Origin of the sequence: Marinomonas algae (genome assembly GCF_047525555.1) — a bacterium.
Taxonomy (GTDB): domain Bacteria; phylum Pseudomonadota; class Gammaproteobacteria; order Pseudomonadales; family Marinomonadaceae; genus Marinomonas.
In genome coordinates, this window is record NZ_JBLIXK010000012.1 from 57,672 (window position 1) to 110,470 (window position 52,799).

Genomic DNA, 52,799 nt, shown 5'->3' on the forward strand with positions numbered 1-52,799 from the left:
CACGCTTTCGAATAAAAAAGCCTCCTACAGAGGCTTTTTTATTCTCTATAGACAGTAGTGGGCAGTAAAAAAATTATGACGGGCAAGGTCTATTTGATTGGTGCGGGTCCTGGTGATCCAGAGTTGTTAACGTTAAAAGCACATCGCTTATTAAAAGCAGCGGATGTGGTTCTATATGATCGTTTGGTTGGTAAAGAAATTATTGAGCTGATTCCTGAAACTGCTGAGAAAATGTATGTTGGCAAGGAAAAATCACTTCATAGCTTACCTCAGGAAGACATAAATACCCTTCTAACGAAGAAAGCGAAAGAAGGTAATATGGTGGTTCGTCTGAAAGGCGGTGATCCATTTATTTTCGGTCGTGGTGGAGAAGAACTAGAAGAACTTATTCAAGAAGCAGTACCTTTTGAGGTTGTGCCAGGAGTTACCGCTGCAGCAGGTTGTGCGGCTTATGCAGGCATTCCTTTGACCCATCGAGACTATGCTCAGTCGGTTCGTTTTCTAACAGGTCATTTAAAAGACGGCACAACAGATTTGCCTTGGGAAGAGTTGATTCATCCGGCGCAAACCTTAGTGATTTATATGGGGTTGACGGCCCTAAAAGACATTAGTGCGTCTTTGATTAAATTTGGTATGAAGCCTTCGATGCCAGTAGCGGTTGTTGAAAAAGGCACGACTAAAGAACAACGGGTTTTTACTTCAACCATTGATCAAGTTTATGATGTTGCGACGAAAAATGAAGCCAAATCACCTGCTTTGCTGATTATTGGCGAAGTGGTGGCTTTGCAAGAAAAACTGGAATGGTACGGAAAGTACTAGATCACTTTAGACTTTTAGAGCATTCATAAAAACGGAGCTTATTGATGTTGTCAGTAAGCTCCGTTTTTTTATAAGCAGTTAGCAGGCTTTGGTAAACCGGCAATTTTTGCGGCTAATTTGGGTGGGCTGCCTGGAAACAGAGTCATTAAATAAATGCTTTTGCCTTTTTCTGCTCCGAGCTTTTTGGTCACGGCTTTTACCAGTGGGCGCATGGCGGGAGACACTTCAAAGTCTTGATAGAAATCCCTTAGTAAATAAATGATTTCCCAATGGGCTTCTGTTAATTCTAACTCAAGTTCTTGCGCCAAATGATTCGCCAGTTCTGGCGTCCAGTCTTCTAGGTTGAGTAAATAACCTTCTTCGTCTAAAGGCGGTGTGTTTGTTTCCATTGTGATTGCCATTACCAAGTTATGTTTGATGTTGCAGAGAATGTCAGGTCGATCCATTCTTCGTCAGATAGTGCTTTGCCTATTTTGGGAGATAAACCATAGGCTGTTGCATCGCTTTGTAAATAGAACACCTCAACTTGCTTTGCTTGGGACAGCTGCTGTAATGCTTCTAACGTTTGAGTTGTCCGTAAGATACCTTCTTCAATCAAGAGAACTTGGTCGCCTTCCTTGAGGCTGTTTTGCCAAGTCATTTCCAGATCTGCTGAATAGGATAATTGGTTTATCTGATGAAGCTGCATAATGAAAACCGAAAGTTAAAATCGAAAGACTTGTTGATAGTTTGAAAACAATGAATGCCAATCCTGACTTTCAAGGGCTTGAATGCCTTGCCAAATATCTGAACCAGCTATTTGATCGCTCTTTTCTACGAAAATATTTTCAATGTCGTAAAATTCCAGACCTTCTAGTAGTTTATGAAGGTTCTTGCCCTGTTCTGCACTAGGGTTTTGGTTCGTTGCCAGAATGGCTAAGGCGCCGCCAGAGATGCAAAGATCGACAGGTTGTTCGAACGTTGCTAATACGAGAGCCAGATCTAGCCCTTCTTTACAGGAAAGGTTGGAATATGGACTGCTGTTTAGGTGAATTAAAGTGTGTTTCATATGGCTACCTAAACTGAATGATTTTGTCTGTGGTGTTCATGAGATCAACTAAGGTTCCCAATCCTTCTAATTGGAAATGTTCCGCCAAAGAGTGTTGTGTTAACTCATAGCGCTGACTTTCACTCTCATTAATAATTCCACGTCTTACCGCTGCGGCAATGCATAAATACAAAGGGACATCATGTTGTGTCGCTATGTCTTGCCAAGCTTTTAGAAGGCTTATTTCATCTCTTGGTGGCTGGCTAAGTTGATTGCCAAGCAAGACGGCATCCTCATAAAAAAACACACCTTTAATGCAATTAGGGTATTTGGCCAAAGCGGCTTTTATAAAGCGCAGTGCGGTATGGCATGCTTTGGTTTGATAAGGAGAACCTGTGATAAGCAGGGCGTATTGCATTAGAAAAACCTGACTAAGAATAGAGAAACGATTCGCTAAAGTTTACACATAAAAAAGGCCGCGGTCAGCGGCCTTTCACGATGGCTGGGAAACTTAATCGTCGTTTGCCATACCAAGTAGAGACAATATGCTTAGGAACATGTTGTAAATAGATACATACAAGGTCACAGCCGCTACGATGTAGTTTGTTTCACCGCCACGAACGATTTGGCTTGTTTGAAGCAAGATAACAGCACCAGAGAACAAGGCAAAACCCGCAGAGATGAAGATTTGCAAGGCTGGCATTTGTACGAAGAATCCTGCAATAACCGCAAACAATAAGACAAAGAAACCTACTGTAAGGAAGCCGTTAAGGAAACTGAAATCTTTCTTAGAGACCAAGGCGTAAGCCGAAAGGCCTAGGAAAGATAGTCCAGTCATACCCAATGCGCTCATGATCATGCTCGCACCATTGGCCATATTTAAGTAGGTGCTCAATATAGGACCTAGTGTTAAGCCCATAAAACCAGTCAAAGCAAAAACACATAAAATGCCTGCTGAGCTGTTTTTAAATTTGTGAGTTAGAAACAACAAACCGTAAAATCCCACTAGGGTGATGATCAGCCCTGGATGAGGTAGGTTCATAGTCATGCTCAAGCCTGCAGTGAAGGCGCTGAACAATAGGGTTAGCGACAACAGTCCGTAGGTATTACGAAGCGTTTTGTTTGCCGCTTGTGACGTATGTGTCGAAAGGGCTTCTGTGTAACGCATGAGTATTACTCCTTTAGGTTTATAACAATATCTATGACGTAATATGAGGCTGAAAGTTCCAAAGTTCAAGCTTGTTTCTTCATCAAGAGAAAGAAAAGCGCTGATCTAGTGAAGAAATGCCAAAAAATAGCCTTGAAAGTACGTCATTATGCCACCTTGTTGTGTTTTTATTGTTACTTTTTATAAAGAGAAGATGTGAAGGTTGTCGTGCTTCTGGGAATGGCTTTTGATAGACTGTGACGCTCAGTATGCGAAGCGAGATTTATGTTGGATAACGACTATTCATTACCAATATCATTTTCAATGGCGGCTCAAATTGGGCTAGAAGAAACGGTATTATTAACATTTCTGAAGCAGCAGGTTTACTTAAGCGGCTCTCAGGTTTTGCGTGTCGAAATGGGGCGATTAAGCGCTCAGTTACCATTTTGGACAGTGCCAATGTTGATGCGATTATTAGCCAATTTGCAACTTAGTCAGCTATTGAACTTTCAACGAAAAGACGAACTATTGGAAATTCAATTAGGTGCAACAAGTGCAGCGCCTACAGTAAATTCTTCACATATACCTGTAGGTGATCCTGCTGATTCTTTGATGAGTAAAATGGATCGTTTGCATAAAGCTTCAAGAGAAAAGCCGGAAAATACAGGCTCTCAGTTTAAGAGTACGGTTCCGACAAGAAGCGCGCCTCAGCCAAAATCGTACCCTGCAGCACAAGCAAATAGACAGTATGATGCTCCTTCCTCTCCGCCTGTAGTGAATGATCGCCGAGGCGTGACAGATTTTGATTTGTATTTGGAGCAAAAAGAGCGTGCTCGTCAGCCAGATCAATGGCAACCTGAAGAAGCAACTTTTGAGCAAATTACCCAAGCAGGCATCACACGAGAATTTGCTTCGTCATTACAAACAGAATTTTTGCTAAGAATTAAAGAACAGCGTAAAAACGTTAGAACTTGGAACAGCGAATTTTTTAAATACGTAAAACGTCAGTGGCAATACAAACAATCGGATCGGTCTTCATATGAAGGAACCTCAGGCAATTCAACATTTACTAAAACCTCTCGAGAACAAGTTAGCGACGCCCTCACAAACATACACGACACAGACTGGTGAGCCAGACGCGGGCCATAGCCGTGACTCGGGACCAAGTGAGGCGGAGCAGCAAACACGTGTTCTAGTGAATATGCTGTTCGCTCGATTTAAAGCAATTTATACTCATAAATTTGCCTCAGCTTACAGTAACCCTGATGAAGTGAAATTGGCTAAGCGCGAATGGGCCATTGCTCTAAAAGGTTTTCAGGAACCACTATTGGCTTATGCGGTGGAGCGCACCAAAGAAGTGTATGCGTGGCCGCCGACGATTTCAGAGTTTTTAAAACTGATCAGCACGGCTTATAAAGCCTATGGATTGTCTGACCCTCGTTCCGCTTACCTTGAAGCCTGTGCCTGTCGAGTTGATCCATTGACTTATAAGTGGAGTCATCCAGCGGTGTTTTTTGCAGGTTCTGAAGCCGGTTGGTACAAGCTAAAATCAGAAGAAGAACGCGTTTCTTGGCCTCTGTTTGAGCAAAGTTATTTAAAAATTGTAGATAAAGTCATTGCTGGCGAGCGTTTGGTGATTCCAAAAGTTGTCATGATCGAAGACAAACACACATTGAGCGTGAAGGATTTAATTACCAAAATTGCTCAAGATTTGTCTGTTGAAGAAGATGAAATCGCTCCTTTGCTTTATTACACGCAAAAAACCTTTGGTTCTGGTGTGCGATTACGTTATCGCGAAGTGAGCCAGAAAAAGCTATTGGAAATGGGCTATAAAGGCGAACTTCCCGCATAAGGCATTAATACATTGGTGAGGTGGTTATGTTAAAAGTGTTGATAGTAGATGACCATGACATGGTCAGCCATGGTATTAGTCGAGTATTGCAAGATGTGAATAGCGTTGAGGTTGTTGGTGTTGCACTCAGCGGCGAGGAAGCGATTGCTCAATCAAGGGAGTTAAAACCAGACATCGTATTGATGGATGTTCATATGCCGGGTATTGGTGGTTTGGGAGCGACAAAAGAAATAAAGCGCCTTTTACCTAAGACCAAAATCATTGCTTTATCTGCATTAGACGACAATATTTATCCAGTAAAACTATTGGAAGCGGGCGCATCGGGTTATTTGACAAAAGGTACCAACACGCTTGAATTGCTAGAAGCCATTGATGTTGTTGCGAAAGGTGAACACTACATTTCCAAAAGCATTGCTCAGAAAATGGCCTTGTCTAAGTTTTCTATTGATGGGCAAGGGTCGCCATTAGGGCAGTTATCAGACCGTGAGCTGCAAGTCGCTCAGATGATCGTTGATTGCAAAAAGTCGAATGAAATTGCTGACCATTTAAATGTCAGCCCAAAAACAGTGAGCACTTATCGCACGCGAATTTTTACTAAATTGAACATAGAGAGCGACGTTGAATTGATCCGTTTGGCGGTTCGTTACAATGTGCTTGGTATGGGCTAGGCGAAAAACGAGGTTTGTTTGAGCCATTCAGAATTTGATCCAAAACACTTTGTTAGCAACTTAACGACTCGTCCAGGCGTTTACCGCATGTATGATAGTAAAGGCGCTTTGTTGTATGTTGGTAAAGCCAAAAACTTAAAAAATCGTGTGGCGAGCTATTTTCGAGTGACAGGTTTAACGACCAAAACCATGGCTTTAGTTAGCCGCATTCACACCATTGAAATTGCTGTTACTAAAAGCGAAACCGAAGCTTTATTGCTTGAGCAAACACTGATAAAACAGCACCGTCCGCCATACAATATTTTGTTGCGGGACGACAAATCCTATCCTTATATTCTCTTATCGAATCACCAACATCCGGCATTATTGTTTCGTCGTGGCGACAAAACAGGTCAAGGGACTTTATTCGGTCCGTTTCCCAGTGGTAGCGCGGTAAAAGAAAGTTTGAATACCATGCAAAAGGTATTCAAAGTTCGCCAATGTGAAGATTCGACCTACGCAAACCGCTCACGACCTTGTTTGCAGTACCAGATTAAACGCTGTTCTGGGCCGTGTGTTGGACTTATTTCCGACGAAGAGTACGAATCAGACGTGCGCCATGCTCGAATGTTTTTACAGGGCAAAGACCAAGAGCTGACGTCAGAGCTGACAACGCAAATGAGTTCGGCCGCGGAAGACATGGAATTTGAACGAGCGGCAGAATTGCGCGATCAGATTATTCAATTGAAGCACATTCAAGAGCAGCAGCACGTTTATGGGCAAACAGGTGATGCAGATGTCATTGCGTCCATTATTCAACCTGGCGGTTTATGCGTTCATGTGATGATGGTGCGAAACGGTAAAGTAGTTGGCAGCAAAAGCCATTACCCCAAAATGCCCATCGAAATATCAGAAGGCGAATTGCTGTCTTCCTTTATTGCGCAGTTCTATCTTGGTGGTATTCAAGAGCTTCCTAAGACATTAATTGTCAGCCATGAGTTAGATGATGGTGAAGCCTTGGTGGATGGCATCTTTGAGACGACACAAAAGAAAATTGAAGTGCTTAGTAATGTAAGAGGTCAGCGAGCTCGTTGGTTGGATCTTGCAAAACTCAATGCCGAGCAAGGTTTGCAGGCGCGTTTGTCTGATAAACGCAATCACTTCAGTCGAGTCACGGCCTTGCAGAAATTGTTAGGTTTTGCTGAGCCGCCGAGTCACATGGAATGTTTTGATATTAGTCATTCAAGCGGGGAAGCTACGGTGGCTTCTTGTGTTGTCTTTGGCCCCGATGGCCCAGATAAAAAGCGTTACCGCTCTTTTAATATTGAAGGTGTCGAAGGTGGTGATGATTACGGCGCCATGAAACAAGCTTTGACTAGACGCTACAAGCGTGTCAAAAGTGGCGAGCTTGATCCGCCAGACGTTTTATTAATAGACGGTGGCAAGGGGCAGCTCACTCAAGCGGAAGAAGTATTAAAAGAATTGGGTTTGGTGGATATCTTCTTATTGGGCGTCGCAAAAGGTGATACGCGTAAACCCGGTTTAGAAACCTTGTATATTGGCTCTAAAGAAGATGAGGTTGTCTTGCCTCCAGATTCAGCTGCATTGCATTTGATTCAGCACATTCGTGACGAAGCTCACCGATTTGCTATCAAAACTCACCGACGTAGACGAGATAAGAAACGCCGCCATTCTGTCTTAGAAGAAATACCGGGAATTGGTCCTAGTCGTCGTAAAGAGTTACTTACCGCCTTTGGTGGCTATCAAGAGCTGCTGTCGGCAAGCCAAGAAGACATTTCTAAAGTAAAAGGAATTGGCGTGAAAAAGGCAGAAGAAATTTATCTTTACCTTCATAAAAGTTAAGCTTGTCGAAAGATAGAAAATTTCGCCTAAGAATTAGGAATAAAATGAACATACCGAATATATTAACCTCTGTACGTATTTTTATGATCCCCGTTTTGGTGGTGATTTATTACCTGCCTTGGGAAGGTCGCTATCATGCTTGCGCTATTATTTTTGCTCTTGCCGCTGTAACGGATTGGTTAGATGGTTATTTAGCGCGGAAGCTTAATCAAACAACGCCTTTTGGTGCTTTCTTCGATCCCGTGGCCGACAAAATTATGGTGGCCATTGCCCTTGTCTTATTAGTCGCAAGTTATGCTAATCCATTATTAACGCTCGCCAGCGCTGTGATTATCGGTCGAGAAATTGTCATTTCAGCATTACGGGAATGGATGGCGGAAATGGGTAAGCGCGCCAGCGTGGCAGTGTCTTACATAGGCAAGCTTAAAACCGCCATGCAAATGTTGGCTATATTCATCTTGTTAGGCAGTCGACCTGATACTGTTTTGGCTCATGTCGGTGAAGCGGTTCTGATTGCAGCGGCTTTGCTAACCTTATGGTCTATGTATGTTTATTTAAAAGCCGCTTGGCCTGAGCTTAGGTCTCAAGAGTCGAATAAAAAATAAACAGACAGCAAAAAAAACGCTAAGTTAGCTATTTATTTGGATTTTTTCCTTGACGTGAAAGCTCAAATACATAGAATAGGCACCGTCTTTTGAGACGCGGGAATAGCTCAGTGGTAGAGCACAACCTTGCCAAGGTTGGGGTCGCGAGTTCGAGCCTCGTTTCCCGCTCCAAAAAACAGATTTCTGATAGAGGCCGGATGGCAGAGTGGTCATGCAGCGGACTGCAACTCCGTGAACGCCGGTTCGATTCCGACTCCGGCCTCCATAATCAGAATTGCCCGGGTGGTGAAATTGGTAGACACACAAGACTTAAAATCTTGCGCTTTAACGAGCGTACCGGTTCGATTCCGGTCCCGGGCACCATTTATGGTGCCTTTTTTTATGCCTGCACTTTCTTAAATACGCCTTATCTCGTTCAAATCTCAGCACCTTTTATCTTCCTCATATAAATTCTATAGACACTTTTGTTTATAAATCGCTTTTTTCTCTATGCTATAGTGACTAGAAATTCATTGTCTGTTTAATCCATGAAAGGAAGAAGTATCGTGAAGTTTTATGTTGGCGCTTATGCAAGTTCACCGAATGTGAGTGGTTGGGATGCAGAGAAAGAAGGTGAGTATTATTCACAGTTGAAGTCTTTAGATTCAATTAAAGGGTTAGAGCATCCTTTTGTGGGTAATTTACACGGTCACGATGATGCATGGTTTTTAGAGAATATCGATCCTAACTGGGATTTCGTTTTTACTTGTATTCCTGGTGTGATGGGAGCCTTGAGTAAGAATCCAAATTTTGGTTTGGCTTCAGATGATGAAGAAGGCCGTCAACAAGCCATTGAGTTTTGCGCTCAAGCCCGTGATGCGATTGCCAAGTTGAACCAGTCTACTGGTCGTCAGTCAGTGAAAGGGATCTTTCTGCAAACGGCTCCAAATCGTACGAAAGCATCAGGCTCGGCTCAGGCATTTGAAAAGTCTTTGAAGACCTTGTTGGAGTGGGATTGGCAAGGCGCTCAGCTTCTGATTGAGCACTGTGACGCACCAAATGAAGGTCATGCACCAGCGAAAGGTTTTTTGAGCTTAGAAGATGAAATTAAGGTTTTAAAAGCTTTAAACGAACAGACGAAAACGCCACTTGGTATTGTCATTAACTGGGGACGCTCCGCGTTAGAAACTCAGCGTGCAGAGCAAGCGTTAGAACATATTGAAGCGGTGAAAAAGGCGGATTTGTTAGAAGGCATTATGTTTTCTGGCGCTTCAAATCAAGAGTCTGAATACGGTGTTTGGAAAGACACTCATATGCCGCCAGCACCAATAGAGCCTACTTCTTTGATGACTGAACAAGTTATACATGATTGTTTGTCGGCAAGTGGTTTCGCGAAAGACAGTGATGCAATCGTAGGCATTAAACTGGGTGTTCGTCCTAGTTCTACCGATACAGATACACGAGTTGGAATTAACCGTGATGCACTAAGTATGCTGACGCGCTACTTCGATAACTAAAAGCAGTTTCGTTGTTCAAATTTAGGTTTTAAGAGCCTGGAATATTAAGGTAAAAACAGACAAGCGTTTGTTTTTACCTTTTTTTATATCTGCTGGTTAAATAGTTTTTGCTTTAAAAGGCTAATAGTTAAGTTTGACGAGATATTTTGCCTCCTTGTGATAGTATTTTGTCATCAGATCCTATTAAACGTTTGGTTGTGAGGTGTTATGTCAGAGGTACAAGAGCAGGCAAAAGGTCGTCTTACGACAAGAACAGTAGCGATGCCGGGTGATACGAACCCAGCTGGCGACATCTTTGGTGGTTGGGTTGTATCTCAAATGGATATTGCCGCAGGGATATGTGCAGGGCAGCGTGCTCAGTCTCGTGTTGTGACTGTCGCCTTGGATGGGATGAGTTTTATTCGCCCTGTTAAGGTTGGGGATATCTTAGGGGTTTATACAAGAGTTGAATCCGTTGGCCGAACCTCTATGAATATTTTAGTGGAAGCTTGGGTTAGACGTGGGCGCATTGGACACCGTGAAAAAGTGACTGAAGGTATGTTTAAGTTTGTGGCGATTGATGACAACGGTAAGTCAACACCGATTCCAAAAGAAGAAGATTTGCCTGATTACGTAAACCAAGGTTTTGATGATTAACTTTTCGAATTAACCGTTTTAACCGCAAAAAAAAAGCGATTACAAATGCAATCGCTTTTTTAATGTTGGTACCAGTAGGCGGACTCGAACCGCCACGCCTTTCGGCAACGGATTTTGAATCCGTCGTGTCTACCAATTCCACCACACTGGCCTTGAAAAAGGTGATGCGTATTTTATGGCTTTTTCTTTAAGTGTCAATCGTTTAAAGGAAAATATACGGATTAAATTACAAGTGGAGTTAATTTATTGATCTCATAACGTCTTTTGCCCAGATCATTGCATCTAGGAAAGATCGGTTGAGGTTTGCGAGTTGTTCTGGTTTCATGGCTTGCATTGTTTCCCAGTCTTGATTCTCACAAAGTAATGTTTGGCTGAGATAATCGCCCAACTCACCAGTTTGGTTAATGATGGCGTCAAGCATGCTTTTTTCTAAGGCGATTTGAGCCAAGGCGCTCTTTTTTTCCAAATTAAGCATGGCATCAATGCCAGACATTAAGCCGACCATAAAAGCAGAATCAGCATTTTTGGATTGATTCTTCTCTGCAAGTAACTGGCAGCATCGTCCACGGGTTAATAGTATTTTAAGTAGAGATGGCGGCTGAGCTGCAGACGATGTCATTGTGATGAGCAGAGCCCACTTTTTCAGTTGGTTGAGGCCTAGGTAAACAACCGCTTCTTTAATTGAGGTGACTTTTCTTGGAATGCCGCAAATAGGGCTGTTTAAAATCCGAAGCAATTGATAAGAAAGTTTGGGGTTTTTTGTAACAAGTTCGGTGATGTTTTCTATACTTATGTCGTTGTTTTGAAGCGCTTTTAATAATGTGATGGCGCTTTGAGTTGCTGAGCTAATCTTTTTGCCCTTAATGATTTCTGGACGTTGTAAAAAGTAGCCTTGAAAGAGTTCGAAACCAAGTTGCTCACATTGTTCGAACATTTCAGCGTCTTCAATTTTTTCAGCTAATAAAGTAATCCCTTTACTTTTTAAATCTGCGATTTCTTTTGCGTATTGGCTTGGTGGCGTTGACAGAACATCGACTTTCACAATGGAAATCCAAGGTAAAAGAGCTTGATAATCAGCACCGAATTGGTAGTCGTCTAAGGCAAACTGATAGCCAGCGGCTTGCCATTTTTTGAGTGCGTCTAAGAAGTCTGGCGTTAATGTTTGGTCTTCAAGAATTTCAATGTATACAGAGCCTGGGTTTGTCGGAAAAAAGGCGTCAGACAACATGAGGTCTGTGGTCATGTTGATAAAAAAAGGTTTGTTAAGTTGGGCGCCGATTTCAGTAATGCCAATACATAAATTCACTAATACTTGGCTTGTCGCTGTTTCGCCATCAGTAACATTGGCACTCTCTGTATTTTTTTCTCGGAATAGCAATTCGTACCCAAAAATCTCCTTTGATTTTTTTAGGATAGGTTGCTGAGCCATCATAAGGTCATCTAAAGCGCTTGGAAATTCCATCGATGTACTTTTTACCTGTAAAGTAGTTGCATATATTTTAACCGTTAATAAAAACACATTGTTTCCTAGTGCCATAGCGCTAGAATTCGGACTTTTGTAGCTTTATGTACGAAAACCTCCATGCTTAACAAAACTATGGATTTCAGTTGACACTCAAATAAAGTGCTCATAAAATTCTGCGCTGTTCGATGGGGCTATAGCTCAGCTGGGAGAGCGCTTGCATGGCATGCAAGAGGTCTGCGGTTCGATCCCGCATAGCTCCACCATCGAATGCAAAACCTTTCTACCGATTCGATCCAATTACCTTCTCTGAATGAATTCTTCATTTTTATTGCTTTTAGAATGTTTGACGGCCTGCAAACATTAAGTTGATTTCCCGTGATCTTTTACCTAAGCCATATTGTTTAGTATTGTGTGAGCTACTTAAATTAATCGAGCTGAGACTTTTTATGAACGCACAATTAGCAACAATTTCTTTGTTGAAATGTCAGTCTTATATTGATGGAAAATGGCAAGAGGCAGAATCCGGTAAGACCTTTGCCGTGACCAATCCAGCGAATGGTGAGCACATTATAGATGTGGCTGATTCAGGGGCTAAAGAAACCACCTTAGCGGTAGAAGCGGCTGCAAAAGCTCAAAAAAGTTGGCAGGCATTGACCGCCAAAGAGCGTACAACCTTGCTACGTCGCTGGAATCAACTCATTCTCGATAACCAAGATGATTTAGCTAAACTAATGACCTTGGAACAAGGCAAGCCACTGGCAGAGGCCAAAGGGGAAGTAGCCTATGGCGCTTCTTTTATTGAGTGGTTTGCCGATGAAGCGCGTCGTTTATATGGCGATGTTATCCCAACCTTTGCTAATGACCGTCGCGTCTTAACCATCAAACAAGGCATTGGTGTGGTTGCGGCCATTACGCCATGGAATTTCCCCATCGCCATGATCACCCGTAAAGCCGGTCCTGCTTTGGCGGCAGGTTGTACTATTGTGATTAAGCCGTCTGAGGAAACGCCTTTGTGTGCTTTGGCCTTGGCCGAATTAGCCCATCAAGCTGGTATTCCGGCTGGCGTGTTGAATGTGGTTGTAGGTAAAGACGCTAAAGCCATTGGTGGCGTACTGACCAGCCATCCAACCGTTCGCAAACTGAGCTTCACAGGTTCAACGCCCGTAGGCAAATTGTTGTTGTCCCAGTGCGCACAAACCGTCAAACGTACCTCAATGGAATTAGGTGGCAATGCGCCATTTATTGTTTTTGATGATGCAGATTTAGACGCGGCCGTCGAAGGAGCCATTGCTTCAAAATACCGCAATGCAGGTCAAACTTGCGTGTGTGCTAATCGAATTCTTGTGCAAGATGGTATTTACGATGCTTTTGCAGAAAAGCTTGCTGCACGAGTGGCGACCTTTAAAACCGGAGAAGGATTCAAAGAAGGTGTGACCATTGGCCCACTGATTAATCCAGTCGCCATTAATAAAGTGGAAGAATTGGTACAAGACGCTGTGAGCAAGGGCGCGAAGACATTACTTGGTGGCGCCAAAGCCAGCGAAGCCGGTGCGCAATTCTTTGAGCCAACTATCCTCACTGATGTTACCCGTGATATGGCGATCTTCTCCAATGAAATTTTTGGCCCTGTTGCGCCATTGTTCCGTTTCAGCACAGAGGAAGAAGCTGTGGCATTGGCGAACGATACGCCATTTGGTTTAGCCGCTTATTTCTACACACAAAACATTGGTCGCACTTGGCGAGTAGGCGAAGCCTTGGAATACGGTTTAGTGGGCATTAATGAAGGCCTTATCTCCAATGAAGTGGCGCCTTTTGGCGGCATGAAAGAATCCGGCAGTGGTCGCGAAGGTTCTAAATACGGCATCGATGAATACGTCGAAATCAAATACCTATGCATGGGCGGTTTGGCGTAAGCCTCACCGCGTTTTTCGTCTGCATGAAATGTCTTCTTTTTTGAGCCTTGCAGGGGTAGGCTTATTTCGGTTGTTTCTTTGAAATAGTAGGATTTGTAAATGTTTCAACTTTATACAGGTAATCGGCTAGAGGATTTGGCCGTATTGCTTGCGAAGATTTTGTCTGTCTCTCCGCCAGAAAACCCATTTGATGACGAGTATATTCTGGTACAAAACCCTGGGATGGCTCAGTGGTTGAAGATGTTTTTAGCTCAGTCTCATTCTATTTCAGCGGGCTTTTCTTTCCCGTTGCCATCTACTTTTGTTTGGCAGACCTTTGCCCAAACGCTGAGCGATATTCCTTCTCAAAGTGAATTTAACAAACCTTTCTTAGTTTGGCGCTTAATGCGCATTCTAGATTCTCGCTTAGGAGATCCAGAGTTTCAGGCGCTGAGTTGGTACCTAGAAGATGACGACACACAAACTCGACGTTTTCAGTTGTGCAGCAGTATTGCGGATATTTACGACCAATATCTTGTTTATCGACCTGATTGGATCAAGATTTGGGAATCCGGTGAATGCCAAGATGCCTCCTTAAACGCCTTGTTCGAGCAGCAGCCTTGGCAAGCGATTTTATGGCGGGATTTGGTTGCAGACATCAGTGAGCAAGGCACTTCCTTATATCATCGTGGAAACTTGATTGAAGCCTTGCAAGAAGCGTCTCAATCCTCGTCTCGACCTGTGGGTGTGCCGGAACGTATTTTTATTTTTGGCGTTTCTTCGCTTCCACCTAACACCTTAGAATCACTTCGTGTATTGGCCGCATCTGGTTGGATTGAAATTCATCTTTTCCTACAAAACCCATGTCGTTTTTATTGGGGTGATGTGGTGGATAAACATTACTTTGGCCGAGAGATTAAACGCCAAACCCTTAAGCCAGGTTTGAGTGCTGATACCTTGCACCTTGATGCGAATCCTTTGTTGGCTAGTTGGGGGCGTTTGGGAAGAGATTACATCGCACAACTGCAAGACATGGCAGACAACCAATTAGAAGTATTTGAAGATTATGCTATGGCAAGCGAAGTGCTTAAAAATAGCGAAGCGCTTGAGAATCAAGAGCTTGCATTGAATTCACAAAAAAATGGCTTGTTGCAATGGGTTCAGCAAGATGTATTAACCCTAGAAAATCATGGTTCAAAAGAAGAGCGCGATGCTCATATTGCGACGGCCGAGTACCGTCACTTGGTGGATTGTGATGACCAAAGCATTCGAGTCCAGCTTTGCCACAGCCCATTGCGTGAGGTGGAAGTCTTACATGATCAGCTTTTGCAAATGTTTGAGCAAAACCCAACTTTGACGCCAAAAGACATCATTGTGATGTTGCCAGACGTAAACACATACAGCCCATTTGTTAAGGCGGTTTTTGGTGCGAAAAACAGCGCACAAGGCAAAAAATACATTCCCTTCGCCTTAATAGATCAATCGGGTGGAATGGAAAATCCGATTGTCGATGCCTACTTGTATCTACTCGGCTTAGGCGAAAGCCGTTTCACCTTGTCGGAATTGATCAGTGTACTGGAAGTGCCTGCCGTGTTGGCGCGCTTTGAGCTGACCACAGACGAGTTAGAGCGTATTCGTCTTTGGTCTACAGAAGTGGGTATTCGCTGGGGCATGGATGGTAAAACGGCTCAACAACATGACCTTCCAATTCAAGAATTTCACACTTGGCTAAATGGCATGCGACGCATGTTATTAGGTTATGTAATGGGTCATGATCATATTTGGGAAGGCACATTAAGTTATGGTGATGTGGAAGGTTTGGAAGCGTCTGTTGCAGGAAAGCTAGCAGAATTCCTCGTTGCGATTGACGATGCTCAAGTGCGCCTTATGCAGGCATTATCACCAAAAGAGTGGATTTCAACCTTATATTATTTATTAGAAAGGTTCTTTTTAGTTGAAGAAGACGATGCGTTTCCTTCGTCATTGAGTAAACATTTGGATACGTTAACGCTGCAATGGCAACAAGCGCATTTTGACGCACCTTTAGAGCAACAGGTAATACGCCAGCTGTTGTCTCCTATGCTGCAAGAGTCTCAAGGAAGTCAGCGTTTTCTTGCTGGGCGAGTGAATTTTTGTACCTTGATGCCGATGCGTTCTGTGCCTTTTAAAGTGATTTGTGTATTGGGATTAAACGAAGGGGATTATCCTCGAAGCGTGGCGCCAATGGGCTTTGATTTGATGGTTGGGCAATATCGTAGCGGCGACCGAAGCCGCCGAGAAGACGACAAATACTTGTTCCTTGAAGCTTTGATGTCCGCACGAGACTGTTTTTACATCAGTTATGTTGGCCGTAGCATTCAGGATAACAGCGAAAAAAATCCGTCTATCTTGGTGAGCGAACTATTGGAATACATCGGACAAAGTTGTGTGTTTGAGGGTGATCAAAATCTGGCGCCGGATGAAGCGCAAGCCGCCTTGTTAGAGCGACTGATTGTGAAGCATCCTTTGCAACCCTTTAATCCAGCTTACTACTCTTCAGGCCATTCTTCTTCAAGTGAACGATTTTACAGTTATGACGAGCAATGGTTGCCGGCTTTAATGAGTGTTCAAGAAGAGGAAGTCGTGTCTGGATTCACGCCTTTGGAAGGGCTGGAGCAACCTAGATTAGAGCTGGCCTTGGATGAATTGTCGCGCTTTATCAGTCACCCAACACGTTATTTCACCCAACGTCGTTTAAAGGCGTATTTGAGCTTACGAGAAGAAGAAGAGAGAGAAGACGAACCTTTCGCTTTAGACGGCTTGGCTGGTTATCAACTGCGAGAAGCCTTGCTCCAAGCCATGTTAAAAGGCGATGAAGCGACTTTTATTGAAAGATTGTCTTTGACAGGAGAGTTACCTTACGGCGCATTAGGGCGTTTGTCTTTGCAGAAAAGTCGAAGCCAATGCCAACAGTTGTTTACGGCTCTGCAAGGATATTCATTGGAAGAGTGCGAGCCAATCGAAGTGAATTTATCGCTAGGCAGCATTCTTCTTCAAGCTTGGTTAGATCGTCCTACAGCCACGACGCGTTTGTCCTATCGAATAGGTGATTTATCCGCCCATCAAAAAATGCAGGTCTGGATTGAGCATTTGGCATTGTGTGCTCAAGGTACGCCGAAGCAACATCACCTTATTAATCTCTCGAAAACAGGTAAATTGCTGCAACATGGCTTTATCTTAATCTCGCCGGATGAAGCGAAAGAGCACCTAACCAATATGCTGGCTTTGTTGCAGCAAGGCTTATGTCAGCCTTTGGCATTGCCTGCGAAAGCAGCCGATGCTTGGTGTAAAAGTTATTGTTCCAGTAAGACGGAAGGTGATGCTGATACGGCATGGGAACAAGCGTTGAAGATTTATCAAGAAAGCAGTAGCGCTTTTGCTAGTAGCGAAGTTGACGACGCTTATTGGCAGCGCTATTACCCAGATTTAAACGATCAAAAAGACAACTTTGTCGCCATGTGTGAACTCATTTGGTTGCCGATGCACCGTCATTTGGAGGTGCTCGAATGAGTCTGTTTTCTCCCTCTTTGAACTCTCCAACGCCAGAGCAGTTAAACGCGTTAACCTTTCCTTTGTTTGGGAAGCGTTTGATTGAAGCCAGCGCAGGAACAGGAAAAACCTACACCATCGCCAATTTATATTTAAGGCTTCTTGTACCAACAGGCTGCGAAGGTGATTTAAGTAAGCCGCTGACGGTTGATCAAATTTTGGTGGTTACTTTTACCGAAGCGGCCACAGCAGAATTGAAAGCCAGAATTCGAGATCGAATTCGTGTGGCGCGTAAGGCTTTGTTGCAAGGCGAAAGTAAAGATGTGTTCTTGAAAGATTGGCTGGCGCAAATGTCAGATGACCAACGATCAGGCGCGATCGAAAAACTGCTTTACGCTGAAAAACAAATGGATGAGGCCGCTGTATTTACCATTCATGGTTTTTGTCAGCGCATGTTGAGCCAAAATGCGTTTGAAAGTCGCATGCTCTTTCAGCAAACCATAGAAACCGACGAACAAGCGCCTTTGTCTATGGCGGTTAAAGATGTCTGGCGAAGTGTGTTTTATCCCATGGATGACACGAAAGCGGCTTTGATTCAGCCAATTTGGTCATCGCCAGACGCCTTACTAAAAGACCTGTCGTTACTAAATAATCAGCCAGACGCTCAAATTGTCGCGCCCGATTACGATTGGGAAAGCGCATTACTGCAATCACAGCAAACCATGGCTGATGTAAGAAGTATGTGGCTGGCGCAATCCCAAGACATTATTGATGCCTTAGAAAACAGTGGTATTAAGCGTAATTTTTGGCGTAAAGACCCATCGAAAGACATTCAAACCATGACGCAATGGGCGCATTCGTCTCGTTTTGAGCTGGATAAATGCCTTGAAAAGTTTGACGCCAATGAGCACGCGAGTCGCATAAGTAGAGGCGGCGAGCCACCTGTTCATGCGTTTTTTGACTTGGTGAAAACCTTACGAGAAAGCTTTCCAGAAGCGGGCCGATTAAAAGCGGTATTGTTAACCCAGCTTTGGCAACACACTCAAGAGCGAATGAAACGCTGGAAACGCAGTACACAATCGCTGACCTTCACGGATTTATTGACCTCATTAGACGTCGCGTTAGCACAAGACGAAGCCGGGAAACTGGCGGAGCGAATTCGTCACCTTTATCCGATTGCTTTGATTGATGAGTTCCAAGATACCGATGCGGTGCAATATCGGATTTTCTCTAATGTTTATGCGCCTGCAACGCCAGACCAAAATGCCTTAGGTTTGATCATGATTGGCGACCCGAAGCAGGCGATTTACGCCTTTCGTGGCGCGGATATTTACACTTATTTGGCGGCGAAAAAACAGGTCGACAGTATTTATTCTTTAGCGACGAATTACCGTTCTTCGGCAGCCATGATTCAATCGGTTAATGGGCTTTTTACCACTCAAGATAAACCGTTTCGAGTGGACGGTATTCCGTTTGTTGAAGTGCAAGACCGAGGCATCGCAGGACGCTTTTCCCGACAAGGGGAAAACCAAGCTGCTTTGCAGTTTTTGTATCAAGAAACAGATGAGCCGGTTTCTCCAGCGGATTATCGGAACATCATGGCGGAATCCTGTGCTGCGCATTTGCACGCACTGTTACTGGAAGGCCAGCAAGGGCAAGCGCTTGTTGATGGTGAAGGTGTTCGACCAAAAGACATTGCCTTGCTTGTGACGAACTTTAGCCAAGCTAACGCTTTGAAATCGGCACTGCGCCAGCGTGGTATTGCCAGCGTGTATTTGAGTGACAAAGGCTCCGTGTTTGAAACCGTTGAAGCTCGTGAGCTATTAATCGTATTGACGGCCATTTTGTCTAATGGGCAGGAAAGTAAGCTACGTTCGGCTTTGGCGACCAACTTGGTTGAGTGGTCGTTGGAAGATTTAGACACTCTGAATCACGATGATCTTGTGTACGAAGAGTGGGTGAAAAAGTTCCGTCAGTACCTTGAGGTTTGGGATCAACAAGGTCTCTTGCCGATGTTAAGAATGTTTATGCAAGAAGTGTCGTTGGCGGCGAATATGCTGAGTCATATTGGCGGTGAGCGACGTTTAACAGACTTCTTGCACTTGACCGAGAAGTTACAGCAAAAATCCCTTGAACTGGACTCGAAAGAAGGTGTTTTACGTTATCTCAAGTTGGCGATTCAAAATCCGAACGGCAACAGTGATGAACAGAAAATTCGTCTTGAGACAGACGCTGAGCTGGTGCGCATTGTTACCATTCACAAAAGTAAGGGCTTGGAATACCCGATTGTGTATTTGCCTTTTGCTTTAACGCCGTATCGAGATCAAAAAGGTTCTGCTTTGTATCATGATGACCTGCAGCAGTTATGGATTGCCATTGATCCAGATGAAGACGAAGCCGAGCGACATAAAGAAGAGTTGTACGCTGCGGAAATTCGTTTGGCTTATGTCGCGCTTACTCGTTCAAAAGAAGCCTGTTTTATTGGTTGTATGGACGTTGGAAAGGGCGCGACAAAACAGAAAGAAGCGGAATCGAATGTGCATCTAAGTGGCGTTGGCGCTTTGATCTCGGAAGGTGAACCTTTGGATGCTGGAGCTTTATACCCAAGCCTTGAGCGTCTTTGTAGCCGTTATCAGCCCCATCAAATGTGTTTGCAAAACTTACCTAACGAACCTTTAGGATTGCCAAGATTTAAAATGGCTGAAGCGGCAGTGGTAAACCCTGAAGCACTCGAATTTAAAGGCCGAATTGAACGAGATTGGTGGGTGGGAAGTTATTCGTCTTTGGTTGTGGAAGACAAAGAGCGACACGACGAAAGTGTGCCTGGCTTGGATGAAATGACCAATGTGGTCGACTCGCTGATGGATCTTATAGACGAACCTGAACTCTTGTTAGAGCCAGTGAGTAATCGATTTACCTTTCCAAAAGGCGCTAAGCCGGGAACCTTTTTGCACGATACTTTGGAAGGCAAAGCCTTACATGATGTGACCTCTACGCCGAGTTTTAAAGACTTGCTTAAAACAAGTCATCATAAGTTGATGGCGGATTATTATGAGCGTCATGGCTTTGCAGAGTGGCAATCTGTGTTGAATGAATGGCTGCCGGACATCGTCAATACAGAGCTATTTGAAGGCATGAGCCTTGGTGCATTGACTCAGTCTGCTTGTCGAAAGGAAATGGAGTTCTTTATTCCTGTTGATGGCATGAATGCTTTACAATTGGATCGAATTTCTCGTGAGCATGATGCTGTGTCGCGTATTGCGCCTATGATCCAAGATCGTCCATTAAAAGGTATGTTGAAAGGTTTTATCGACTTGTTATTTGAGTGGGAAGGGCGTTATTACGTTCTGGATTATAAATCGAATTATTTGGGTGACGAGTTTGCCGATTATGAGCAGGATAAACTTGTTCATGCCATGGGCGAACACAGATACGATTTGCAATATCAACTTTATACGTTGGCTTTGCATCGCTTGTTAAAACAGCGTTTGCCTTATTATGACTATGAGAAACATGTCGGCGGTGTGGTGTATTTATTTCTTCGAGGTATGCGCTCTGGACAGCAAACGGGCGTCTTCCAAACTCGTTTAACGCTTGAACATGTCAATGCCTTAGATGCGCTTTTCTGTGGCGATGCAGATACCAATGAGGCGGTGCAATATGGACTTTTCTAATGGCTTGGATTTATCCGTTTGGCAGGAAAAAGGGATATTACGTGCGATTGATTGCCAATGGGTTGAGCATCTTTCAAATCATGTCGAGGAAGACATTGATTCGGTGTTGGTGGCGGGCGCTTTATGCAGTGCTTATCTTGGCGCGGGGCATATTTGTATTGATTTAGCGGCCATTTGGCAAACGCCGCCGGAAGGTATGACGTTAGAAGAGCTTCGTCGTGCATTGGCTTTATGTGGTGTTACGAGTGTTGATGAATGGAGAAACGCACTGGCGAAAAGTGCTTTGGTGACATTAGATGAGCAGCTTGTTGAGCGTCCGATGGTGTTGTCTGGAACACGTTTGTATTTATATCGATATTATCAATATGAACAGCAGGTTCTGACCTACTTGAAGAAGCAGTTTGATGTGTCGCCTTATGATGTGGATGCGAATCTGATTGCGCAGCTTTTCCCGAATAAAAGTGACTCTGTAGATTGGCAAAAAGTGGCTGTCGCGAATGCGGCGAGTTTGCCGTTCGCTGTAATTAGTGGAGGCCCTGGAACAGGTAAAACAACCACTGTCACTAAGTTATTGGCTTTGTTGGTCGCGCAAGCGGCAGAGCAAGGTCAAGCTTTGCGTATAGAACTGGCTGCGCCAACCGGGAAAGCGGCAGCGCGTTTAACGGAATCCATTTCTAAAGCCAAATCTGGCTTACCCTTAAGTAGCGATATTAAGCAAGCGATTCCAGAGCAAGCCAGTACTTTGCACCGTTTATTAGGCAGTGATTTTGGCCGCAGCCGCTTTAAGCACAATAAAGAAAACCCCTTACATCTTGATGTCTTGCTGGTGGATGAAGTGTCCATGGTGGATTTACCCATGATGGCAAAACTGATTGATGCCATGCCATCTCATGGGCGATTGATTTTATTGGGCGATAAAGATCAATTAGCGTCCGTGGAAGCGGGCGGAGTGTTAGGCGATTTATCCTTCGGTATCGAGAAGGCTTATTTTCAGCCAGATTGGGCGGAACGCTTGGCGCAACTAACGAATGAAAATCTTCAGCCTTATTCCAATGCTTCGGCTCCTTCTATCAGCCGAGCTTTGACCTTACTAAGAACCAGTTACCGTTTTGCCGCAGACAGTGGAATTGGTCAACTGGCGAAAGCCATGAACGCAGGTGATGTTAAAGGCGTTTTGCATTGCCTTGAATCGAACAAAGCAGATGTTCATTGGCAAATACCTAAAGAAGGGCAAACCAAAGCTGACATTGCGACCTTGGCAAAAGGTTATGATGAATATTGGGATGCGATTCGCGAGGTAAATAATAGCGCTTACGACAGTCAGTCTATTTCAAAAATATACTCTGTGTTTTCTCGCTATCAAATTTTAACCGCTGTGCGTCAAGGTGAGTTTGGTGTGGAGAAGGTAAACGCTCAACTTGAACAGTACTTTTATCAACGTGGACGAGTAAAAGATCCTCATGTTTGGTATCCCGGTAAAGCGGTGATGCTGACACGAAATGATGCTGCGTTGGGCTTGTTTAATGGTGATATTGGTTTGTGCATGCCAGATGAATCGCAGCGATTGAGGGTTTGGTTCATTCAACCTGATGGCAGCTTTACGGGCTTGTTACCGAGTCGACTGAGTGAGTTCGAAGTCGTGTTTGCAATGACAGTTCATAAATCTCAAGGTTCGGAGTTTGAGAAAGTCGATTTGCTGTTGCCTATGACGCCTTCGCCAGTGTTAACCCGAGAGCTGATTTATACAGGTATTACAAGGGCGAAAAAAGACTTCACCTTGTGGGGATCCGGCCATTTGATTCGCACAGCGGCTGAATCTCGAATTGAGCGACATTCAGGTTTGGTTGAGGCCTTGTGGTCTGTTTCTTAAAACTTGATATTGCACTATTAACCCCCATTAAAAGATAACGAGTAAGTCTTTGAATCGTTAGAAAAACATTACATTAAATATTATTTAGAGTCGTTCTTGCTTTAATACTTTTGTGATAGGGTAAGCACCGATATTAATGTCGTCTTTTAAAGAGAGAAGAGCAGTAATGGCAAAAGAAATTGTTTTAACGGGTGTTACCACAACAGGAACGCCTCACTTAGGTAATTATGTAGGGGCAATTCGTCCTGCAATAGAAGCAAGTCGTCAAGAAAATACAGAGTCGTATTTCTTTCTTGCCGATTACCACGCTTTGATCAAATGCCAAGATCCAGAGCGCGTAAAACAATCTCGATTAGAAATTGCTGCAACATGGCTAGCTTGTGGATTAGATACAGACAAGGCGACTTTTTATCGTCAGTCTGATATTCCTGAAATAGCGGAATTAAATTGGTTGCTAACTTGTGTAACAGCCAAAGGTTTGATGAACAGAGCGCATGCTTATAAAGGCGCTGTGGACGAAAATTTAGCCAATGATCAAGACCCAGATTTTGGTATTACCATGGGCTTGTTCTGCTATCCAGTTCTAATGGCTGCGGATATTTTGGCGTTTAACGCTCATAAAGTGCCTGTGGGCCGAGATCAAATTCAACATATTGAAATGGCTCGAGATATTGCAGGTCGTTTTAATCACCTATTTGGTGAACATTTTGTATTGCCTGAAGCGGTTGTTGGTGAAGAAGGTTCGATTCTTAAAGGCTTAGACGGTCGTAAGATGAGTAAGAGCTACAACAATACGATTCCGTTATTTGATACAGAGAAGAAATTGCAGAAAGGCATTAATAAAATCAAAACCAACCTTTTGGAGCCTGGTGAAGCGAAAGATCCAGATGACTCTGTTGTTTTTGATGTTTATAAGTCCTTTGCTACACCTGAACAAATTGCAGAAATGCGTCAGAAGTTTGCTGATGGGATTGCATGGGGAGAGGCGAAAAAGGAACTTTTTGCTTTAGTAAACGGTCAACTTAGTGAGCCAAGAGAAAAATATTTAGAACTAATGGCAAACCCTTCTCATGTGGAAGACGTATTACAAGCAGGTGCAGAAAAAGCCAGAGCTCGTGCGCGAGCAATGATTGCAGATCTGCGTAATGCTGTAGGTTTAGTGAACTTCAAATAATAAAATTTAAAGGAGAGTTTTGTGAGAACAACCGTATTTGCCATGTTTATGGCGTTTGTTTTAGCGATAGGTGCCGGTGGTTACAGTGCCGATGTCCAAGCTAAAAAGTTCGGTGGTGGTAAAAGTTTTGGTAAAAGCTTTTCTATCTCAAAGTCTAAAACGTCATCTGCTGCCACAACTGGAGCTGCATCTACTACGAAAAAATCAGGTTTCTTAGGTGGTCTAGGCGGCGGTTTATTGGGTGGATTACTGGTTGGTGGTCTGTTTGCAAGCCTAATGGGTGGCGCTTTTGAAGGTATTTCTTTCGGTGACATCTTGTTGTTCGCTTTGATTGGCTTCCTCGTTTATAAGTTTTTCATCGCGCCAAAACGTCGTGCTGCTGAGCAGGCCGCTGGAAATGGTATGTTCCGTGAGATGCCGGGCCAAATGGGCGGTAACTCTCAGCCTTCTCCTATGGGTGGAATCAGTGGTTTTGGTGGTCAGCCAGAAATCCAATTGCCACCAGGCTTTAATGAGCAAAGCTTTGTTAAAGAAGCGAAAGACCATTACATCACCTTGCAAAAAGCATGGGATGACAATAATTTTGATGAGATTCTAGATTATGTTAGCCCAGAACTTTACAACTTGTTGGTAACAGAACGAGCTTCTTATGGCGACGATAAGCCGCGCACAGAAGTTGTTTCGTTAATGGTTGAGATTGTTCGTGGAGAAATTGTTGGCTCTACAGCATCTATTTCCCTGCAATTCTCTGGTTGGATCAAAGAAGGTGATGAAACATCTGATACGAATGAGATCTGGCACTTAGAGAAAAACATGGTAAATGCGAATAGTAACTGGACGATTGTTGGTATCCAGCAAGACAGTTAATTATTAGAGAATTAGTACTCGTAGACTCGTCATAGTGCGTTTTAAACTAGACAAAGCACGTGATGAGTTCTACATTATTCTAAACAAATTGAATACGGATGTGAGCCATGTCTGAATTAGCGCCTATTAAAGAAAATGGGAAAGCCTTAGCAGAATCGCAAAAAGGTGAGTTGTTACAGTATCTGACGTTTAAACTGATTGACGAGACCTATGGGATCAACGTCATGCAGATTAAAGAGGTGCTTCGCTATAGTGAAATTGCCCCTGTGCCAGGTGCGCCTTCTTATGTGCTAGGTATCGTTAATTTACGTGGTAATGTCGTTACTGTGGTTGATACGCGTGTTCGTTTCAGCTTACCAGAATGTACTATTACAGATGAAACTCGAATCATCATTATTGAACACGATGGCGAACAAATTGGTTTGCTTGTTGATGCTGTTCAAGAAGTATTTTATCTGTACCAAAATGAGATTGAGCAGAGCCCAAGTGTTGGTAATGACGAAGCTTTGAAATTCATTCAAGGTGTTTACCAAAAAGAAGAAGAGTTGGTTATTCTGCTTGAGCTTGATCGTATGTTTGAGCGTAATGAAGCACTTGGTATTGAAGCAATGTCTTAATACTTGTTTTAAGAACTCAGTATCTTCAACATAAAAAAACCATGCCGTGGCATGGTTTTTTTATGTTCTGAATAAAGTTGTACGACTTAGTGCGTAAGACGTTATTTTTCCCAATAGGCTTCTTCTAGGCTGTCTTCCCTTTCTGGTAAACCACGGGATAAGCGTGATGCGTTTTGTACCAGAATCTCGTAGCTAACTCGGTTTGAGTATTTACAAATCTGAGCAAAGGATGAATAAGTCAAAAAGGGTGCCGAGTGTTTGCTGGAATTCGGGATGGTTTCCTTATGAAAGTGATTTGCTGAAATGTCATGTAACAACGCAGACAAAGCACCATCTCCAGCGCCGTTTGTATTGCGTATTTTCTCAGGCCCGCCCATGTAAGGGTCAATGTGAGAAAAGACTTTAATTGGTTTCTTACAAGTATTTCGTAGCATAGGGCGACTAAACTCCCAGCGATTGAAATCCGCTAAGCTGCCGGATTTTATGGGATTGCTTGTTTCGCGTTTTTGTTCGTCATCTGTGTGACCGCATAAATACATGCCATCAGGTCCTGCTGTCAGGAGCACAATGTCAACATGATCTAGTATGGCATCAGCGGCTTGAAGTGGGTCTGAAAAGCCTGTGAGTGCTTCTGCTTCCAGCTCATTCATCGCTAATACGTTGACGTAGTTTTTGATAAGTTCAAGCAGTTCTTCTTTGTGCTCGTCCACTACATGCTTTGTGCCTAGGGTTAGCACGGTTGGCACATGATGATTATGAGCATATTTTAATGCTTGAATCATGGCTTGCTTGATTGGCTTACCTTGGTGTCGCAATGGATATGCACAAGTAACGAGCGCAGCACTGCCTGCAATAATGTTTTCTGGAATGTGGTCTTCGTCTAAGTCATCCATATCGCCTGGAGCGATTGCAAAGGTTCTCTCACCGTCTGGGGTAATTAAGGTGATGCCGCGACCGATATCGCCAGATACGCCCTGTAAATGGTTCATATCAACTTTGCTGCTGGTGTGACAAATATAGTGATAAGCTGGTGAGCCTAGAGTGATGTTGGCTGACATAACGCCCAATAAAACAGATTTATCATCAGCAAGCACTGAGTAGTTATGGATTGTGTTACCAATGGTGCCGCCAGCAAAATGGTCAGAAATACAGCCTTGGTTCGTCAGCTCTCGATAAATCGCAGAAGCGGTGTCCGCATCAACAAGGTTCGAAAGGCCTTTTTGAATATTAAAGTTTTCCAGAAATTGATCAGTAACATTAGCAACCACATCAACAATGGTTTCATCTAAACCAACAATATAAGTATCTTTGTCAGGTTTTACTTCGTGAGTAGGTAAAATGGGTTTTGGTTGAGATACTGGGAAATAATGTTTAAGTTTGCGTTTGCCGGGAAACTTCATTTAGATGCTCATGGTCGGTGGTCATAGGTAATCTGTTGAGTTTATCAAAGAATGGAACGATCGGGCAGAAATGACGAAAAATAAAGTAAGGTGTGCATGAACGAATTAGAACTAGATCGTTACAGTCGACAGTTATTGTTGTCCAATTTTGACGTAGAAGGGCAGTTAGCGCTTTCTGGGGCCAGCGTTTTAATCATCGGATTAGGTGGATTGGGTAATGTGGCGGCCACTTATTTAGCGACATCTGGCGTTGGAAGCTTAGTGTTGGCGGATGGCGATCAGTTAGAAAGTAGCAACTTGCCACGCCAAGTGCTTTATGATGAAAGTCAGATAGGGCTGAATAAAGTCGCCGCAGCAAAAGAGCAAATTCTAAAGAAAAACTCGGCGGCGAAAATACGTACGATAGATCAGAAGCTATCAGGAGAAGCCTTATCTAACGAAGTCATGAAGGCTGATGTTGTATTAGATTGCACCGATAATTTCACGACAAGGCAAGCGATTAATCGAGCTTGTTTGCAGCATAAAAAGCCTTTAGTAAGTGCCGCCGCCATTCGTTGGGAAGGGCAGTTGGTGAGCTTTTTGTATCACCAGCAATCCTCCCTTTGTTATGAATGTCTTTATCCTTCCTTATCAGATCAACAATTGAGTTGTAATGAAAGTGGTATAGTAGCGCCAGTCGTTGGTATGTTAGGCGTTTTTCAAGCTTTGGAAGCGTTGAAGGTAGTCAGCAAATGCGGCGAAGTGAAACATGGCGTATTAAAGTTATTTGATGGTTTTGAAGGGAGTTGGCGCGAGATGCGTCTTACAAGAAACCCAAAATGCTTGGCTTGTTCGGTTGAAAAGCGATAGAAAGCCCCTATGTTAGTAATTAATAATTTTTGCTAAGAATGTCATCAGATTTTCATTAGAATTCATACAAATTTTTAAGCGGTACATAATAGTTGATGCCGCACTCTCATTTTCAGGAGTAATAACATGAGCGATGTTAAACACGCTAAATTAATGATTTTAGGTTCTGGCCCGGCAGGTTATACAGCAGCGGTTTATGCGGCACGCGCCAACCTTAATCCGGTGATGATTACAGGTATGCAACAAGGTGGTCAGTTGACGACAACAACAGACGTTGATAACTGGCCTGGAGATGACCAAGGTGTACAAGGTCCTGAGTTGATGGATCGTATGCGTAAACACGCTGAACGTTTTGAGACAGAAATCGTTTTTGATCATATCAACAAAGTAGATTTAGAAAACAGACCCTTTCGCTTAGAAGGTGATGCGGGTGTTTATACTTGTGATTCTTTGATTATTTCAACAGGTGCAAGTGCTCAATACCTTGGTCTAGAAAGTGAAGCGAACTTTATGGGACAAGGCGTTTCTGCTTGTGCTACTTGTGATGGTTTCTTCTACCGTAACCAAGATGTTGCAGTTATTGGTGGTGGTAATACAGCGGTTGAAGAAGCGCTTTATTTGTCTAACATTGCTAAAACAGTGACAGTAATTCACCGTCGCGACAAATTCCGTTCAGAGAAGATCTTGTCGGATAAATTGTTAGAAAAAGCGAAAAACGGTAACGTGAAGATCGAATGGCACTCTGAGTTGGATGAAGTGCTTGGTGATGCATCTGGTGTGACAGGTATTCGTATTAAAAATAATGAAACAGGCGAGAAGAAAGAAATTTCACTTGCTGGTGTTTTTGTTGCCATTGGTCATAAGCCGAATACAGACATTTTCCAAGGTCAATTGGAAATGAAAGATGGTTACTTAAAAGTTCAGTCTGGTTCTGAAGGTAATGCGACTCAAACCAGTGTGAAAGGAGTTTTTGCTGCCGGTGATGTGAGCGATCATATTTATCGTCAAGCTATTACATCAGCTGGAACGGGTTGTATGGCTGCGTTAGACGCGGAGCGTTTCTTGGATTCTTTAGAGTAAGTTTTCGATGTAAGTCGAGAAACTGAAATGAGACATAAAAAAACCGATCATAAGATCGGTTTTTTTATGTCTTCAAATAACAAGAAAATGATCTGTTATTTTATTGAGCGTTGTAAGCTTCGATACCTTCAACGATCGCTTTACGTGCTTCGTCAGCACTTGCCCAACCGTCAACTTTTACCCACTTACCTTTTTCAAGTGTTTTGTAGTTCTCGAAGAAATGCTCGATTTGGTCACGTAGTAATTGAGGAATGTCGTTCACATCTTGAATGTGACCGTATTCTTTACTTAGCTTTTCATGAGGAACGGCAACCAATTTTGCATCCATACCAGCTTCGTCTGACATATTTAATACGCCAACAGGACGACAACGAATAACAGAACCTGCAACAACTGGATGAGGAGTGATAACCAATACGTCAACTGGGTCGCCGTCGTCAGCTAATGTGTTATTTACATAGCCGTAGTTAGCTGGGTAAAACATTGGTGCTGTCATAAAGCGGTCAACAATAAGCGCGTCCATGTCTTTATCAATTTCATATTTGACAGGGTTTGCTTGTGCTGGGATTTCGATGATTACGTTGATGTCATTTGGAGCATCTTTGCCCGCTGGAATTTTACTATAGCTCATTATTATTTCTTCCAATGTGGTAAATATGGGCGCTATTATAAAAGCTAGATTGCTTCTATGCTAGTTATGGAAGGCTTCCTTTTATGATATTCGCTATTCTTCGTTAAGAAAATACGTAAAAAATGCAGCTTAAACGTGTTAAGTTATTGCTTTCTTTCTGAATTTAGCTAGTCTTACAGTGTGATCAAAATATAGTCGCGAGGACAGTAATGACAAAATCTGAGCTGATAGAGCTGCTAATAGATCAGCAATCTCATTTGCCTGTAAAGGATGTAGAGCAATCTATTAAGGCGATGCTAGAGCATATGTCCGATTCTTTGGCGAATGGTGAACGCATCGAAATACGAGGTTTCGGTAGTTTTTCTCTTCATTATCGCGCTCCTAGAATAGGTAGAAACCCTAAAACTGGTGAGTCTGTAGAGTTGAACGCGAAATATGTTCCTCATTTCAAACCAGGGAAAGAATTAAGAGAATTGGTTAATTCATCTGATGATGAGATGAATGAACTTAACTAATTTACTTCTAATCTCTCGAAATTTTTGAGCTATCACGGCATAATGTAGCCATTATATTTTTGGTAGGTGGTTTTATGCTTAAATGGCTGAAAAGAGTTATCTACATTATTCTTGTTGTCTTCTTCCTCGTCGTAGGAATGTTTTTTGCCATCCGTAATCCGCAACTTATTAGTCTTGATCTTGTTTTTTGGAAAGCACCAGAGCTGAGCGTGGCTCTGTACGTTATTTTATCTTTCATGTTTGGCGCCTGCGTGGCCCTACTGGCCAGCTCGGTGAACTACTTACGCAGTGAACGAGAGATTAAGGTATTAACTCGAAGATATGAAAAAGCGCGTCAAGAAATTGATGCTCTGCATAAGGCCTCTATCACCAAAGAGCTGTCTGTTGAGAAGAGGTGATTGAGTTGACCGAAATTGGGTTGTTTTTGGTTCTCTTCATTGCCCTTTTCGTTGGTTGGTCAATGGGGCGTAAGAACTCTGCGAAAAAAACTAAGCAGGTCAGTCAAAGTATTCCTACCGACTACTTTCGTGGTCTGAATCATTTATTGAATGATCAGCATTCAGAAGCGATAGATGCTTTTGTCGATTCATTAGAAGTTAATTCAGATACCTTTGATATTCATCTCACCTTAGGGAATTTGTTCCGTAAAAAAGGTGAAATCCAAAAAGCCATTCATATTCATCAAAGCCTTCTTGCTCGTCCTGAAATCTCTCCGCGTGAAATGCGTATGGTGCAATTAGAATTGGCCAGCGATTTTATGTCCGCTGGTTTGTTGGACCGAGCAGGGCGTTTGCTTCTCAACATGGCTTCGACATCTCGAAAAAGCGAGTTCCACCCAAAGATTTTGACTTTGCTAGTAGATCTCTATGAGTTCGAGCAAAGTTGGGATAAAGCCATTCAAATAGGCACCGAATTAATCAAAGAAACGCCAATCAAAAAAGAAATTAAACGATTAGCGCACTTCCATTGTGAGCTAGCGCAAGAGCAGCAAAATAAAGAGCAATGGAAAACAGCTTTCCAGCATTACAAATGGGCGTTAGAAGTAGACTCTACTTGTGTTCGTGCCAGCATTGGCGCTGCTGATGTATTGAATAGTCAGCGTCGTTATCGTGATGCGATTAAAGAGCTAAAGCATGCGGCGGAACAAGATCCAGAGTTTATGTCATTGATTATCCCCAAGTTAAAAGAGTGTTATCAAAATATTTGGGGCGGCAGTGGCTATATAAAATTCCTGCAAGAACAAAATCAAAAACGACCAACAACAGCGCTTATTATGGCGCTGGTTCAGCATTATATGGAAACAGACAAAGATTACGCTGAAATGTTTTTGGTAGAACAGCTTAGAGCGCACCCAACAATTAAAGGGTTTAAAGAGCTGATCAATCTGCAATTAGCCGATTCACAAGGTTATAACCAACAACATTTGGTTGTTCTTTTTGAGTTGATCGATCAGCTTATTCAAGCAAAACATAAATACCAGTGCCGTCAATGTGGTTTCCCCGGGCACCAACTTCACTGGCAATGTCCAAGCTGTAAAAGCTGGGGAACGGTGAAACCTATCCACGGCCTAGAAGGCGAGTAATTTCTTGTACAGATTAATTAAAACATTAAAAAGAGGACACTGAATGAGCTGTCAATCACCTATAGTCGTAGCCTTAGATTTTCCAACTATGGCGCAATCTATTGAAATGGCAAAACGACTTGACCCTAATCAGTGCCGAGTGAAAGTAGGTAAAGAGTTATTTACTACAGCGGGACCTGTGATCTTAGATGAGCTTCATAAATTGGGCTTTGATATTTTCCTTGATTTAAAATTCCACGATATTCCAAACACAGTTGCGAATGCTGTTAGCGTTGCTGCTAAAGCGGGGGTTTGGATGGTCAATGTTCATGCTTCTGGTGGTCGTCGTATGATGGAAGCGTCTGCGAATGCATTGCAACAATTACCAGATCAGAACACGTTATTGATTGCCGTTACTGTCCTGACTAGCATGGATCAATCTGATCTTATGGAAATTGGTATTGATGGAACGCCAGAGCAACATGTGAAGCGTTTGGCCACTTTAGCTAAATCATCTGGTATGGACGGTGTAGTTTGTTCTGCTCAGGAGTCGAGCATGCTTTCTACTGATCTTGGTAAAGACTTTGTTTTAGTGACGCCGGGAATTCGCCCAACTGGCTCTGATCAAGGAGATCAGAAGCGTATTATGACGCCTGCTGAAGCAATGGCTGCTGGTAGTCATTATCTTGTTATGGGGCGTCCTATCACTCAAGCTGCAGACCCAATTGCAGTTTTGACACAAGCCAATTCTGACTTAGGTATCGTGCTGTAAATATTTTCATTGACTATTGATGTCTTAGAAAAAAGATTCTACTCTAAAACCACTTAGCGCTTTTTATGAAAAAGACTAAGTGGTTTTTTATTGGCAAGATGCCATCTTTCGAAAGACGAATCTGAAAAGGAATTTATGATGAATCTAACACGTATGCTCCGCGTAGGTATTTCCCGTTCCCTGCTTGTATTTTCTCTGGCCCTGACACCTTTTTCTCTTTTTGCTGCGACGCCTTTAGACATAAATACCGCTACAGCAGCACAGCTGGCGGCTGTTATGTCGGGTGTCGGCGAGAAAAAAGCAGAAGCCATTGTGGCTTATCGAGAAGCTAATGGCGACTTTAGTTCTATTGAAGAGTTGTCCAATGTGAAGGGAATTGGCAACGCTTTACTAGAACGTAATAAAGCGTTGTTGCAGATAGGAAATGAAAAGAGCTCAGAGTAATCTTTGCTTTTTATATGACCGATAAAACAAGCTAATTTAAGTATTAGCTTGTTTTTCTTCTAATTCTTTTATGGCTTGGTGCTGAGTAATAAAGACTTTGCCGCTGAGATTTTTGATTAAGTCTGAGCCTTCGAGCTTGTCTATAACTGGGCCTTTCACTTCTGATAAGTGAAGCTTCACTCCAGCGTCATTTAAGCGATCAGCAATTTTTTCTAAACTTTGTAGGGCACTGGCATCGATCATATTGATGGCTGTGCACATTAATACAAGGTGTTTGATTTCTTCATTTTGAGACACAAGTCCTTGCAGCCTTTCTTCAAGAGATCTTGCGTTGGCGAAAAATAAGTTTTCATCAATACGAACTGTGAGAATGCTTGGGTGAGTTTCTACAGAGAAGCGCTGAACATTTCTAAAATGCTCTGTCCCGGGAAGTCGTCCAACAATGGCAATATGTGGGTGGCTAGTGTGCCACAGGAAAAACAATAGGGACAAAATAACACCGACAATTAAGCCAGACTGCATTCCATCTATTAGTACAATGAAAAAGGTCACCAATAATAAAATTGCTTCCTTACGAGAAAAGCGCCACAAGTACCGCAAATCTTCTAAGTTCACCAATTGCATCATGGAAATAGAAATGATGGCCGCCAAAATAGCCTTAGGCAAATAGAAAAACAATGGCGTTAAGAACAGCAAAATTAGCAAAATGAAAACAGCAGAAAAAATGCCCGTCATTGGGTTTTTAGCCCCACAATCGGCATTGAGAACAGTACGTGAGAAGCCGCCAGTAACCGGAAAAGCACCCGATAAAGCAGAGCCGATATTAGCCAGTCCAAGCCCAACTAATTCTTGGTTTGGATTAATATCTTGACGACGTTTTGCGGCAAAAGATTGCGCAACAGAAACGGATCCGATAAAGCCCACAATAGTGATTAAAAATGCCCCTGGCAAAAGCTGCCATATCATCTCTAGGTCAATTAATTCTGGGTTAATGCTCGGTATTTCACTAGGAACAGCACCCACGATGCTCACACCATGTTGATCCAGAGACAGAACTGCGACGCTTACAGTGGCGATAGCAACGATAATGACAGGACCAGATTTGCCAAATAGCTGAACGGTCTTTGCGGAACATCCAATGTATTTTAAAAAGCGAGCGAAATTGCGTCTTACAAATAATAGCGCCGAAATAGAGACGACACTTAATATAAACGTTGGCATGTTTATATCTGTAATATGAGCAAATAAGCTGGTGGCCAAAGGGATGAGTGTGTCACCTTCTGATTGAATACCAAGTAAATACTTAATTTGCCCAATGACGATGAGAAGTGTGGATGCGCTAATAAAGCCTGAAATAACCGGATGGCTTAATAGGTTGGTTAAAAAACCTAATCGCAGCAGGCTTAAAACCAGTAAAAATACACCAGATAATAAAGCTAATAAAATAGCGACTGTGGCGTATTGTTCCGTGCCTGATACGGCAAAAGGCATTATGACAGATGCCGTCATAACGGATGTTAGTGCCACTGGGCCAACGGCTAATATTCGGCTTGTGCCAAATAGAGAATATAAGATAGAAGGCAAAATACTGGCGTATAAACCAGTAACAGCAGGTAATCCAGCCAGCATGGCATAAGCTAAACTTTGCGGTATCACCATAATCGTAAAAACGATACTTGAGACAGTATCTTGCTGGAAATCAGTTTTGCTGTAGGTTTTAAGCCAATCAAGGGCTGGAAGAAGCTTGTTTAGTTTCATTGTGTCTACGCTATGTTGAAGATGAGCGAGTCAACGCCGACCATATTTTATATTTGTTATAAACTTAGATCGTTATGGTATATAGAAGGGCGGATCAGGTAAAGTTGAATTTTTATTCTTTACGAATCTTGCTTAAAAGTCAGACGCACGTTGTAAGATTTGCTATTCTGTGAAGTCAATTTAAAGCTTAGGAAAAATCCGTGTCGCAAGAGTTTCAAGTTGTCTCACCATACTCTCCCGCAGGCGATCAGCCAAAAGCCATAGAAAAGTTGGTTCAAGGTGTTGAAGCCGGTTTAGCTCATCAAACCTTATTAGGTGTAACGGGCTCTGGTAAAACTTACACCGTCGCCAATGTGATTTCTCAGGTAAAACGCCCAACCATTGTTATGGCTCATAATAAGACCTTGGCGGCTCAGCTTTATGGAGAGTTCAAGGAATTCTTTCCACACAACGCGGTGGAATACTTTGTTTCCTATTACGATTATTATCAGCCTGAAGCTTATGTTGCCGCTTCGGATACTTTTATCGAAAAAGACGCGTCGGTAAATGAACATATAGAGCAAATGCGCTTGTCTGCTACGAAAGCTTTGCTTGAACGAGAAGACGTTATTATCGTCGCGACAGTTTCGGCAATTTATGGTTTGGGTGATCCTCAATCCTATTTGAAAATGATGCTTCACCTAGATCGTGGTGATCGCATTGATCAAAGAGACATATTGCGTCGCTTAGCTGAGTTGCAATATAGCCGAAATGATTTGGTACTAGAGCGCGGTAACTTTCGCGTACGAGGCGATGTGATTGAAGTTTTTCCTGCTGATTCTGAAGACATAGCGGTTCGCATCGAATTGTTTGACGATGAAATCGAAAACTTATCGATGATTGATCCGCTTACCAATAAGACAATTCGCAAAGTCCCTCGTTTGACTATATACCCGAAAACCCACTACGTGACACCAAGAGAAACAGTAGAGGGAGCTATAGAACGCATTAAAGTTGAGTTAGACGAGCGTTTAGAGCAGTTAAAATCGCTAAACAAATTGGTTGAATTACAACGTCTTGAGCAACGTACTCGCTACGATTTAGAGATGATGCAAGAGTTAGGGTATTGCTCTGGAATAGAGAACTACTCTCGTTATTTGTCTGGCCGAGAAGAAGGGGCACCACCGCCAACGCTATTTGATTATTTGCCCCCGAATGCACTGTTAGTCATCGATGAATCCCATGTGACCGTTTCGCAGATTGGTGCCATGTACAAGGGTGACCGATCGCGTAAAGAAAACCTTGTGGAATATGGCTTTCGCTTGCCTTCTGCGCTAGATAATCGACCAATGCGATTTGAAGAGTGGGAGCAAATTAAACCGCAAACTATTTTTGTATCAGCGACACCTGGAAAGTACGAAGAAGAGCATCAAGACTGGGTTGTAGAGCAAATTGTTAGACCGACAGGATTGATTGATCCTATTCTAGAAGTTCGATCTGTCGCAACGCAAGTCGATGATTTACTGTCTGAAATTAACCTTAGATTGCCAGTAGGTGAACGCGTTTTGGTCACTACTTTAACCAAGCGTATGGCAGAAGACTTAAGTGACTACCTGAACGAGCATGGAATCCGAGTTCGCTATTTACATTCAGATATCGACACGGTTGAACGGGTTGAAATCATCCGAGACCTTCGTTTGGGCGAGTTTGATGTGTTGGTGGGGATCAACTTGCTGCGGGAAGGTTTGGATATTCCAGAAGTGAGTCTTGTTGCTATTTTAGATGCGGATAAAGAAGGTTTCTTGCGCTCTGAAAAGTCTTTGATTCAGACAATCGGTCGTGCTGCTCGTAACGTAAATGGTAAAGCCATTCTTTATGCTGATCGCATAACAGGTTCCATGGAACGTGCGATAAGTGAAACAGATCGTCGTCGAGAAAAACAAATCGCCCATAACAAAGAACATGGTATTACACCTAAAGGTATCACTAAATCGGTTGAAGACATCATGGAAGGGGCTTACAACCCTGGAGCGGGTAAGCGTGGTAATAAAACTAAGAAAGTGGCTGAAACCGCGAAAGATTACCAAGTGGAAAGCATGGAAGACGTGGCTCAAGTTCGTAAAGCTATGGTTCAACTGCAGAAAGAAATGATGTTGGCATCGGAAGAGCTTAAGTTTGAGTTGGCAGCAGGTTATCGAGACCAAATACGTCAGCTTCAGAAAAAGCTAAAAGATGTAGGCGAATCATAAACGAGTTTAGGAAGTAGGCATGGCAATTACTTTAAGAAATTACAACATAGTCCGAGTCATCGACAACGGTGTTATTGTGAATTGCACTGTTATCGAAATGTGCTACGACCATGCGCTTGTGAAATTCAAAGGAAAAAAATACAAGGTGCCTTATGACCTGATTGACGAAGTAATAGGGCATGAATTACTCATCCCAACCAATGAGTAATCTATTTGAAACAAAGGTGTCAAAAAGTACTATCGAGGGCTTGTCAAAACTAACCCTCTGCGTATAATAGCCAACACTTTTTTAGGACTATAGCTCAGTTGGTTAGAGCGCATCCTTGACATGGATGAGGTCAGCAGTTCGAATCTGCTTAGTCCTACCACTCTTTTTATAAGATGCAAAAAAGCCGAACCCAGTGTTCGGCTTTTTTGTGTCTGATTCTCCTTTTCTTTTTTAAGTCAGACATGCATTCGGGAATGAAAATCAAAAGATTTTGCCTGCTTTTTTTGTTTAAATTTACTGGTTAACTTCGTTAAACAAGTCAGGAAATATGCCCTTAAGTATGCTAAAATGCATTTTATTTCGCTGAAGTTGAAGAAAATTGAACGAACATATTTTTCATATTGAATTCGATTCAGGTAGAACTCTACAGGAACAGATTCGAGAATATCTGGTGAATCTCATCCTTAGTGGAAAGCTTTCTTCTAATGATCCATTGCCATCATCTCGTAATCTGTCTCAGATGCTGGGCGTTTCAAGAAATACTATTATTTTAATCTATGAAAGTCTGGTCGACAGTGGCTATATTGAGTCACGATCTCGAAGGGGCTATTTCGTCTCAGATAACTTCTTAAAACCAGAGGTATTGGAATCTCAAAATTTAGAGGATTCTGTTTTCCTACCAGACTGGTCCAGTCGCTTTATTCGTCAATCAAGCAATAAAAGAAACATCGTTAAACCAAGCAATTGGCAGGACTTTGAGTATCCATTCATCTACGGACAGATTCAAAAAGACGTGTTTCCAATCGACCTTTGGAGAGATTCAGTCAGAAAAAGTATGAGTGGACATTGGAATAAATATTGGATCAACGACATGGTTGATTCTGATGATCCTATGTTGATTGACCAAATACGTACTCGAATCCTTCCTAGACGAGGTATATACGCGGAGCCTCAGGAAATTTTATTTACGCTGGGCACACAGAACTCTTTATATTTATTAGCGAATTTGCTCTGTAATAATAGATCGAATGTGACGATTGAAGACCCAGGTTTCAGAGATGCAGTAAATATTTTCTCATTGTTTGATAGCAATATACATTATCAGCCGGTGGACTCATCTGGCATTCTGGTTGACGATAATTTAAAGAAAAGTGATTACTTATACATTACGCCAAGTAGTCAGGTGCCAACGGGAGCTGAGCTGATTGAAGAGCGCAGACATGCTCTACTGAAGATGGCAGATGAAAATGACTTTATTATCATTGAAGATGATTACGATTCAGAAATCAGCACAAGAGAAAACCCTTTACCTTCCTTGAAAGCGCTAGATAAAAGCAACCGTGTAATCTATATCGGTAGTATGTCGAAGTCTATTTCTCCAGGTCTTAGAATGGGTTACATGGTGGCAGATGAGCAACTTATCAAAGAAGTGCGCTCATTAAGAAAACTAATGTATCGTCATCCGCCAATGAATAATCAGCGCTATTTAGCTTTGTTTTTATCTTTGGGGCATTACGATGCTTATTTGAAAAAATTACGTGTCATTTATTCTAAAAAAGAAAGCGTGATGATTGAGTCAATTGATAAGTACCTGCCAGAGTCTTTTGCAGGTGATCATTCAAGAAAAGGTGTGACGTCTTTCTGGTTGACTGCAAATGAGAATGTTTGTACAGAAGAGTTGTCTCAAGAAGCCGCCAAAAATAGCATATTGATCGAACCAGGAGCGGTGCATTTTTCCACTCCAAATCCGCCTTCGCATTTATTTCGTCTAGGTTTTTCTGCTATTGATATGAACAAGATTGAGCCGGGCATTAAGGCGCTAAGCAAGGTTATTGATCAGTTTGGTAAGTGATTGGAAGGTGTAAGTTTTTCTGAAATACTCAAATAGAGACGCAAATAACAAAAAGCCAACGCTATCTTCAAGCAGATAGCGTTGGCTTTTTTAATGGGATTAATAGCCTAGTAGTCTAGGTAAAGTAAGTGATATCGCTGGAATGTAAGCCACTAATATAACGGCAATAGTGGACATAAGGGCGAATGGTAAGGCTTTTGCTGTTACCTCTTCTAATGGCGTTTTGGATATACCAGATGCGACAAATAGATTCTCACCCAATGGTGGCGTAGAGAAGCCAATTGATAAGCTACAGACCATAACAATACCGAAGTGTACTGGGTCAATACCAAGGGTGTAAGTGACTGGTAATAACACAGGTGTCAATATCATGATGGCCGCTAGAGTTTCCATAAACATACCAACAAACAGCAAGAATCCAATGAGTAGCAACCAAATAAGATAGAGATTATCTGTCACGCTCAGCATTGAATCTGCAATGATAGCGGGAATTTGATTCTCTACTAAGATTCGACCAAAGGCTGTTGCTGTAAACAGAATTAGCAGGACGCGGCCAGAAATCCATGTTGTGGTTTCTAAGCAGTGTGCTAGGTCTTTCCATTTAAGTTCTTTGTGTACGAAAATTCCGATGAAAAGCGTATAGAAAATCGCAACAATCGCAGACTCTGTTGGTGTGAACAATCCTGAATAAATACCACCAAGAATGACGAGAGGAGCGAGTATTGACCATACTCCTGAGCGAATAGCTTTGCGTATTTGATCAACAGACCAACCTTCTCCTGTTCCTTTATAACCATAACGACGACATTGGATGTAGTTTAAAGTCATTAAACTCACAGCCATAACAACGCCGGGTAAAAAGCCAGCAATGAAGAGTTTCGGAATAGAGATACTTTGGAATTCACCATGCTTTGCAATCGCGTCTAATGGAACTGTCATGCCTAGCGCTGAAATGCCAAAAATAACCATAGGAATAGAAGGGGGAATAACAATACCTAAGCCGCCGGAAGAGGCTGTAACAGCAGAGGCGTAGCCTTTGTCGTAACCTCTTTTCACCATAGCTGGAATCATCAACATGCCAACAGCGGCGGTTGTCGCTGGACCTGAGCCAGAAATAGCACCAAAAAACATACAAGCCAAAATCGCAGCGGCTGACATACCACCAGTGACGGGACCTGCAAAGCTTTCTGCAAGATTTACTAAGCGTTTTGATATGCCTGATGCTTCCATAAGAGCGCCCGCTAAAATAAAGGCAGGCAGGGCCATCAAAGGGAATGAGCCAACAGAGTTAAAGGCAATTTGTACTAGCTTAATTGGGTTCTCGTCTAAGTATAAAAAGGAGACGAGTGCGGCAACACCAAGTGAAGCCATAACAGGGGCGCCTAACACGAGTAATAATAGAAAGGAGCCAAATAGGGTTAAAACAATGGAGGATTCACTCATAGTCCCTTCTCCTTGTTTGCTTCTTGTCCAGTTTCTTCAGTTTCCTGCATAAGTTCGTTCACTTCTTTGGCTTCAGGGTCAACAGTGTCTATGCCTTTCACAAACTTCAAATAATTTACTTGAAGGATGCGTATTGTCATTAAGGTAAAGGCAATAGGGAGAATGAGATAGATGTACTTCATTGGAATGCCAAGAGTTTGTGACTTCCAAAATAAATTCATACGGTTAAACACGAAGTCATAACTGATGATGATGAAGTAGCAGTTAAACCCAATCCAAGCCAAGTCCGACAGTAGCTCACAAGTCACCTTTAGTTTGTGAGGGAGCCATTTGTATTGGAATGTAACGCGGTTGTGTGCTGCTAATTTGGCGGCATAGCTAGAGCCAAGAAAAACGAACCAAACGAACATGTAAACAGACAATTCTTCACTCCAAGTAATGGAGTAGCCAAATACCTCGCGGGAGATGATTTGAGCAAAAAGAAGCGTTACAAATGCGGACAACAAGGCTCTACAAAGGTAGCTTTCCAGGTTATTAACGATCTTTGATAGTAATTTCATGGGGCTTATCTTGTTTCCTTTAATAGAGAACAATATTTTTAATATAAATGTGAGAAAAGACAAAAAATGTCTTATTTTATATAAGCATTTAATATGCCATTTTATTTGTTTTCTTATGATTTTTGTTTTTATTTTTGATCTGTTTGTTTTTAAAAGGTTTTAGTTTTTTTTAATTAAATTTTTCTGGTTTTACTTGAGATTTTTGTCGGTCTGTTTTGGTGCTTTTTGTGTTTTTGTGCACTCTTGTTGTGCGATGTGTGTTTTTAAGTATTTGTTTTTACTGTATTTTTGTTTCTTACTTATTGTCTTGTTTTGGTGCGTTGTTTTTGTGTTGAAATAGAAATACCCCGAAATATATTTATTATATTTCAGGGCGTTTCTATTTTTTGGTTTGTTTTTTTTGTTGTGTTTTATTTAGTTTTCTTTTTGGAATTTAATCATAAATTCAGAAAGTTTTTCTGTGTCTTTTATGGTTATTCCATTATATAGGCTGGCTCTTAAATAATCCCCAACGCCAAATGGTGTTAATGTTCTTAAGCCGACAATTCCTAAATCCCAACTTTCTATTAGAAATTTTTCAGTTAATTTCTGATCGCCGCCTTTTATGTTAAATGGGACGTTCATTCGGCTTCTTAATGATTTGTTTTTGACTGGAGTGTTGTAGAAATTGTTTGATTGATCTATGGCGTCATAGAGTAGCTGAGCTTTTTTGATTGAGCGTTGCTCGTTTTCATGAACACCGCCTTCTTTTTCTAGCCAATCCATTAGTATGCCAACGACTTCAATATTAAACGTTGCTGGTGTGTTCCATAGATTTCCAGCTTTGGCGTTGGTTGTGTAGTTGAATACGCCAGGGCAAAGATCGGAAGCTTTGTCATCACCCAATAGGTCTTTGCGAATAATTGTGATGGTTAGTCCTGGGTGACCAATGTTTTTAGATGCACACGCAAATAAAATACCTACACCTGCTTCTACCCAATCAATTGGTTTCGTTGAAAAATCTGAACTTGCATCAACGATTAAAGGTATGTGCTTTCGTGACTCAGGGAGTGTTGGTAAGCGGTGTAGTTCAATGCCATTAACCGTTTCGTTTGAACATAAATAGACGTATTTACTATCAGGATGAATATTGTCTTCGGTAAACTCTGGGAAGTGAGTGTAGAGACCACTTTCAGGGTCTTTTCCATCAATAACTTGGACAGAACAAAATTTATCGCCCTCGTTTTTGGCTCTTTCTGACCAAGTGCCGTTCACGACGTAGCTTGCTTTGTCTGTTAAGTTGCGGCACAGGTTTAATGGAAGTGCCGCGAATTGACCGTGTCCGCCACCGTGAGTGAATAGGATTTCATATTCATCAGGAATTTCCATAACACGTCGAGTGGTGTTGATGGCTTGATCAAGAATAGCTTGAAATTCAGGCGTACGATGTGACAGAGCTAAAGAGGTTAAGCCAGGCTTTTGGAAAATTTCTGCAATTTTTTTCTCTACTGCTTTAGGTAAAGATGTTGGACCAGGGCTAAAGTTGATCACTTCTTCAGAAGGTGCAGTTGAGCTTAGTGAACCAATAAGAGCTGGATGAGAAGTGTCTTTCATTCGTATTTATCCTTTCAAACAAAAATATTAAATGGCAGAAATAGTCCGTAACAATAACTCTAAATCGAAAGTTCTCCGGCAGATGCGCTGATCCCCAATAAAGCAACCATGACTAAAATAGGAATAGCGAAATGTTTTAGTGATTTAGGTGGGTGCTTATTGAATAACCATTGACCGACACGTACCGCAATGAGTGTGGGGATAAGCAGTATGCCGGTAAGCAGAAGCTCTTCTTTTCCAACTAATCCACTGAAAAACAGAGCCGCCAATGCGAGAGATTCACTGACAACGAAAAACATGATCATGGTAGCTCGTTGTGTGGCTGCACTTAGAGTGCTAGAAAGCATGTAACACACGATAATTGGCCCGCCAACCGAGGCAGCGGCTGTGCTTGCGCCAGCACCAATACCAAAGCCAAGTCTTACTGGTGTTTTGTCTGTGTTGCTAACTCGGAAGTCCATAATCAGCAAAGCGGAAAAGAGTAGAATCGCGATGCAAATCGCAAGCTTTAACGTAATGCTAGGTACGAAAAGCAGTAGACCTAATCCAAATGGAATGCCAATGATTGAACCAAGAGTAAGGAGCTTAAAAGTGGGCTTGTCGCCTTGTTTAATAGCTTGGCGAATAAGAGGAGCACAGCAGAGAATATCTAGCCCAAGAACAACTGGTATGCTTTGCTGAGGCGTCAGAAATATGTTCATGCCCACTACCGCGACAGCAGCAAACCCAAAGCCTGTAAAGCCTCGTATGATGCCTGCGATAATGACGATACAGGCTAAGATGGAAATAGTTTCTAACGACACCTAAACCTCTTACTTAAACAAAGATATGTGATATTGGATTTAGTATGCCTTTTGTCTGGACTGATGCTTTAGAGCCAAAAGGTGATATTTATGGTACCAATGTTGTTATCGAAGTTAGGGGCGGTTTGGGGCTATTCTTAGGGCTAAAAAGAGAAGAGAGTAAGGCTAAAAAGAGAAGGGAGAAAAGAAGAGCAACCAGTATTAAGCTCAAAATTAGAGCCTAATACAATTGCGTCCGGCTCTTTTTGCTTCATACATTAAGTCATCTGCGCGTTTGAGCAAGGCTTGGTACTCTTCTTTATCTTGTCTTTGAGCTATGCCTGCGCTGAAGGTGGTCAGTCCGTTTTCAAGTTTGACCGAAGCAAAGTTGTTTGCCAGTTGTTGGAGGTATTCTTGGCTTTTCATTAGGTCTGTTGGCAGTAGCAGAACAAATTCTTCCCCACCTAATCTAATCGCGTGCCCTGCGTATAAATTAGCAATTCTTCGTAAAGCGTTGGCGAATTCACACAGCACCACATCACCGTAGTTATGTCCCCATTGGTCGTTTATCGATTTAAAGTGGTCTAAATCGATAAGGGCAAGGCTAAAGGTTTTCCCTTGAGCGTCCCATTGATCTAAATAAGTTTCTAAAACGCGGCGATTGTTGAGTCCTGTTAATGGGTCTTGTTCGGATAATGTTTGCAGCTGAATAGATAGGGCGTTTGCTTTGTCTCGTTCGAGTTTGTAGCGCTTGGAATGGTTTTCCATCATGAGCATTAAGAAAAAGCCTGTGACAATGAAGCTGATGGTTAAGTCTAATTGGAGCAATTCTGTTGTTGGGTGTTTGAAAATCAAATCAGGGTAGTTATTTTCAATGAGAATTAGAGGGACCGGCATAAAAATAGCCAAGGCTTGTCCTAGTCTTCGGTAAAACCCCAAATCACGAAAAGCGACGGAAATATAGATAAGTACGCCTAAATTCATGAAATACGTCGGCCCGTCATAACCGCCGTTACCTATCCAATTGAATGGCAAAGAGACTAAGGTCACCAAAAACATGAAAACAATGGCCATGCTTTTAAAATAATCGTGCCAGCGGGATAAGTACCAAAGACCGAGAATAATAGGGCATAAGCCAAGTTGTAATAGAATGTTTGGCATGCTGGCCAAATTAAAAAGGTAGTTGGCAGCAGCGCAGTAAAAATAAACAATTGAGCCAATCAATAGAACAGCATGATGGGTGTATTCGAAGGGCTTATCTCGACTTCCTAACAACCAAGTCAAGGTTCGTCTAATTACGCCATCGTTCACTGAAAGCTCCTTTTATGTGAAGTTTGGGTGAGAGTCTTTAATGATTGCTTTATAAGCTGTTTTTATTGCAGTAGAGCAATTGGTTTGGGTTGCTTAGATGATATGAAATTTTACCTTCGTTGACCTCTAAGTCAACGTTCGCTCGATAAAAAGCCAAGAATATACTTGGCTCGCTTGCGTTTTTATTTTGCTAAGGTGTTAAGGAAGGTGCGAATATATTGGACTGCGAAACTTGCCTCGAATAATAAAGGTTTATCCACACGCTGAAGCCAGTGGACTTGTTCATACCTTCCTCAAGCGTTCTTTGAGGTTTACTTCTTTGTATTCGTCTCTGAACCAGCCGCTTTTAACCAGCATGGGAATCACTTCTTCGAAAAACAATCGCATGGAGTTTTTATCTCCACCAGGAATGGCAATAAATCCGTCTAATGCATTGGCGTTTGCTCTTTCTACAATAGAGTGAAACGCATCCTCTGGCGTGCCAATTACTAGCCAATGAGAAGAACCAATCACTTCAGGTCGCTCAAGCAATTCTGCCAGTGTGGGAGATTCTCTATGAATGTAGGTTAACAAAAGTTGGCTGTGTGTTTTGCTACGAACATTCTCATGTATTTTTGTTATGTTGGTTTTTATTGGTTCATGAAGAGGCCAGTTTGAAAGGTCGAGTCCTATGGCGTCTTTTATGTATTCTATTCTCTTTTGTTTGCTAGGTTGACGATGAGTCGATTTATACAGTTGCAGAGCTTCTTCTTGAGTTGATGCTAAAAACAAACTTAAACCTGGAAAGACTTTTATGCTGTTTTCGTCTCGGTGTTGTGCCTTGGCTTTGGCTCTAAGGTCTTGTCTAAGCTCGATTCCAGACTCTATATCTGGTGTTGCCGCGAAAACGGCATCCGCGATGTTGGCTGCAAAATGTCGTCCAGATTCAGAAGCGCCTGCTTGAAACAACGCAATGTCTTTAAATGGTGACTCAGGTAAATTTAAAGGGCCTTTAACGCTAAGGTGTTTGCCTTCGTGATGAACCGATTGCACAAGCGTTTTATCGGCAAAAATGCCTGTGGTTTTGTCTTGTTTTAATGCAGCATTAGGAAAGCTCTTCCAAAGCTTCATGACCACTTCTAAAAACTCGGAAGATTTTTCATAACGTTCGTCAGAGCTGAGTCTTTCTGTTTGGCCGTAGTTCTCGTGTCCATCAATGGCGGTGACAATATTCCAACCCGCTCGGCCTTGGCTTATCCATTGTAATGTCTGCAATTGTTTTGCCACGTAATAGGGAGGCAGTAACGTGGTAGACGCAGTGGAAATTATACCAATGGATTTTGTGTGCTCCGCAATAGCGGCAAGCAGTAACATAGGATCAAGATTACAAAAGCCGGGTTCAGTATCAAAGAGCTCTTCGTTCAGAAACTGAGTGTCGGGGCGGAAGACAAAATCCAGTTTATAGGCTTCTGCCAGCTTGGCCATTTCAATATAGGGCGCTGTGTTGAAGGCGGATTCCACGTCGCTGTCTGGTCGTTGCCAGCCTTTACCGCTTAACCAGCCCATTGCTAGAGCCAATCCAATGTGCAATTTTTTGGGTTCCATTTTGTCCGTATCGTAAATTGTATTCGTTAATGAGAAAGGTTATTGTTTGCGTTAAATTGTATTCGATAATGTTTCAGCTTCGGTGTTGAAAACAAGCCAACCTATATTGAAAACACGACAACCTATTTAGAACGGAGGGAATTGTGGCTCATACTTCTTCCTATGACATGATCAGACACTCAGATACGCACAGCATGACAGAGGGCTGGCGCGGTAAATCTTGGCACTATAGATTAAAAAGTGGTGTGCAGATTCGCGGTGCTCAGACCCGATATGTGTGCGATGTTGATAGCAGTGCAGAAGTGCCACCTCAGATTACTTTTATCTATCTTTTACAAGGAAATATGACACTCATACTGCGTAGGAAAAAATACGTATTTTCTGCCGGTGAACATGGCTGTTGCATCATGATGAGTTCGAAAGAGAGCGAAGTGTTGAGGCGTTTGGCTAATTCTGGAGAGTGTAATAAGCATGTTGTGCTGACTGGAATGGAACAGTGGTTAGACGAAGATGTTATGGAAAACGTCGAAGAATATGACTTGTATAACGAACGTTTGAGAAGTTGGCCAATGACCGCTTCGATGCGAGAAGGCTGTGAACAATGGATGACGTTAGACACTAGCCTAGGCACATTGCAACGTGACATTTTAGGTCTGACTTTACTCAACGCAACATGGAATTATTACCTCTGGTGGCGGAAGCGAACCACGCTCTGTATTGGAGGTCCTGATTATCAGCGTCTTGAGTTAGCGCAATCTTTGGATGTGTTGATGCGCAAGGGCATTTTTGATGCTCAAAGGTATGCGGACGCTTTGAATATGAGTGTTCGGACGCTGCAAAGACGAGCCAAAGAGCAATTGGGTTGCACTCTTAAAGAATGGATTACCGAACAGCGTTTGTTATTAGCAAAGAACGCCATGTTAGAAAAAGGGGTCTCTATTTCGGAGGCAAGTTGGATTGCAGGCTATCAACATAATTCGAGTTTTATTCTGGCTTTTCGTAAGGCTTTTAACGTGACACCCAAGGTGTATCTGTCACTTCAAAAGAGACATTATTAACTCCAAAAATGGTTCAAGATTAGATGAATGTTAGCGTTTTTATTAGCTTAGTAAGTCTGTGTTTCCTGTTTTCAAATGCCGCTCAAGCACTGACTGTATCGACTTTTCGTGGAGAGGTGCCTTTCCCTCAAACGCCACAAACAGTGGTCGCTTTTCCTGCCGGTGTTATTGATACATTGGACGCTTTAGGTGTCTCTGTACAAGGTGTGCCAGAAAACCTCTTTCTGGATTATGTTGATACGCAAAAGGCGCAAACTGTCGGCACACTTTTTACCGCAGACATTGAGAAAATTCATAAAATGTCGCCAGATTTGGTGATCATTGGCGAGCGTTCCGCGCTGCAATATGATGTTTTAACAGACGTGGCTCCCGTGATCGATTTATCCATTCCAAGAGGAAACACTTTCCAAGAAAGTCTTAAAAGAATGCACAGCCTTGCCAAATTGTTTGATAAAGAAGACAAGGCAAAAGAGATAGAAAACAGGCTTTATGAATTACGCGATCAGGCAAAAAAATGGATTAATCCAGACGATTCTGTGATGGTGGTGATGCTGATGGGGCGAGCTTTAAACGTACTCAGTAGCCAAACTCGCATTGATTGGTTTCAAGAAGAGTTAGGAATGAACTTGGAAGCCAGCGATGTGAAAAGTTTGAATGAAGTGGCTCCTATTTCCTATGAATACATTTTGTCTAAAAATCCCGATTGGCTGATTGTTATGGACCGAGACGCATCCGTAGGAAGAAGCGCGAAGGATTTATCGAAAGAATACATGGACACACCGCTTATTCACGCAACGAAAGCGTGGCAGAAAAATCAGATTATTTATTTGAATGGGGTGGGAACACTCAATTCTGTGGGTGGCGTACAAGGCATTGAACACACTCTCGAAGAGCTGATTAAGACATTTTCCGCACGCATGAATGGACAGCCATAATAGATGATACGACACACTGGGCTGACTCAGTCTCTGCTCTTGTTATTGTTTGTTTTATGCTTGATGACACTGATGCTCGCCAGCCTGTTTATTGGCACTTATGACTTAACCTTGGCAAGTGTGTTTGAAAACGAACAAGCCAGTATCGTGATGTTATTAAGCCGTGTTCCGAGAACATTGGCGGTTGTCATCGCAGGCGGTGTGCTTGGGCTTATTGGTGGCTTATCGCAAGTGGTGTTGAACAACCGCTTTGCCGAACCAACAACAATAGGCACAGCGCAAGGCGTTGCCATTGGTTTATTAGGCACGCATATTTTATGGCCCGAATCGCCTTTGTATGTGCACACACTGGTTGCTTCAGGCTTTGGCCTACTAAGTCTTTTTGGCTTTTTCTCTATTATTCGCCAACTCAAACTCAATGACCCAATGTTGTTGCCTTTAATCGGCTTAATCTATTCCGCCATTCTAGGCGCAATCGCCACCTTTATTGCTTTTGAATTTGATCTCATGCAGTTTTTGATGGTTTGGCTTAACGGCGATTTCTCCACCGTGATCAGCGGTCGTTATGAGTTGATATGGGGCGCTGCGGCGATTGCTGTGCTGGTTTATTGGTTAGCGAATCAACTCAACCTGCTTAACTTGGGAGAACAAACCGGTCGCGCTTTGGGAGTACCGTTTAGAACGTTGGTTTTTATTGCCATGATAATGATTGCTTTGTCTACTTCTATGGTGGTGGCGACCGTTGGCATGATCAGCTTTTTAGGTTTGGTTGTGCCAAACATTGTGCGCTATTACTTGGGCGACAATTTGAAACAGAGTTTGCCTTGGTCGGCCTTGATTGGCGCTTTTTTGTTATTAGGCTGTGACATGTTGGGTCGCTATTTGTCGAACCCTTTTGAACTTCCTGCAAGCTTGGTCTTTGGTGTGTTAGGTGGATGCTTTTTCATTTGGGTACTTTATAAAGGTGAGCCAAATGTCTAAAAGTGCTTTGACCATGATTATCGCAATTTGGATTGTGGCGTCTTTATTGTTTCTCTTACTCGGCAGTGGCGGCGATTTGGATTTTGTGTGGCGGTTTCGCGTTAAGAAATGGTTGGCACTGAACTTTGTGGGAGTTTCCGTTGCCTTGGCGACCTTTTTATTTCAAACCGTTTCTCAAAGTAGGGTGCTGACGCCTGCCATAATGGGATTGGACTCGGTGTTCTTATTGTTCAATGTTCTATTCATTGGAATCATTGGCGGCGCTGAGTACGCCAAGATCTCTGGCTCCATTAAATTTTTCCTACAAGTCGTTTTGATGATGCTCTTTGCTGTGGCGGTATTTGGTCTGCTGGTGAGGCGCTTTTCAATGGATATCAGCCGACTCTTGCTCATAGGCATTGCGCTTGGCTTATTGATTCAATCCTTGGTTGAGTTCTTTGCAAGGCTGATTACACCAGAAGATTTTTCTCTGTTTCAGGGCATTGCGTTTGCCCAATTTAACCGTGTTCAAACAGAGCTTCTAGGTGTCGTCGCAGGTGTTCTGTTGTTTGTTATTCTTATGTTGTGGCGCATTTATCCGGCAATCGACATCTATCGTTTAGGACGGAACAGTGCCATCAATCTTGGTATTCCTTATATAAAAATGACCACGAACCTACTGATGCTGGTGGCCATATTAGTCAGCGCCTCTACGGCTTTAGTCGGTCCTATTTTCTTCTTTGGCTTATTAATCACTGCGATTGTTTTTGCTCTTTTTCCCTCAGCTCGATCGGGTTCATTCATGATCATGGCGGCTTTTATTGGCGCGATTTCTCTGGTGGGTGGACAGGCAATTTTTGAGCATGTGTTAGGGCTAGCATCCACATTAAGCGTTGTCATCGAGTTTATTGGTGGCTTGGTGTTTTTTATGCTTTTACTGAAGAGTCGCAAATCTAATTGAGTGTATGAATGATTGAACTATTAAACGTACAACACAACATCTCAGGCAATAGCGTGCTTGAAAACACAAGCTTGACGCTCACTGGGAATCAGGTCATTGCTCTGATCGGGCCGAATGGTGCAGGCAAATCGACACTCTTGTCCTTGATGTCTCGTTTGTCGCCCTTGCAAACGGGCAAGATACTGTTTGATGGAATGGACATATCGACCACGAAAAGTGACGAAGTGGCTCGTAAAATAGCAATACTTCAACAAAGTACGCACTTTATGAGCCGTTTAACGGTTGAGGATTTATTAATCTTCTCTCGTTACCCTTACCATAAAGGCAGACCGAAAGCCGAAGACAAAACCAAGGTAGAAGACATCATTCAATACTTTGGCTTAGAGTCTTTAAAGCATAAATTTATTGATCAATTATCAGGTGGGCAAAGACAAATTGCCCTTGTTGCCATGACATTTTGCCAAGACACCGATTATATCTTGCTGGATGAACCCTTAAATAATCTCGATATGTATCATGCTCGACACTTGATGAGAACACTCAAGCAAGCGATTGCAGACTGGGGAAAAACCATTGTGGTCGTCATGCATGACATTAACTATGCCAGCCAATATGCGGATTATATCGTCGCCTTACAACAGGGCAATGTACTCTTTCACGGCCAAACACTTGAGGTATTAACCGAATCTAATATAGGACAACTGTATAACCTTGATGTGTCCATGTTAACGCTTGGAGACAAGCGATTTTGTGTTCACTTTTAACGAGCCGCGTTATTGATAATGAAGACGGTAGTCAAGAATTGGTAATCTCACTGTTCCAACAACCATTGAATAAAGGTGGTGACGCGTTGGTCTTTGGCGAGGTTTTTGTGGTAGACGATTCCCCATTCGCCAGCGCCTTTATCTTGATGGGAAACGGGAATCACTAGGCGGCCAGAGGCGATGTCTTTGTCTGCAAAAGGGCCATTTACGAGGGCAATACCTTCGCCCACTATGGCCATTTCTAGAGCCGCGGCGAGTGTGTCTACTTCTAGTATTTTTAAGTCTGTATTGTGTGTGTTTGGGTTGTCATCAATAGAATCAAACCAATCTTCCCAGTTCCAATATTTGTTTTCGGTGTAAACAGAAATTAATGGGTATTGGCTCAGTTCATAAGGTTTAGGTGAACTCGGCAATTCAGCCAAAAATTCTGGACTGCAAACAGGGAAGACACTTGATTCAAAAATAGGCTGCCAACTTAAATGATCAGGTAGATCATCGGTTCTATAGATAATGGCAATGTCGGCATGCTTCTCATCAAAACCCCAATTGGCATTGTAGGTGCTTACTTCCAATTCAATATCAGGATAATGCTTTTTAAACTTAGGTAGACGCGGAGCCAACCAGCGGATGGATGTGGTGATGTAGGTTTGTACTCTTAAGCTAGGTTGACTAATAGAAGAGCGAATTTGCTCCGTAGCAGATATCAAAATCCCCAATGCTTGGCGTACAAACTGATAATATTCTTTACCCTCATTGGTAAGACGAATGTGTCTTCCTTCTCGTGAGAAAAGCTTTACGCCTAGGCTGTCTTCTAAGGTTTGTATCTGGTGACTGATGGCCGGATGAGTGAGGCTGAGTTCTTCTGCAGCACCACGAACACTGCCTAATCGTGCCGTTGCTTCGAAACCTTTTAATGATTTTAAAGGCGGTAACTGGCGTAAATCTATTTTGCTTGTATCGTTTTCTTGCTGTCCCTGATTACCAATACTTTTCATACCGCTGCCTATATCGAATCACTTGCCTAGGTTCTGATGTTGAGTGTAAAACAATTGGAAAATTTTTTTTACCAAAGAGAGAAAAAAAAATCAATTTTTAACGGATTCTTTGATGGCTACTCTTTACTAAGTTTATTCTGCGGTACTTTGTGACTCACGAGAGCAAAAAGTACCCATTCACTTTGGTTGAAGGGGCGTCATGATGAAGGTTGGTTTTATTGGGTTAGGTAATGTTGGTGGGCAATTAGCAGGCAGTTTGTTGCGTAATGGCTTAGACGTAATGGTGCGTGATCTAGACGACGCATTGATGTCTAAATTTAAACAGCTAGGCGCTGGAACAGCAGCATCTCCTAAGGAATTAGCCGAAGCATGTGACGTTGTAATCACTTGTCTTCCTTCTCCTGCTGTGTGTTCTCATGTTATGGAAGCAGACGATGGTGTTATTGCCGGCATCAAAGACGGCGGCGTTTGGCTAGAAATGAGTACAACAGACGAAGCAGAAATTCGTCGTATTGCTGAAAAAGTAAAAGCCAAAGGCGCTTTCCCAGTGGATTGCCCTGTATCTGGTGGTTGTCACCGTGCGGGAACAGGTAACATCTCTATCTTTGCAGGTTGTGACCGACCAACGTTCGACAAGGTATTGCCAATTTTAACCACAATGGGCCGTCGTATTATTCATACTGGCGAATTAGGCAGCGCGTCTAAACTGAAAGTTATTACTAACTACTTATGCAGTGTTCACCTTGTTGCCTTGTCTGAAGCACTGACTTCTGCAAAAGTAATGGGCTTGGATATGAACGTGGCTTATGAAGCGATCAAAGCCTCGTCTGGTAACTCTTTCGTACACGAAACAGAGTCTCAAGTGATCTTGAACGGTAGCCGCGACATCAGCTTCACACTGGATCTTGTGTCAAAAGATGTTGGTTTGTTCAACGACGTCGCTAAGCGTCATGGCTTGCCACTAGAGCTTGCGCCACTTGTGGTTGATATCTTCAAAGACGGCCAAGAGCGCTACGGCGACCGTGAGTTTTCTCCAAACATCATCCGTCGTCTAGAAGACGCGTGCAATGTGAAAGTATTAGGCAAAGGCTTCCCAGCACAAATGGTCGATGACGAGCCAGAAGAGCCAGGTTACGAAGTGAAAATCCCATTCCGTAGTGACTACTAATTCTTCCAGAATTTAATCCAGAAAAAACCAAGGCCATCTTAAATAATTAAGATGGCTTTTTTTTGTTCTGCTTTATTTTGTTTAGGTGACCCGTCCTAAATAAGGTTGTCACTTTTCAATACTTCAATTGGAGAGTGCAATGACTACAACACCTAAGCGTACACAGAGAGACTATTCCTTCGCCTTTAAATTGGCAGTTGTTGATCAA

Annotated in this window: 48 protein-coding genes and 6 tRNA genes; 37 read left to right on the forward strand and 17 right to left on the reverse strand. The window is 42.6% G+C overall.

The window, feature by feature from the left end:
• The first annotated feature begins 75 nt into the window (after positions 1-75).
• A complete protein-coding gene (gene cobA, locus ACMUMQ_RS13990) occupies positions 76-819 on the forward strand; it encodes a uroporphyrinogen-III C-methyltransferase (protein WP_414682590.1) in 744 nt (247 codons plus the stop codon).
• Between the two features lie 68 nt (positions 820-887).
• Here cobA and ACMUMQ_RS13995 read toward each other — a convergent pair whose 3' ends face one another.
• From ACMUMQ_RS13995 to ACMUMQ_RS14015, 5 genes are all read right to left on the reverse strand, one after another.
• On the reverse strand, positions 888-1,208 hold the full coding sequence (locus tag ACMUMQ_RS13995; RefSeq protein ID WP_317004781.1) for a TusE/DsrC/DsvC family sulfur relay protein: 321 nt from the start codon (positions 1,206-1,208) through the stop codon (positions 888-890).
• An 11-nt stretch (positions 1,209-1,219) separates the two neighbouring features.
• Entirely contained in the window at positions 1,220-1,507 is a 288-nt protein-coding gene (locus ACMUMQ_RS14000; RefSeq protein ID WP_317004780.1) for a DsrH/TusB family sulfur metabolism protein, read from the reverse strand.
• 15 nt (positions 1,508-1,522) lie between these two features.
• Positions 1,523-1,867, reverse strand: coding sequence for a DsrE family protein (locus ACMUMQ_RS14005; protein ID WP_414682591.1), 345 nt, complete (start codon positions 1,865-1,867; stop codon positions 1,523-1,525).
• A 4-nt stretch (positions 1,868-1,871) separates the two neighbouring features.
• A complete protein-coding gene (gene tusD, locus ACMUMQ_RS14010; RefSeq protein WP_414682592.1) occupies positions 1,872-2,264 on the reverse strand; it encodes a sulfurtransferase complex subunit TusD in 393 nt (130 codons plus the stop codon).
• A 93-nt stretch (positions 2,265-2,357) separates the two neighbouring features.
• Positions 2,358-3,014, reverse strand: a complete 657-nt coding sequence (locus ACMUMQ_RS14015) for a Bax inhibitor-1/YccA family protein (RefSeq protein ID WP_414682593.1) — start codon at positions 3,012-3,014, stop codon at positions 2,358-2,360.
• A 264-nt stretch (positions 3,015-3,278) separates the two neighbouring features.
• On the opposite strand from ACMUMQ_RS14015, the gene ACMUMQ_RS14020 reads away from it, so the two are divergent.
• The 10 genes from ACMUMQ_RS14020 (at position 3,279) to ACMUMQ_RS14065 (ending at position 10,092) form a co-directional block, all read left to right on the forward strand.
• Positions 3,279-4,124 carry a DnaT-like ssDNA-binding domain-containing protein gene (locus ACMUMQ_RS14020; protein ID WP_414682594.1) on the forward strand — a complete coding sequence of 282 codons (846 nt, stop codon included), beginning with the start codon at positions 3,279-3,281 and terminating at the stop codon, positions 4,122-4,124.
• Positions 4,033-4,845, forward strand: a complete 813-nt coding sequence (locus ACMUMQ_RS14025; protein ID WP_414682595.1) for a replication protein P — start codon at positions 4,033-4,035, stop codon at positions 4,843-4,845. Before ACMUMQ_RS14020 ends, ACMUMQ_RS14025 begins: the two co-directional genes overlap by 92 nt.
• A 26-nt stretch (positions 4,846-4,871) precedes the next feature.
• A complete protein-coding gene (locus tag ACMUMQ_RS14030; protein WP_317004774.1) occupies positions 4,872-5,513 on the forward strand; it encodes a response regulator in 642 nt (213 codons plus the stop codon).
• A gap of 18 nt (positions 5,514-5,531) precedes the next feature.
• Positions 5,532-7,355: an excinuclease ABC subunit UvrC gene (uvrC, locus tag ACMUMQ_RS14035; protein WP_414682596.1), complete on the forward strand. Its 1,824-nt coding sequence runs from the start codon at positions 5,532-5,534 to the stop codon at positions 7,353-7,355.
• Between the two features lie 44 nt (positions 7,356-7,399).
• Positions 7,400-7,960, forward strand: a complete 561-nt coding sequence (pgsA, locus tag ACMUMQ_RS14040) for a CDP-diacylglycerol--glycerol-3-phosphate 3-phosphatidyltransferase (protein WP_414682597.1) — start codon at positions 7,400-7,402, stop codon at positions 7,958-7,960.
• Positions 7,961-8,056: 96 nt separating this feature from the next.
• Positions 8,057-8,131, forward strand: a tRNA-Gly gene (locus tag ACMUMQ_RS14045).
• 20 nt (positions 8,132-8,151) lie between these two features.
• Positions 8,152-8,225 (forward strand) — tRNA-Cys (locus tag ACMUMQ_RS14050).
• Between the two features lie 11 nt (positions 8,226-8,236).
• Positions 8,237-8,323 (forward strand) — tRNA-Leu (locus ACMUMQ_RS14055).
• Between the two features lie 182 nt (positions 8,324-8,505).
• Positions 8,506-9,456, forward strand: a complete 951-nt coding sequence (locus ACMUMQ_RS14060) for a DUF4862 family protein (RefSeq protein ID WP_414682598.1) — start codon at positions 8,506-8,508, stop codon at positions 9,454-9,456.
• Positions 9,457-9,663: 207 nt separating this feature from the next.
• Positions 9,664-10,092: an acyl-CoA thioesterase gene (locus ACMUMQ_RS14065; RefSeq protein ID WP_414682599.1), complete on the forward strand. Its 429-nt coding sequence runs from the start codon at positions 9,664-9,666 to the stop codon at positions 10,090-10,092.
• 66 nt (positions 10,093-10,158) lie between these two features.
• Here the strand turns inward: ACMUMQ_RS14065 and ACMUMQ_RS14070 are convergent.
• Positions 10,159-10,243, reverse strand: a tRNA-Leu gene (locus ACMUMQ_RS14070).
• 87 nt (positions 10,244-10,330) lie between these two features.
• On the reverse strand, positions 10,331-11,611 hold the full coding sequence (locus tag ACMUMQ_RS14075; RefSeq protein WP_414682600.1) for an EAL and HDOD domain-containing protein: 1,281 nt from the start codon (positions 11,609-11,611) through the stop codon (positions 10,331-10,333).
• A 133-nt stretch (positions 11,612-11,744) separates the two neighbouring features.
• Here ACMUMQ_RS14075 and ACMUMQ_RS14080 point away from each other — a divergent pair.
• The 8 genes from ACMUMQ_RS14080 to ACMUMQ_RS14115 all read left to right on the forward strand — a co-directional run bounded on the left by ACMUMQ_RS14080 (position 11,745) and on the right by ACMUMQ_RS14115 (position 25,179).
• Positions 11,745-11,820, forward strand: a tRNA-Ala gene (locus tag ACMUMQ_RS14080).
• Between the two features lie 183 nt (positions 11,821-12,003).
• On the forward strand, positions 12,004-13,470 hold the full coding sequence (locus tag ACMUMQ_RS14085; protein ID WP_414682601.1) for an NAD-dependent succinate-semialdehyde dehydrogenase: 1,467 nt from the start codon (positions 12,004-12,006) through the stop codon (positions 13,468-13,470).
• 99 nt (positions 13,471-13,569) lie between these two features.
• Positions 13,570-16,998: an exodeoxyribonuclease V subunit gamma gene (gene recC / locus ACMUMQ_RS14090; RefSeq protein ID WP_414682602.1), complete on the forward strand. Its 3,429-nt coding sequence runs from the start codon at positions 13,570-13,572 to the stop codon at positions 16,996-16,998.
• Positions 16,995-20,651, forward strand: a complete 3,657-nt coding sequence (gene recB / locus ACMUMQ_RS14095) for an exodeoxyribonuclease V subunit beta (protein WP_414682603.1) — start codon at positions 16,995-16,997, stop codon at positions 20,649-20,651. The genes recC and recB overlap by 4 nt, the downstream gene beginning before the upstream one ends.
• A complete protein-coding gene (gene recD / locus ACMUMQ_RS14100) occupies positions 20,638-22,521 on the forward strand; it encodes an exodeoxyribonuclease V subunit alpha (protein ID WP_414682604.1) in 1,884 nt (627 codons plus the stop codon). Before recB ends, recD begins: the two co-directional genes overlap by 14 nt.
• 166 nt (positions 22,522-22,687) lie before the next feature.
• Positions 22,688-23,695, forward strand: coding sequence for a tryptophan--tRNA ligase (locus ACMUMQ_RS14105; protein ID WP_414682605.1), 1,008 nt, complete (start codon positions 22,688-22,690; stop codon positions 23,693-23,695).
• A 21-nt stretch (positions 23,696-23,716) separates the two neighbouring features.
• The gene (locus ACMUMQ_RS14110; protein WP_317004764.1) at positions 23,717-24,562 is read left to right on the forward strand and encodes a Tim44 domain-containing protein; all 846 of its coding nucleotides are present in this window, start codon (positions 23,717-23,719) and stop codon (positions 24,560-24,562) included.
• A gap of 107 nt (positions 24,563-24,669) precedes the next feature.
• Positions 24,670-25,179: a chemotaxis protein CheW gene (locus tag ACMUMQ_RS14115; protein WP_317004763.1), complete on the forward strand. Its 510-nt coding sequence runs from the start codon at positions 24,670-24,672 to the stop codon at positions 25,177-25,179.
• A 101-nt stretch (positions 25,180-25,280) separates the two neighbouring features.
• Here the strand turns inward: ACMUMQ_RS14115 and ACMUMQ_RS14120 are convergent, their stop codons facing one another.
• A complete protein-coding gene (locus ACMUMQ_RS14120; RefSeq protein WP_414682606.1) occupies positions 25,281-26,579 on the reverse strand; it encodes an inosine/guanosine kinase in 1,299 nt (432 codons plus the stop codon).
• A 96-nt stretch (positions 26,580-26,675) separates the two neighbouring features.
• On the opposite strand from ACMUMQ_RS14120, the gene ACMUMQ_RS14125 reads away from it, so the two are divergent.
• Both ACMUMQ_RS14125 and trxB read left to right on the forward strand, forming a co-directional pair.
• Positions 26,676-27,428, forward strand: a complete 753-nt coding sequence (locus tag ACMUMQ_RS14125; RefSeq protein ID WP_414682607.1) for a HesA/MoeB/ThiF family protein — start codon at positions 26,676-26,678, stop codon at positions 27,426-27,428.
• 126 nt (positions 27,429-27,554) lie between these two features.
• Entirely contained in the window at positions 27,555-28,508 is a 954-nt protein-coding gene (trxB, locus tag ACMUMQ_RS14130) for a thioredoxin-disulfide reductase (protein WP_414682608.1), read from the forward strand.
• Positions 28,509-28,608: 100 nt separating this feature from the next.
• On the opposite strand, the gene ppa is transcribed toward trxB, so the two are convergent.
• Positions 28,609-29,139 (reverse strand): inorganic diphosphatase, encoded by a 531-nt coding sequence (gene ppa / locus ACMUMQ_RS14135; protein ID WP_317004760.1) that lies wholly within the window; start codon positions 29,137-29,139, stop codon positions 28,609-28,611.
• Between the two features lie 209 nt (positions 29,140-29,348).
• Between ppa and ihfB the strand changes: the two genes are divergently transcribed.
• The 5 genes from ihfB (at position 29,349) to ACMUMQ_RS14160 (ending at position 32,431) form a co-directional block, all read left to right on the forward strand.
• Positions 29,349-29,654, forward strand: a complete 306-nt coding sequence (gene ihfB, locus ACMUMQ_RS14140) for an integration host factor subunit beta (protein ID WP_414682609.1) — start codon at positions 29,349-29,351, stop codon at positions 29,652-29,654.
• Positions 29,655-29,728: 74 nt separating this feature from the next.
• A complete protein-coding gene (locus ACMUMQ_RS14145; RefSeq protein WP_414682610.1) occupies positions 29,729-30,052 on the forward strand; it encodes a lipopolysaccharide assembly protein LapA domain-containing protein in 324 nt (107 codons plus the stop codon).
• Positions 30,049-31,236, forward strand: a complete 1,188-nt coding sequence (gene lapB / locus ACMUMQ_RS14150; RefSeq protein WP_414682611.1) for a lipopolysaccharide assembly protein LapB — start codon at positions 30,049-30,051, stop codon at positions 31,234-31,236. Before ACMUMQ_RS14145 ends, lapB begins: the two co-directional genes overlap by 4 nt.
• Before the next feature lie 43 nt (positions 31,237-31,279).
• On the forward strand, positions 31,280-31,987 hold the full coding sequence (gene pyrF, locus ACMUMQ_RS14155; protein ID WP_414682612.1) for an orotidine-5'-phosphate decarboxylase: 708 nt from the start codon (positions 31,280-31,282) through the stop codon (positions 31,985-31,987).
• Positions 31,988-32,122: 135 nt separating this feature from the next.
• The gene (locus ACMUMQ_RS14160; protein ID WP_414682613.1) at positions 32,123-32,431 is read left to right on the forward strand and encodes a ComEA family DNA-binding protein; all 309 of its coding nucleotides are present in this window, start codon (positions 32,123-32,125) and stop codon (positions 32,429-32,431) included.
• Positions 32,432-32,467: 36 nt separating this feature from the next.
• Here ACMUMQ_RS14160 and sulP read toward each other — a convergent pair whose 3' ends face one another.
• On the reverse strand, positions 32,468-34,189 hold the full coding sequence (gene sulP, locus ACMUMQ_RS14165; RefSeq protein ID WP_414682614.1) for a SulP family inorganic anion transporter: 1,722 nt from the start codon (positions 34,187-34,189) through the stop codon (positions 32,468-32,470).
• Positions 34,190-34,389: 200 nt separating this feature from the next.
• Between sulP and uvrB the strand changes: the two genes are divergently transcribed.
• The 4 genes from uvrB (at position 34,390) to pdxR (ending at position 38,477) form a co-directional block, all read left to right on the forward strand.
• Positions 34,390-36,417 carry an excinuclease ABC subunit UvrB gene (gene uvrB, locus ACMUMQ_RS14170; protein ID WP_414682615.1) on the forward strand — a complete coding sequence of 676 codons (2,028 nt, stop codon included), beginning with the start codon at positions 34,390-34,392 and terminating at the stop codon, positions 36,415-36,417.
• A gap of 19 nt (positions 36,418-36,436) precedes the next feature.
• The gene (locus ACMUMQ_RS14175) at positions 36,437-36,625 is read left to right on the forward strand and encodes a hypothetical protein (RefSeq protein WP_414682616.1); all 189 of its coding nucleotides are present in this window, start codon (positions 36,437-36,439) and stop codon (positions 36,623-36,625) included.
• Positions 36,626-36,708: 83 nt separating this feature from the next.
• A tRNA-Val gene (locus ACMUMQ_RS14180) sits at positions 36,709-36,785 on the forward strand.
• Positions 36,786-37,004: 219 nt separating this feature from the next.
• Entirely contained in the window at positions 37,005-38,477 is a 1,473-nt protein-coding gene (gene pdxR / locus ACMUMQ_RS14185; protein ID WP_414682617.1) for a MocR-like pyridoxine biosynthesis transcription factor PdxR, read from the forward strand.
• A 99-nt stretch (positions 38,478-38,576) separates the two neighbouring features.
• Here pdxR and ACMUMQ_RS14190 read toward each other — a convergent pair whose 3' ends face one another.
• The 4 genes from ACMUMQ_RS14190 to ACMUMQ_RS14205 form a co-directional block, all read right to left on the reverse strand.
• Positions 38,577-39,920 (reverse strand): TRAP transporter large permease, encoded by a 1,344-nt coding sequence (locus ACMUMQ_RS14190; protein ID WP_414682618.1) that lies wholly within the window; start codon positions 39,918-39,920, stop codon positions 38,577-38,579.
• The gene (locus ACMUMQ_RS14195) at positions 39,917-40,480 is read right to left on the reverse strand and encodes a TRAP transporter small permease (RefSeq protein WP_414682619.1); all 564 of its coding nucleotides are present in this window, start codon (positions 40,478-40,480) and stop codon (positions 39,917-39,919) included. Before ACMUMQ_RS14195 ends, ACMUMQ_RS14190 begins: the two co-directional genes overlap by 4 nt.
• A gap of 414 nt (positions 40,481-40,894) precedes the next feature.
• Entirely contained in the window at positions 40,895-42,073 is a 1,179-nt protein-coding gene (gene serC / locus ACMUMQ_RS14200; RefSeq protein ID WP_414682620.1) for a 3-phosphoserine/phosphohydroxythreonine transaminase, read from the reverse strand.
• A gap of 59 nt (positions 42,074-42,132) precedes the next feature.
• Positions 42,133-42,876 (reverse strand): sulfite exporter TauE/SafE family protein, encoded by a 744-nt coding sequence (locus ACMUMQ_RS14205; RefSeq protein ID WP_414682621.1) that lies wholly within the window; start codon positions 42,874-42,876, stop codon positions 42,133-42,135.
• A gap of 44 nt (positions 42,877-42,920) precedes the next feature.
• Here ACMUMQ_RS14205 and ACMUMQ_RS14210 point away from each other — a divergent pair, with 44 nt between their 5' ends.
• Positions 42,921-43,100, forward strand: a complete 180-nt coding sequence (locus tag ACMUMQ_RS14210) for a hypothetical protein (RefSeq protein ID WP_414682622.1) — start codon at positions 42,921-42,923, stop codon at positions 43,098-43,100.
• On the opposite strand, the gene ACMUMQ_RS14215 is transcribed toward ACMUMQ_RS14210, so the two are convergent.
• Complete coding sequence (locus tag ACMUMQ_RS14215) at positions 43,090-44,166, reverse strand: GGDEF domain-containing protein (protein WP_414682623.1); 1,077 nt, start codon at positions 44,164-44,166, stop codon at positions 43,090-43,092. The genes ACMUMQ_RS14210 and ACMUMQ_RS14215 overlap by 11 nt on opposite strands.
• A gap of 282 nt (positions 44,167-44,448) precedes the next feature.
• A complete protein-coding gene (locus ACMUMQ_RS14220; RefSeq protein ID WP_414682624.1) occupies positions 44,449-45,750 on the reverse strand; it encodes an NtaA/DmoA family FMN-dependent monooxygenase in 1,302 nt (433 codons plus the stop codon).
• 143 nt (positions 45,751-45,893) lie between these two features.
• Between ACMUMQ_RS14220 and ACMUMQ_RS14225 the strand changes: the two genes are divergently transcribed.
• The 5 genes from ACMUMQ_RS14225 to ACMUMQ_RS14245 are packed head-to-tail and all read left to right on the forward strand — an operon-like array spanning position 45,894 to position 50,428.
• Complete coding sequence (locus ACMUMQ_RS14225) at positions 45,894-46,808, forward strand: helix-turn-helix domain-containing protein (protein WP_414682625.1); 915 nt, start codon at positions 45,894-45,896, stop codon at positions 46,806-46,808.
• A 23-nt stretch (positions 46,809-46,831) separates the two neighbouring features.
• Positions 46,832-47,743 (forward strand): ABC transporter substrate-binding protein, encoded by a 912-nt coding sequence (locus ACMUMQ_RS14230; RefSeq protein WP_414682626.1) that lies wholly within the window; start codon positions 46,832-46,834, stop codon positions 47,741-47,743.
• A gap of 3 nt (positions 47,744-47,746) precedes the next feature.
• Complete coding sequence (locus ACMUMQ_RS14235) at positions 47,747-48,724, forward strand: iron chelate uptake ABC transporter family permease subunit (protein WP_414682627.1); 978 nt, start codon at positions 47,747-47,749, stop codon at positions 48,722-48,724.
• Positions 48,717-49,664 carry an iron chelate uptake ABC transporter family permease subunit gene (locus ACMUMQ_RS14240; protein WP_414682628.1) on the forward strand — a complete coding sequence of 316 codons (948 nt, stop codon included), beginning with the start codon at positions 48,717-48,719 and terminating at the stop codon, positions 49,662-49,664. The genes ACMUMQ_RS14235 and ACMUMQ_RS14240 overlap by 8 nt, the downstream gene beginning before the upstream one ends.
• A gap of 8 nt (positions 49,665-49,672) precedes the next feature.
• On the forward strand, positions 49,673-50,428 hold the full coding sequence (locus tag ACMUMQ_RS14245; protein WP_414682629.1) for an iron ABC transporter ATP-binding protein: 756 nt from the start codon (positions 49,673-49,675) through the stop codon (positions 50,426-50,428).
• Positions 50,429-50,475: 47 nt separating this feature from the next.
• Here ACMUMQ_RS14245 and ACMUMQ_RS14250 read toward each other — a convergent pair whose 3' ends face one another.
• The gene (locus tag ACMUMQ_RS14250) at positions 50,476-51,423 is read right to left on the reverse strand and encodes a LysR substrate-binding domain-containing protein (RefSeq protein WP_414682630.1); all 948 of its coding nucleotides are present in this window, start codon (positions 51,421-51,423) and stop codon (positions 50,476-50,478) included.
• A 199-nt stretch (positions 51,424-51,622) separates the two neighbouring features.
• Between ACMUMQ_RS14250 and ACMUMQ_RS14255 the strand changes: the two genes are divergently transcribed.
• Complete coding sequence (locus ACMUMQ_RS14255) at positions 51,623-52,591, forward strand: NAD(P)-dependent oxidoreductase (RefSeq protein WP_414682631.1); 969 nt, start codon at positions 51,623-51,625, stop codon at positions 52,589-52,591.
• The last annotated feature ends 208 nt before the right edge of the window (positions 52,592-52,799 follow it).

What these genes read in the sequence shown, in the direction of transcription:
- ACMUMQ_RS14005 (WP_414682591.1), bottom strand. Translation starts at nt 1,867, where the DNA reads ATGAAACACACTTTAATTCACCTAAACAGCAGTCCATATTCCAACCTT.
- ACMUMQ_RS14190 (WP_414682618.1), bottom strand. Translation starts at nt 39,920, where the DNA reads ATGAGTGAATCCTCCATTGTTTTAACCCTATTTGGCTCCTTTCTATTA.
- ACMUMQ_RS14125 (WP_414682607.1), top strand. Translation starts at nt 26,676, where the DNA reads ATGAACGAATTAGAACTAGATCGTTACAGTCGACAGTTATTGTTGTCC.
- tusD (WP_414682592.1), bottom strand. Translation starts at nt 2,264, where the DNA reads ATGCAATACGCCCTGCTTATCACAGGTTCTCCTTATCAAACCAAAGCA.
- ACMUMQ_RS14230 (WP_414682626.1), top strand. Translation starts at nt 46,832, where the DNA reads ATGAATGTTAGCGTTTTTATTAGCTTAGTAAGTCTGTGTTTCCTGTTT.
- ACMUMQ_RS14220 (WP_414682624.1), bottom strand. Translation starts at nt 45,750, where the DNA reads ATGGAACCCAAAAAATTGCACATTGGATTGGCTCTAGCAATGGGCTGG.
- ACMUMQ_RS14115 (WP_317004763.1), top strand. Translation starts at nt 24,670, where the DNA reads ATGTCTGAATTAGCGCCTATTAAAGAAAATGGGAAAGCCTTAGCAGAA.
- ACMUMQ_RS14020 (WP_414682594.1), top strand. Translation starts at nt 3,279, where the DNA reads ATGTTGGATAACGACTATTCATTACCAATATCATTTTCAATGGCGGCT.
- cobA (WP_414682590.1), top strand. Translation starts at nt 76, where the DNA reads ATGACGGGCAAGGTCTATTTGATTGGTGCGGGTCCTGGTGATCCAGAG.
- ACMUMQ_RS14250 (WP_414682630.1), bottom strand. Translation starts at nt 51,423, where the DNA reads ATGAAAAGTATTGGTAATCAGGGACAGCAAGAAAACGATACAAGCAAA.
- ACMUMQ_RS14235 (WP_414682627.1), top strand. Translation starts at nt 47,747, where the DNA reads ATGATACGACACACTGGGCTGACTCAGTCTCTGCTCTTGTTATTGTTT.
- trxB (WP_414682608.1), top strand. Translation starts at nt 27,555, where the DNA reads ATGAGCGATGTTAAACACGCTAAATTAATGATTTTAGGTTCTGGCCCG.
- ACMUMQ_RS14065 (WP_414682599.1), top strand. Translation starts at nt 9,664, where the DNA reads ATGTCAGAGGTACAAGAGCAGGCAAAAGGTCGTCTTACGACAAGAACA.
- pgsA (WP_414682597.1), top strand. Translation starts at nt 7,400, where the DNA reads ATGAACATACCGAATATATTAACCTCTGTACGTATTTTTATGATCCCC.
- ACMUMQ_RS14175 (WP_414682616.1), top strand. Translation starts at nt 36,437, where the DNA reads ATGGCAATTACTTTAAGAAATTACAACATAGTCCGAGTCATCGACAAC.
- ACMUMQ_RS14085 (WP_414682601.1), top strand. Translation starts at nt 12,004, where the DNA reads ATGAACGCACAATTAGCAACAATTTCTTTGTTGAAATGTCAGTCTTAT.
- sulP (WP_414682614.1), bottom strand. Translation starts at nt 34,189, where the DNA reads ATGAAACTAAACAAGCTTCTTCCAGCCCTTGATTGGCTTAAAACCTAC.
- ACMUMQ_RS14245 (WP_414682629.1), top strand. Translation starts at nt 49,673, where the DNA reads ATGATTGAACTATTAAACGTACAACACAACATCTCAGGCAATAGCGTG.
- ACMUMQ_RS14030 (WP_317004774.1), top strand. Translation starts at nt 4,872, where the DNA reads ATGTTAAAAGTGTTGATAGTAGATGACCATGACATGGTCAGCCATGGT.
- ACMUMQ_RS14105 (WP_414682605.1), top strand. Translation starts at nt 22,688, where the DNA reads ATGGCAAAAGAAATTGTTTTAACGGGTGTTACCACAACAGGAACGCCT.
- ACMUMQ_RS13995 (WP_317004781.1), bottom strand. Translation starts at nt 1,208, where the DNA reads ATGGAAACAAACACACCGCCTTTAGACGAAGAAGGTTATTTACTCAAC.
- ihfB (WP_414682609.1), top strand. Translation starts at nt 29,349, where the DNA reads ATGACAAAATCTGAGCTGATAGAGCTGCTAATAGATCAGCAATCTCAT.
- ACMUMQ_RS14240 (WP_414682628.1), top strand. Translation starts at nt 48,717, where the DNA reads ATGTCTAAAAGTGCTTTGACCATGATTATCGCAATTTGGATTGTGGCG.
- ACMUMQ_RS14120 (WP_414682606.1), bottom strand. Translation starts at nt 26,579, where the DNA reads ATGAAGTTTCCCGGCAAACGCAAACTTAAACATTATTTCCCAGTATCT.
- ACMUMQ_RS14255 (WP_414682631.1), top strand. Translation starts at nt 51,623, where the DNA reads ATGATGAAGGTTGGTTTTATTGGGTTAGGTAATGTTGGTGGGCAATTA.
- ACMUMQ_RS14000 (WP_317004780.1), bottom strand. Translation starts at nt 1,507, where the DNA reads ATGCAGCTTCATCAGATAAACCAATTATCCTATTCAGCAGATCTGGAA.
- ACMUMQ_RS14145 (WP_414682610.1), top strand. Translation starts at nt 29,729, where the DNA reads ATGCTTAAATGGCTGAAAAGAGTTATCTACATTATTCTTGTTGTCTTC.
- ACMUMQ_RS14160 (WP_414682613.1), top strand. Translation starts at nt 32,123, where the DNA reads ATGATGAATCTAACACGTATGCTCCGCGTAGGTATTTCCCGTTCCCTG.
- recD (WP_414682604.1), top strand. Translation starts at nt 20,638, where the DNA reads ATGGACTTTTCTAATGGCTTGGATTTATCCGTTTGGCAGGAAAAAGGG.
- serC (WP_414682620.1), bottom strand. Translation starts at nt 42,073, where the DNA reads ATGAAAGACACTTCTCATCCAGCTCTTATTGGTTCACTAAGCTCAACT.
- ACMUMQ_RS14195 (WP_414682619.1), bottom strand. Translation starts at nt 40,480, where the DNA reads ATGAAATTACTATCAAAGATCGTTAATAACCTGGAAAGCTACCTTTGT.
- recC (WP_414682602.1), top strand. Translation starts at nt 13,570, where the DNA reads ATGTTTCAACTTTATACAGGTAATCGGCTAGAGGATTTGGCCGTATTG.
- ACMUMQ_RS14025 (WP_414682595.1), top strand. Translation starts at nt 4,033, where the DNA reads ATGAAGGAACCTCAGGCAATTCAACATTTACTAAAACCTCTCGAGAAC.
- pyrF (WP_414682612.1), top strand. Translation starts at nt 31,280, where the DNA reads ATGAGCTGTCAATCACCTATAGTCGTAGCCTTAGATTTTCCAACTATG.
- ACMUMQ_RS14015 (WP_414682593.1), bottom strand. Translation starts at nt 3,014, where the DNA reads ATGCGTTACACAGAAGCCCTTTCGACACATACGTCACAAGCGGCAAAC.
- ppa (WP_317004760.1), bottom strand. Translation starts at nt 29,139, where the DNA reads ATGAGCTATAGTAAAATTCCAGCGGGCAAAGATGCTCCAAATGACATC.
- recB (WP_414682603.1), top strand. Translation starts at nt 16,995, where the DNA reads ATGAGTCTGTTTTCTCCCTCTTTGAACTCTCCAACGCCAGAGCAGTTA.
- ACMUMQ_RS14210 (WP_414682622.1), top strand. Translation starts at nt 42,921, where the DNA reads ATGCCTTTTGTCTGGACTGATGCTTTAGAGCCAAAAGGTGATATTTAT.